Annotated in this window: 56 protein-coding genes and 3 tRNA genes (1 of these 59 only partly in view); 32 read left to right on the forward strand and 27 right to left on the reverse strand. The window is 60.7% G+C overall.

The features are described 5' to 3' along the window. The 4 genes from J2D75_RS06225 to J2D75_RS06240 all read right to left on the reverse strand — a co-directional run. A protein-coding gene (locus J2D75_RS06225; protein WP_408736746.1) for a M16 family metallopeptidase crosses the window boundary here: on the reverse strand, nt 1-557 show its beginning. The gene continues 2236 nt to the left of window position 1, outside the view; 557 of the gene's 2793 nt are visible here — the first part of the coding sequence; its start codon is at nt 555-557; its stop codon lies beyond the left edge, outside the window. Nucleotides 558-608: 51 nt separating this feature from the next. Then, entirely contained in the window at nt 609-1271 is a 663-nt protein-coding gene (locus J2D75_RS06230) for a 2OG-Fe(II) oxygenase family protein (protein WP_207853963.1), read from the reverse strand. Nucleotides 1272-1342: 71 nt separating this feature from the next. Then, nucleotides 1343-3610 (reverse strand): excinuclease ABC subunit UvrB, encoded by a 2268-nt coding sequence (uvrB, locus tag J2D75_RS06235; RefSeq protein WP_207853900.1) that lies wholly within the window; start codon nt 3608-3610, stop codon nt 1343-1345. A gap of 67 nt (nt 3611-3677) precedes the next feature. Continuing rightward, entirely contained in the window at nt 3678-4142 is a 465-nt protein-coding gene (locus J2D75_RS06240; protein WP_207853901.1) for a helix-turn-helix transcriptional regulator, read from the reverse strand. 118 nt (nt 4143-4260) lie between these two features. Between J2D75_RS06240 and J2D75_RS06245 the strand changes: the two genes are divergently transcribed. Next, the gene (locus J2D75_RS06245) at nt 4261-4716 is read left to right on the forward strand and encodes an NUDIX hydrolase (protein WP_207853902.1); all 456 of its coding nucleotides are present in this window, start codon (nt 4261-4263) and stop codon (nt 4714-4716) included. Nucleotides 4717-4753: 37 nt separating this feature from the next. On the opposite strand, the gene J2D75_RS06250 is transcribed toward J2D75_RS06245, so the two are convergent. The 6 genes from J2D75_RS06250 to J2D75_RS06275 form a co-directional block, all read right to left on the reverse strand. Continuing rightward, complete coding sequence (locus J2D75_RS06250) at nt 4754-5269, reverse strand: disulfide bond formation protein B (RefSeq protein WP_243428553.1); 516 nt, start codon at nt 5267-5269, stop codon at nt 4754-4756. Nucleotides 5270-5403: 134 nt separating this feature from the next. After that, the gene (gene otsB, locus J2D75_RS06255; RefSeq protein WP_207853903.1) at nt 5404-6138 is read right to left on the reverse strand and encodes a trehalose-phosphatase; all 735 of its coding nucleotides are present in this window, start codon (nt 6136-6138) and stop codon (nt 5404-5406) included. A gap of 112 nt (nt 6139-6250) precedes the next feature. Then, complete coding sequence (locus tag J2D75_RS06260; RefSeq protein WP_243428554.1) at nt 6251-7000, reverse strand: DUF2155 domain-containing protein; 750 nt, start codon at nt 6998-7000, stop codon at nt 6251-6253. Continuing rightward, nucleotides 6997-7209, reverse strand: a complete 213-nt coding sequence (locus J2D75_RS06265) for a hypothetical protein (RefSeq protein ID WP_207853966.1) — start codon at nt 7207-7209, stop codon at nt 6997-6999. The genes J2D75_RS06260 and J2D75_RS06265 overlap by 4 nt, the downstream gene beginning before the upstream one ends. 46 nt (nt 7210-7255) lie before the next feature. Continuing rightward, entirely contained in the window at nt 7256-7789 is a 534-nt protein-coding gene (gene mlaD, locus J2D75_RS06270; protein WP_207853904.1) for an outer membrane lipid asymmetry maintenance protein MlaD, read from the reverse strand. 55 nt (nt 7790-7844) lie between these two features. Then, a complete protein-coding gene (locus tag J2D75_RS06275; RefSeq protein WP_207853967.1) occupies nt 7845-8225 on the reverse strand; it encodes an NADH-ubiquinone oxidoreductase subunit NDUFA12 family protein in 381 nt (126 codons plus the stop codon). Between the two features lie 188 nt (nt 8226-8413). Here J2D75_RS06275 and J2D75_RS06280 point away from each other — a divergent pair, with 188 nt between their 5' ends. The 5 genes from J2D75_RS06280 (at nt 8414) to J2D75_RS06300 (ending at nt 13617) form a co-directional block, all read left to right on the forward strand. Further along, nucleotides 8414-9964 (forward strand): TSCPD domain-containing protein, encoded by a 1551-nt coding sequence (locus tag J2D75_RS06280; protein WP_207853905.1) that lies wholly within the window; start codon nt 8414-8416, stop codon nt 9962-9964. A 34-nt stretch (nt 9965-9998) separates the two neighbouring features. Then, complete coding sequence (locus J2D75_RS06285; protein ID WP_207853906.1) at nt 9999-10460, forward strand: RidA family protein; 462 nt, start codon at nt 9999-10001, stop codon at nt 10458-10460. 87 nt (nt 10461-10547) lie between these two features. Further along, complete coding sequence (locus J2D75_RS06290) at nt 10548-11735, forward strand: GNAT family N-acetyltransferase (protein WP_207853907.1); 1188 nt, start codon at nt 10548-10550, stop codon at nt 11733-11735. Between the two features lie 224 nt (nt 11736-11959). Then, nucleotides 11960-12871 carry a bifunctional methylenetetrahydrofolate dehydrogenase/methenyltetrahydrofolate cyclohydrolase gene (locus J2D75_RS06295; protein WP_207853908.1) on the forward strand — a complete coding sequence of 304 codons (912 nt, stop codon included), beginning with the start codon at nt 11960-11962 and terminating at the stop codon, nt 12869-12871. Beyond that, on the forward strand, nt 12868-13617 hold the full coding sequence (locus J2D75_RS06300; RefSeq protein WP_207853909.1) for a methylenetetrahydrofolate reductase: 750 nt from the start codon (nt 12868-12870) through the stop codon (nt 13615-13617). The genes J2D75_RS06295 and J2D75_RS06300 overlap by 4 nt, the downstream gene beginning before the upstream one ends. 27 nt (nt 13618-13644) lie before the next feature. Here J2D75_RS06300 and J2D75_RS06305 read toward each other — a convergent pair whose 3' ends face one another. Together J2D75_RS06305 and J2D75_RS06310 are read right to left on the reverse strand one after the other, a co-directional pair. Beyond that, the gene (locus J2D75_RS06305) at nt 13645-14139 is read right to left on the reverse strand and encodes a kinase inhibitor (RefSeq protein WP_207853910.1); all 495 of its coding nucleotides are present in this window, start codon (nt 14137-14139) and stop codon (nt 13645-13647) included. 10 nt (nt 14140-14149) lie between these two features. Continuing rightward, nucleotides 14150-14362 (reverse strand): hypothetical protein, encoded by a 213-nt coding sequence (locus tag J2D75_RS06310; RefSeq protein WP_207853911.1) that lies wholly within the window; start codon nt 14360-14362, stop codon nt 14150-14152. Between the two features lie 848 nt (nt 14363-15210). On the opposite strand from J2D75_RS06310, the gene J2D75_RS06315 reads away from it, so the two are divergent. Next, the gene (locus tag J2D75_RS06315; protein ID WP_207853912.1) at nt 15211-16095 is read left to right on the forward strand and encodes an FkbM family methyltransferase; all 885 of its coding nucleotides are present in this window, start codon (nt 15211-15213) and stop codon (nt 16093-16095) included. 267 nt (nt 16096-16362) lie between these two features. On the opposite strand, the gene J2D75_RS06320 is transcribed toward J2D75_RS06315, so the two are convergent. Then, complete coding sequence (locus J2D75_RS06320) at nt 16363-17082, reverse strand: tetratricopeptide repeat protein (RefSeq protein ID WP_207853913.1); 720 nt, start codon at nt 17080-17082, stop codon at nt 16363-16365. Beyond that, nucleotides 17069-19372: a TonB-dependent receptor gene (locus J2D75_RS06325; RefSeq protein ID WP_207853914.1), complete on the reverse strand. Its 2304-nt coding sequence runs from the start codon at nt 19370-19372 to the stop codon at nt 17069-17071. The genes J2D75_RS06320 and J2D75_RS06325 overlap by 14 nt, the downstream gene beginning before the upstream one ends. Nucleotides 19373-19591: 219 nt before the next feature. On the opposite strand from J2D75_RS06325, the gene queA reads away from it, so the two are divergent. From queA to J2D75_RS06360, 7 genes are all read left to right on the forward strand, one after another. Next, a complete protein-coding gene (gene queA / locus J2D75_RS06330; protein WP_207853915.1) occupies nt 19592-20644 on the forward strand; it encodes a tRNA preQ1(34) S-adenosylmethionine ribosyltransferase-isomerase QueA in 1053 nt (350 codons plus the stop codon). A 19-nt stretch (nt 20645-20663) separates the two neighbouring features. Then, nucleotides 20664-21824, forward strand: a complete 1161-nt coding sequence (gene tgt / locus J2D75_RS06335) for a tRNA guanosine(34) transglycosylase Tgt (protein WP_207853916.1) — start codon at nt 20664-20666, stop codon at nt 21822-21824. A 34-nt stretch (nt 21825-21858) separates the two neighbouring features. Next, a complete protein-coding gene (gene queG, locus J2D75_RS06340; protein WP_207853968.1) occupies nt 21859-22923 on the forward strand; it encodes a tRNA epoxyqueuosine(34) reductase QueG in 1065 nt (354 codons plus the stop codon). Continuing rightward, nucleotides 22920-23165: a ribbon-helix-helix domain-containing protein gene (locus J2D75_RS06345; RefSeq protein WP_207853917.1), complete on the forward strand. Its 246-nt coding sequence runs from the start codon at nt 22920-22922 to the stop codon at nt 23163-23165. The genes queG and J2D75_RS06345 overlap by 4 nt, the downstream gene beginning before the upstream one ends. Before the next feature lie 78 nt (nt 23166-23243). Continuing rightward, on the forward strand, nt 23244-24071 hold the full coding sequence (locus J2D75_RS06350) for a TerB family tellurite resistance protein (protein WP_207853918.1): 828 nt from the start codon (nt 23244-23246) through the stop codon (nt 24069-24071). A gap of 136 nt (nt 24072-24207) precedes the next feature. Next, the gene (locus tag J2D75_RS06355) at nt 24208-25059 is read left to right on the forward strand and encodes an MlaA family lipoprotein (protein WP_207853919.1); all 852 of its coding nucleotides are present in this window, start codon (nt 24208-24210) and stop codon (nt 25057-25059) included. 23 nt (nt 25060-25082) lie between these two features. Next, nucleotides 25083-25712 carry an MlaC/ttg2D family ABC transporter substrate-binding protein gene (locus tag J2D75_RS06360; protein ID WP_207853920.1) on the forward strand — a complete coding sequence of 210 codons (630 nt, stop codon included), beginning with the start codon at nt 25083-25085 and terminating at the stop codon, nt 25710-25712. A gap of 33 nt (nt 25713-25745) precedes the next feature. On the opposite strand, the gene J2D75_RS06365 is transcribed toward J2D75_RS06360, so the two are convergent. From J2D75_RS06365 to J2D75_RS06375, 3 genes are all read right to left on the reverse strand, one after another. After that, nucleotides 25746-26243, reverse strand: coding sequence for a GNAT family N-acetyltransferase (locus tag J2D75_RS06365; RefSeq protein ID WP_207853921.1), 498 nt, complete (start codon nt 26241-26243; stop codon nt 25746-25748). A gap of 51 nt (nt 26244-26294) precedes the next feature. Then, nucleotides 26295-27974, reverse strand: coding sequence for an energy-dependent translational throttle protein EttA (ettA, locus tag J2D75_RS06370; RefSeq protein WP_207853922.1), 1680 nt, complete (start codon nt 27972-27974; stop codon nt 26295-26297). 74 nt (nt 27975-28048) lie between these two features. Beyond that, nucleotides 28049-28122, reverse strand: a tRNA-Ile gene (locus J2D75_RS06375). 182 nt (nt 28123-28304) lie between these two features. On the opposite strand from J2D75_RS06375, the gene ppa reads away from it, so the two are divergent. Further along, nucleotides 28305-28832: an inorganic diphosphatase gene (gene ppa / locus J2D75_RS06380; protein WP_207853923.1), complete on the forward strand. Its 528-nt coding sequence runs from the start codon at nt 28305-28307 to the stop codon at nt 28830-28832. A gap of 224 nt (nt 28833-29056) precedes the next feature. Continuing rightward, nucleotides 29057-29133: transfer RNA gene (locus tag J2D75_RS06385), tRNA-Asp, on the forward strand. A gap of 73 nt (nt 29134-29206) precedes the next feature. On the opposite strand, the gene J2D75_RS06390 is transcribed toward J2D75_RS06385, so the two are convergent. Both J2D75_RS06390 and J2D75_RS06395 read right to left on the reverse strand, forming a co-directional pair. Next, nucleotides 29207-29734, reverse strand: coding sequence for a carboxymuconolactone decarboxylase family protein (locus tag J2D75_RS06390; protein WP_207853924.1), 528 nt, complete (start codon nt 29732-29734; stop codon nt 29207-29209). A 243-nt stretch (nt 29735-29977) separates the two neighbouring features. Beyond that, nucleotides 29978-30520 (reverse strand): peroxiredoxin, encoded by a 543-nt coding sequence (locus tag J2D75_RS06395; protein WP_207853925.1) that lies wholly within the window; start codon nt 30518-30520, stop codon nt 29978-29980. 182 nt (nt 30521-30702) lie between these two features. Here J2D75_RS06395 and J2D75_RS06400 point away from each other — a divergent pair, with 182 nt between their 5' ends. The 3 genes from J2D75_RS06400 (at nt 30703) to J2D75_RS06410 (ending at nt 32743) form a co-directional block, all read left to right on the forward strand. After that, nucleotides 30703-31635, forward strand: coding sequence for a hydrogen peroxide-inducible genes activator (locus J2D75_RS06400; protein WP_207853926.1), 933 nt, complete (start codon nt 30703-30705; stop codon nt 31633-31635). Nucleotides 31636-31799: 164 nt separating this feature from the next. Next, nucleotides 31800-31925, forward strand: coding sequence for a type B 50S ribosomal protein L36 (ykgO, locus tag J2D75_RS06405; protein WP_003625637.1), 126 nt, complete (start codon nt 31800-31802; stop codon nt 31923-31925). 5 nt (nt 31926-31930) lie between these two features. Continuing rightward, nucleotides 31931-32743: a tetratricopeptide repeat protein gene (locus J2D75_RS06410; protein WP_243428555.1), complete on the forward strand. Its 813-nt coding sequence runs from the start codon at nt 31931-31933 to the stop codon at nt 32741-32743. Between the two features lie 31 nt (nt 32744-32774). Here the strand turns inward: J2D75_RS06410 and J2D75_RS06415 are convergent, their stop codons facing one another. Beyond that, a complete protein-coding gene (locus J2D75_RS06415) occupies nt 32775-33671 on the reverse strand; it encodes a prephenate dehydrogenase/arogenate dehydrogenase family protein (protein WP_207853927.1) in 897 nt (298 codons plus the stop codon). Beyond that, entirely contained in the window at nt 33664-34725 is a 1062-nt protein-coding gene (locus tag J2D75_RS06420) for a lysylphosphatidylglycerol synthase domain-containing protein (RefSeq protein WP_207853928.1), read from the reverse strand. The genes J2D75_RS06415 and J2D75_RS06420 overlap by 8 nt, the downstream gene beginning before the upstream one ends. A gap of 190 nt (nt 34726-34915) precedes the next feature. Between J2D75_RS06420 and hpnA the strand changes: the two genes are divergently transcribed. The 7 genes from hpnA to J2D75_RS06455 all read left to right on the forward strand — a co-directional run bounded on the left by hpnA (nt 34916) and on the right by J2D75_RS06455 (nt 43104). Next, nucleotides 34916-35917, forward strand: a complete 1002-nt coding sequence (gene hpnA / locus J2D75_RS06425; protein ID WP_207853929.1) for a hopanoid-associated sugar epimerase — start codon at nt 34916-34918, stop codon at nt 35915-35917. A gap of 18 nt (nt 35918-35935) precedes the next feature. Continuing rightward, nucleotides 35936-37114 (forward strand): glycosyltransferase, encoded by a 1179-nt coding sequence (locus J2D75_RS06430; protein WP_207853930.1) that lies wholly within the window; start codon nt 35936-35938, stop codon nt 37112-37114. A 73-nt stretch (nt 37115-37187) separates the two neighbouring features. Further along, nucleotides 37188-38048, forward strand: a complete 861-nt coding sequence (gene hpnC / locus J2D75_RS06435) for a squalene synthase HpnC (protein WP_207853931.1) — start codon at nt 37188-37190, stop codon at nt 38046-38048. 92 nt (nt 38049-38140) lie between these two features. Further along, the gene (gene hpnD / locus J2D75_RS06440; RefSeq protein ID WP_207853932.1) at nt 38141-39040 is read left to right on the forward strand and encodes a presqualene diphosphate synthase HpnD; all 900 of its coding nucleotides are present in this window, start codon (nt 38141-38143) and stop codon (nt 39038-39040) included. Between the two features lie 20 nt (nt 39041-39060). Next, nucleotides 39061-40359 carry a hydroxysqualene dehydroxylase HpnE gene (gene hpnE / locus J2D75_RS06445; protein ID WP_207853933.1) on the forward strand — a complete coding sequence of 433 codons (1299 nt, stop codon included), beginning with the start codon at nt 39061-39063 and terminating at the stop codon, nt 40357-40359. Between the two features lie 62 nt (nt 40360-40421). Beyond that, nucleotides 40422-42392, forward strand: a complete 1971-nt coding sequence (shc, locus tag J2D75_RS06450; RefSeq protein WP_207853934.1) for a squalene--hopene cyclase — start codon at nt 40422-40424, stop codon at nt 42390-42392. 4 nt (nt 42393-42396) lie between these two features. After that, complete coding sequence (locus J2D75_RS06455; protein ID WP_207853935.1) at nt 42397-43104, forward strand: phosphorylase family protein; 708 nt, start codon at nt 42397-42399, stop codon at nt 43102-43104. 60 nt (nt 43105-43164) lie between these two features. On the opposite strand, the gene J2D75_RS06460 is transcribed toward J2D75_RS06455, so the two are convergent. The 6 genes from J2D75_RS06460 to J2D75_RS06485 form a co-directional block, all read right to left on the reverse strand. After that, complete coding sequence (locus J2D75_RS06460) at nt 43165-44679, reverse strand: efflux transporter outer membrane subunit (RefSeq protein WP_207853936.1); 1515 nt, start codon at nt 44677-44679, stop codon at nt 43165-43167. Nucleotides 44680-44701: 22 nt separating this feature from the next. After that, complete coding sequence (locus tag J2D75_RS06465; RefSeq protein ID WP_207853937.1) at nt 44702-45613, reverse strand: biotin/lipoyl-binding protein; 912 nt, start codon at nt 45611-45613, stop codon at nt 44702-44704. Between the two features lie 27 nt (nt 45614-45640). After that, complete coding sequence (locus tag J2D75_RS06470; RefSeq protein ID WP_025860559.1) at nt 45641-45835, reverse strand: DUF1656 domain-containing protein; 195 nt, start codon at nt 45833-45835, stop codon at nt 45641-45643. Between the two features lie 31 nt (nt 45836-45866). After that, nucleotides 45867-46394, reverse strand: coding sequence for a MarR family winged helix-turn-helix transcriptional regulator (locus tag J2D75_RS06475; RefSeq protein WP_207853938.1), 528 nt, complete (start codon nt 46392-46394; stop codon nt 45867-45869). 151 nt (nt 46395-46545) lie between these two features. After that, nucleotides 46546-46965, reverse strand: coding sequence for a phage holin family protein (locus tag J2D75_RS06480; RefSeq protein WP_207853939.1), 420 nt, complete (start codon nt 46963-46965; stop codon nt 46546-46548). A 40-nt stretch (nt 46966-47005) separates the two neighbouring features. Then, the gene (locus J2D75_RS06485; RefSeq protein ID WP_207853940.1) at nt 47006-47308 is read right to left on the reverse strand and encodes a hypothetical protein; all 303 of its coding nucleotides are present in this window, start codon (nt 47306-47308) and stop codon (nt 47006-47008) included. 72 nt (nt 47309-47380) lie between these two features. Between J2D75_RS06485 and J2D75_RS06490 the strand changes: the two genes are divergently transcribed. The 6 genes from J2D75_RS06490 to J2D75_RS14645 all read left to right on the forward strand — a co-directional run. Beyond that, complete coding sequence (locus tag J2D75_RS06490) at nt 47381-48529, forward strand: ABC transporter ATP-binding protein (RefSeq protein ID WP_207853941.1); 1149 nt, start codon at nt 47381-47383, stop codon at nt 48527-48529. Nucleotides 48530-48708: 179 nt separating this feature from the next. After that, nucleotides 48709-49647: an extracellular solute-binding protein gene (locus tag J2D75_RS06495; RefSeq protein ID WP_207853942.1), complete on the forward strand. Its 939-nt coding sequence runs from the start codon at nt 48709-48711 to the stop codon at nt 49645-49647. Nucleotides 49648-50062: 415 nt separating this feature from the next. Next, nucleotides 50063-50521, forward strand: coding sequence for a YcgN family cysteine cluster protein (locus J2D75_RS06500; protein ID WP_207853943.1), 459 nt, complete (start codon nt 50063-50065; stop codon nt 50519-50521). Then, nucleotides 50484-51224: a M48 family metallopeptidase gene (locus J2D75_RS06505; RefSeq protein ID WP_243428556.1), complete on the forward strand. Its 741-nt coding sequence runs from the start codon at nt 50484-50486 to the stop codon at nt 51222-51224. The genes J2D75_RS06500 and J2D75_RS06505 overlap by 38 nt, the downstream gene beginning before the upstream one ends. Before the next feature lie 57 nt (nt 51225-51281). Further along, nucleotides 51282-51366 (forward strand) — tRNA-Leu (locus J2D75_RS06510). A 95-nt stretch (nt 51367-51461) separates the two neighbouring features. Next, the coding region (locus tag J2D75_RS14645) for a DUF6538 domain-containing protein (RefSeq protein WP_341534964.1) at nt 51462-51561 on the forward strand (100 nt) is incomplete at its 3' end.

The raw sequence follows: 51561 nt of genomic DNA on the forward strand, positions 1-51561 counted from the left end.
CAGTCAGCCTCGGACAGGGTCAGCCCCGTCATACGCAGCGCTTCGATTTTGAGCAGCACCGGCAGATCACGCGACTGCGCCGTATAGAAATACTGCGTAACGTCCTCGGTGGTATCGGCATTATAGCTGCCGCCCAGCCGTGCCCCGACAGAGGCAAGCTGGTCCTTGTCCAGCCCGGCGCTGCCCCGGAACATCATGTGTTCAAGCGCATGGGCCGTGCCCGGAAAGCCCTTGGGTGCTTCCGCAGAACCAACAAGATAGTTGATTTCAGTCGTAACCACCGGTGCCAGACGATCCGGCACGATCACCACCCGCAGCCCGTTAGCCAGAGTGGCGCGTACAACCTGTGCGCTGCTCAGGGCAGCAGGTACCAGAGCTGATGGCATGCCGGGGGATGACATCTGGCCTGCGGGCATGTCCATGACCGGCTGCGCCAGAGCGGGCGCAACCGGCAGGGCCACCCCTGCAAGGCATGTCGCCGCACACAGGGCAAGGCTAAGGGTGCGGGCAAAACCGGGCAACCGCTTACTGGTCATGCGGGCGGGACACTTTGTCATCAGTTTTTCCTGTTTCCTGCTTCAACACCATGAAAGATCAAGCACCTGTTCTCAGGCGTCCAGACCCGGCAAGGCGAGTTTCTTGGCTAAGGCCGACAGCCGGTGACGGCGCAGTTCGGAGCGGGCCTTGGCGTCACGGGTCATGTAATTGAGCTGAATGGTGTAGCGTGGCCCCACATACTGGCGGTGGCCATGCCATGTATCCGGCCCATTGGGGAAAACAAGCAGCGTGCCATCGACCGGCTGCACCTCATGCACATAGTCCTCTATGTCATGCGGGCCGCGCAACAACCGCAGGCAGCCTTCCTGCTTTTCCCATGTCTCGCCCGAGGGGTTGAGATAGAGCAGAATGGTCACGCGCTTGGCGAGGGAATCTGTATGAATCCGTCCGTCCTTCTCGCGCGTGCGCCCCCTGATCGTGAGCATGGAGGGCGCATCTGACAGATCCAGATCGAGCTTTTGCGCAATGCGCTGGCGCAGTTCCGGCCCTTCCATCTGTGCGACAAGCGCACGCATGAGGGGCGACAGGCTCAGCGATTGCGGCGGGAACGATCCGCCCGAAGGAATATGCGGCAGGCTTGCAAACACACGGGCCAGATCCTGTGCGCGAATGAAATGCGGCACCACCACATGCCGGAAAGGCTCGGTGCGGATGGGAGCACGCGCGAGCGCTTCGTAATCCGGTTCTAGGTCTGCCTGAGGCACGTTGTTCATATCCTGGCCAATCACACTGCGGATTATCCCGCCCAGACGGTAGAAGCCTTGCCCCCCATAAACAAGACCCCCTACCGGCGCGCCCGGCCTCCGCCTTTGCTGGGCCGGGGTTCGTACCCACCCCCACCCGGCCCGAACGGGCGGGGCGTGGTATCCTTTTTGCCCCGGCGCGCACCCCCCGCCTTACCCGCGACAGAAGTGGCGACAGGTGCGGCTGGCAGGCCGAGCTGGGCGGCTTCAAGCCGCCTGATCTCGTCACGCAAGCGGGCGGCGGTTTCAAACTCCAGATCGGCGGCAGCCTCGCGCATACGCTTTTCCAACGCAGCCAGAGTCGCGGCACCATCCTGCCCCACAAATTCGGTGGCCCCCGTTTCCTTGTCGGGCGTTACGGTCACATAGTCCTGCTCAAACACGGAGCCAACAATATCGCTGATCTGCTTGCGCACGCTTTGCGGGGTAATGCCGTGGGCTTCGTTCCAGGCCATCTGCTTTTCACGGCGTCGGGCGGTTTCTTCCACTGCATAGTTCAGGGAGTCCGTCATTTTATCGGCATAAAGCAGCACGCGGCCCTCCACGTTACGGGCGGCGCGGCCTATGGTCTGGATCAGCGAAGTGCGTGAACGCAGGAAGCCTTCCTTATCGGCATCGAGAATGGCCACCAGCGAACATTCGGGAATATCCAGCCCCTCGCGCAGAAGGTTGATACCAATCAACACATCGAAAGCGCCCATGCGCAGATCGCGGATGATTTCGATCCGCTCCAGCGTATCCACATCCGAATGCAGATACCGCACTTTAATCCCGGCCTCGTTCATATAGTCGGTCAGGTCTTCGGCCATGCGCTTGGTCAGGGTGGTGACCAGCACCCGGCCACCACGCTCGATGGTGGCGCGGCATTCGGCCAGCAGGTCATCCACCTGATGCTCCACGGGGCGGATATCCGTCACGGGGTCGATCAGCCCTGTGGGCCGGATAACCTGCTCGGCAAACACGCCGCCCGTGCGCTCCATCTCCCACGGGCCGGGGGTAGCACTTACAAACAGGGTCTGGGGGCGGAACGTATCCCACTCGGCAAAATTCAGCGGCCTGTTATCCAGACAGGACGGCAGGCGGAACCCGAAATCCGACAGGATGGATTTGCGGGCATGGTCTCCACGTTCCATGCCGCCAATCTGCGGTACGGTCACATGGCTTTCATCCACAATAAGCAGCGCATCGCGCGGGAGATATTCAAACAGGGTCGGGGGTGGGTCGCCCGGATTACGACCGGACAGATAGCGCGAGTAGTTTTCGATGCCTTTGCACACACCGGTTGTCTCCAGCATTTCAAGGTCGAACAGGGTGCGCTGGTCAAGCCGTTCGGCCTCAAGCAGCTTACCGCCCTTGGTAAACTGGTCGAGCCGCTCACGGAGTTCCTGCTTGATGCCGATAATCGCCTGATTGAGCGTTGGCCGGGGCGTTACGTAATGGCTGTTGGCGTAAATGGTAATTTCCTGAAGGTCAGCCGTTTTTTCGCCCGTAAGCGGATCGAACTCGATGATCCCATCCACCTCATCGCCAAACAGGGAAATACGCCAGGCCCTGTCTTCATTCTGCACGGGGAATACATCCACCGTCTCGCCCCGGACACGGAACGTGCCACGGGTAAAGGCTGCATCATTCCGGCGGTATTGCAATTCCACCAGACTACGCACCAGTTTGTCGCGGTCGATCTCGCCCCCCAGTGCAAGTTTGACCACCATACGTGCATAGGTCTCCACCGAGCCGATACCGTAAATACACGAGACCGAGGCAACGATAATCACATCATTACGCTCCAGCAGCGCCTGTGTGGCGGCGTGGCGCATACGATCGATCTGTTCGTTTATCTGGCTGTCTTTTTCAATATAGGTATCAGAACGCGGCACATAGGCTTCGGGCTGGTAATAGTCGTAATAGCTGACAAAATACTCCACCGCATTGTTGGGGAAAAACTGCTTCATTTCCCCGTAAAGCTGGGCAGCCAGCGTTTTATTGGGTGCCAGAATAAGGGTCGGTTTCTGGGTGGCCTCGATAATTTTGGCCATGCTGAAGGTTTTGCCCGAGCCTGTAACCCCGAGCAGCACCTGATCGCGCTCACCCGCCTCCACACCCCGCACCAACTCGGCAATGGCCTGCGGCTGATCGCCCGCGGGTTCATACTCGGACACAACCTCCATCCGCCGCAGCTTGGGCCGTGGGGCCTGCTGTTCGGGCTGGAAGGTTACGGCTGGCAGCAGGGCTGCACGCTCACTCAGCGTGCCGCGTTTGCGACCGCGTGCGGGAGTGGGTGATGATGTCGGTGGCAAGGGAGCATCCATGCCCCAAACATGGCCCCGCACCGCCGGTTGCGCAAGGGAGTGGCCGCGCTGTAAGAGAGCGCTCCGGCTACGCGAAACGCCAGTGCAGGGCATGAAAGACCATGCGCGACAACGGCGTGTGCGACAGCACGATCAGCACCATGCCCACGATAATCGCCACCCGGCTGCCGGAACGGGCATATAGTCCCAGCATTTCATCGCGGCTGGCCATGTCCAGAAACCGATCAAGCCCATCGTAACCGGCCTGTTCGCGCTGGCGGCGATAACGGGCCAGAAACTCGGCAGGCAGGCCCGCCCGCTCAAACTGTGTAGCGCTGTAGCGATCAAGCTCATCGCGCCGGTAACGCAGCACACCATCCTGATGCCTGACCGGGCGCGGGCCGCCGCCAATCCGCTCTAAAAGCCATAGCCGCCGCGCGGGCACACCCAGATACCCCGCAGCCTGCCTACGCTCCAGAATCTGCTGGAGCGGGAAGGGGCAGACAGTCGCCTGCCCGGATACGGTATCCGAGGGGACGTGAGGATCTTTCATGACATCCGAGCTTGGAAAAAAAGAACAGGTCAAGTCAATGCCTGTCTTGCCATTGCCGCCCTGTCACCGATGCACAGGCCGATTGACCATTAATCAGGCAGGCCGCATCCTTGGCGCCATGCAACACACTCTTTCTACGCCCTCCCTGCCCCGTGTCGGTGTGCTGGCTGTTATCCGGCATGAAGACAGGTTTTTACTCGTCCGGCGTGGCAAAATGCCCGATGCCGGTCTGTGGGGTTTTCCCGGCGGCAAGGTAGAGCCGGGAGAAACGCTGCAACAGGCCGCAACCCGTGAACTGGCGGAAGAAACAGCCCTGAACGCCACAGGACAGGATGTGATTGATACTTTCGAGTCGATCCGCCATGACGCGGCAGGCGCACTGGCGTTTCATTACGTCATTATCGCGGTGCGCTGTCAGCTCCCCGCCGGGCCATGCCCGACCCCGCAGGCGGGTGATGATGCACTGGAAGCCCGCTGGTTTTCCCATGCCCAAATCAAAGCGCTGGGGCCGCTGGCCTGCGAACGGCTGGAAACGCTAGCCACACAGGTCATGCGGGCCGAAGGCGTCCTGTAAGGCGTATAGGCCTGCTACCCTGCCCTATTGGCCTACCTTAGTGAAAGATGCGCCGTGTCTGGCGCTGGCCTGAACGTAAGCTGCCAATCAGCCCCGCCATGACCACCAGCGCATAAACCCCACCCATGACAGACATGGAAACCGGCACACCCGGCACCAGATAGGTTGGCGAATCACAGGGTTTCTGAGGCCGTAACGGCATGGAGGCCAGACGCTCGGCCATCGTATGTCCATACAGGTGCGGAGCATGGCACGCTGGCAGCGGGCTGGGCCACCAGCCCCACTCTACACCCGCATGGCACACGGTAAGCCCGAAGGATGCCAGCATCAGCAGTACTCCGCACCACAGGAACACCCGCCGCAGAGCTCCGGGCAGAACCGCTGCGGCAAGCCCCGCCACCATCAGGATACGCCACGGCCACCGTTCCAGCAGGCACAGCTCGCACGGCATGATACCCAGACCGCGCTCGACCCACCACGCAAAGGCCAGCGCCAGCCCTCCCGCCAGTATCATCAGCACGCCGGGTGTCGGCCCTGTTCTGTCGCGGCTCATGTCATGCTCCCGCCTGTTGCTCCGGCCCGTTACCCTGCGCGTTTATGGCCAGACAGCATCCTGCGCCCGCCTTTATGCCTTGGCAACCAGCCCCTGTATCAGCGTTTTTTCCTGCTTGCGCCTGCCGTGCTGCTTCAGGCAGTCAGCCCGGCCAGCCATGTGCGCAACACGGCGGGGGTTGGAAAATCCACCGGAATACGAAAGCCTGCCCCCCCAGCCGCCTTGGCCACAGCCATAGCGCTCTCATCCGACTTGTCGTTACCAATCACGATGGGTTTGCGCCCCAGAAAAGGGGGGCGCTGCATCAGCAGGGAGACCGCATAGCCCTTATCCACCCCGGCGGGGCGAATTTCCCACGCCATACGCCCGGCCACCAGCAGATAGGCTCCAGCCGATTCCTTCACCCACGCAAGGGCGGCGGCATGCAGGGTCTGAGCGGCTTCAGGAGCTGCACGATAATGCAGGATAAAGCCGCCCTCCGTATGTTCCAGCCTGACACCGGGCAGCGTACCCACAAGGTCGCGCGCCTGCACAAGCCAGACCCGAGGCAGTTCTGGCAGGGCCGTGCGTTCAATAGGCCCGCCCGGCCTATGGCGCAGGGCAATGCCGCCTTCACCCCCTACGGCAAAAGGCACATCGCCTAAAAACGCATCAAGCTGTTCAACCGTGCGGGATGAAATGATCGCCAGCGCATCGCCACAGGCCGTACGCAGGCGGCGCAGCATATCGAGCAGGTCGGGGGGGAGCACCACAGGGTCAGCGGCAGAGACATCCTCCACCAGCGTGCCATCGAAATTCAACAAAAACGCGGCCTGCGACAAGGGCGGAATAGGAAAGCGAGCACTCTGTGCTCCATGAAAACCAAGCATGAAATACCTCTTTTATGGCCTGTTTTCCGTATCCACACAGAATGGCCTCAATAAGCCCCGCCACAGCCCATGCCACCCGGTTCAGGCCGGGCGCATGAACGGACGTTATCCTTTAATATGTATCGCCTATTTTCGGCTCTGTTCCGCCTGTCCGGCCTTTATCTCCGAAAGGTACAGGAGCCGGTAACGGCACCTGCGAAGACGGCGCGGAAGGAACCGGAGCCGCTGATGGTGCGGGTGCTGGCTGGGTCGTTCCCGGTGTTGGCTTCATACCCGGCGGGGCCACAAGCTGCTGCGTGCCATCCGGCGCGGGGGCATCGCCCGGTGCGGCCTGTGGCGTGCCTGAGGGCAGTACCGGCACCACGGGCGCTGCCAGTGGCAGCGGGGTGGGGGCGGTATCCTGCCCTTCGCAACGGACCATCCGCACATCGTAAAGCGGGCTTTCAAACACGCCCAAACCGGGTTCCGCCGCCAGCATCCAGCCATGAAAAGCCACGCCATCGGGGTGGGTGTCGCGCAGGTCGAGCCACGCCGCAGCATCCGGGGCGAGGGTCGGGGGGCGGGTCAGACAACGCGCCACGCCAATTTCCAGATTTTTATAATGTGCTGTGCCGCCAACCGGCACGGACAGCACCTCCACATGAGTATCGAGCTTGTCCAGCACGCGTACAACCGCGATGGTTTTACCCTGCCATGTTTCAGCCGGATAAACCGCAGGCGGCGCCAGTGCAGCCCCCGCCGCCAGCCCCGACCCGCTGGCGAGGCCCAGAGCCAGCCCCCCTGCCAGCAACGCGCCGCCACCAGTCAGCACACCACGCAGGACACCATAACGGCCTTTCGGGCCAGCCATACGCGCGCTCATGCACCCACCCGAGGAGACTGCAATGCCTGCACCAGTTCAGCCAGCCGCTCACGCATGACCTGTTCGCTTACACCCATTAACACCGCATCCTCGAAAGCATCGGTCAAAACCTGCCGCACATCCTGCCAGTTTTCTTCCAGAACGCGGATTTTTTCCTGACACGAGACGGGCTGCCCGTCTTCCTGTGGCCAGATACGCAACGCTTCCATACTGCCTGTTTCCTGTATCAAATCCGCAGCCCTACCGGGGAGCGCATCAAGGCGCGTCATCATGACCGGACCCGGCATGATCCGCCGGGGTCTTGCCGGTGCGGGTCAGGGTATCCGTCACGGAAAAAATGAACTTGCTCAGTAGCTGTTCCAGACTGATGGAACCCTGCGTCTGGCTCACGGTGGCGCCGGGGCTGAGGGTTTTGTCATCCCCCCCCGGAGACAGGGCGATATATTTACCGCCCAGCAGGCTGTCGCTGGTGATGATGGCCGCCGTATCATCGGACAGGTGCAGGTCGGGCCGCACGGTAAAGACCACATGGGCCTTGAAGGTCTGCGGATTGACGCTTTCCGATACGACATGGCCAACCGTAACCCCGGCCAACCGCACATCGGAGCCAATATCCAGCCCGTCTATATGAGAGAAATCAGCCCCGAGCTGATACCCATCACCCGTGCTCTTGCGCCCTTCGCCCACCACCGTGGCCACCAGCATAAGCACCAGCGCGCACAGCACGGCAGCACCCGCTACCAGCTCGGCGATGTCGCGCCGCGATTTTTCCGCCATTGCAGAAGCCATGAACAGACCACACTCCCTGTTGGTAACAACACCCTAGCAGGGAATGCGCGGCAAATCACGCCTTGGGCGTATCGCCCGGTGTCCAGGCTTCGTAATCGCCGGTCGCGGGGGGGTGTTTACCGGTTACATACAGGCTGCCCTGAGGGCGGTAAGCCCCCGGCCCGCCAGTCAGGTTCGGCTGGTGGGGCAGTTGCCACGGCTTGCGCTCGGCCTCGGGAATCGGGGCTTCCAGCGTGTGGTGCAGCCACCCCCACCATTCCGGCGGCACGGCGGACGGGTCTTCCCCCTTATGGTAGATAACCCAGCGCTCGGGGCGTTGGACCCCGCCACCCAGACGGGCCGGGCCGGTGGATTCATAATAGCAGCGGCCATCGGCGTCCTTGCCGATCAGCCGCCCTTTCCGGCGCGTATGCAGCCATGTTCCGAAATTTGCCATGACCGGGATGATAGGACTCCGGCGCGGCATCCGTCGATCCTTTTGTCGCCTGCACGGCCATCACCTGTGCGAGACCGGACCGGCTGCAAAGTTATCCCCCATATCCTCGTTATAAAGAGTATCAATGCCTCTGGCGGGCCACCAAACCGGGTTACCTCAGCATCAGCCGGGGCGATAAACTCAGCAACATGACAACCGCCACACACCCATGGAACGGTGTGCTGATGAGCACACTGGACGCCGCCGCCGACCCGGATGCGCCGCTCCGCCCCGTAACACTCCCCGCTGAGTGGGATACGGAGGCGGCTGCCGCTCTTGCACAGCTCGTTCCGGGCGACGATCCGATCGACCTTCCCACACTGGCCGATGGCTGGACACGCGTGTTCGCCCCGGACGGCGCCACCGCGCGTTCGCTGGTCTGGCTGCTGCTGACACGTCAGGCCGCGCCGACAGAAGCCGTCTGGCGCAGTGCGTTTGACCGGCCTCCGGGCTTTATCATCAACCTGGCGGCGTTTGTCTCGCCGGGGGAAGGCTTTGCCGCGCGTACCTTTGTCGCAGCGCTGCGGCTGGTCTGTTCGGTGCTGCGCCATACGGCAGAAAGCACGGCCAGCCTGCGCAATGGTGAGCTGCCGCTGCCAGACCTGTTCGCCCCCGCCACCGCACCGACAGCCAGCCAGCCCGCAACAGCCGCGGATGCGCCACCTCTGGTCGCGGGCGATATTCTGCTGACCAATCTCGATGCCTGTCTGGCCGGTGTGGGGCTGGATTATGATAGCGAGGACGGACGGGCCGCGGCCTGCGCCATTGCCGCACTCGCCACCCTGACCGCCCATGCCGGACGCGGCCCCGAAACCCTGCCCCTGCCGCCCGTCCGCACCGTTCTGCCCGGTCTGGGCGAGACCCTGCGCGCGGTCTGGGCCGAAGCGGCCGTGGAAACCGATACCCCGCTCGCCCCGGTTGAAACCGGCTTTTCGGCCTCCAACCCGGTCGATGGTATTCTGGGGGCAGAAGCCTGCGGGCTGGCTCCGGTTTTTTCCATGCTACGCCCGGATGGCCGCCTAGCTACCAGCACGCGCCAGCGGCTGGAAGCACGCGGCTTCACTACCGAAACCGCTCTGGCTGCGGCCCTTGCGGGGGAAACCGTGCTGCCTCTGCCCGGTGCTGGCGCACATCTGGCCATGTATCGTGCGCTGACCGGCTTTGTAGACCGCATGCCCGCCCGCCCCGAAGCCCTGCCCGCCCCCGCGCGCCAGAAGCTCGAACGCGGCGCACGGCGCGCACTGTCTGCCCGGCATGGCGGCTTTACCCAGAAAACCAGCATTGGCGGCCACCGCCTGTTCATGCGTACCGGTGAATACGAAGACGGCACGCTGGGCGAGCTGTCGCTCTCTCCCACGCGGGAAAGCAGCATGGTGCGCGGCCTGATGGAAAGCTTCAGCGAAGCCGTCAGCATTGGTCTGCAATATGGTGCGCCGCTGGACGCCTTTGTGGATAACTTCGCCTATTCCTGCTTTGGCCCGGCGGGTACAGTCGAGGGAGACCCTGTGGCCTCCTACGCCACCTCCATGCTGGATTATGTGTTCCGCGCCCTGTCCGATACCTATCTTGGCAAGCGCCTGCCAGATGGGCCGCATCAGGACAGTCAGGCCGAGCCAGACCCGCTGCTGCCGCTTGACCTGCCCGGTGAGGATGATACCCCTTCAGGACAGAGAAAGCGTGGCCTGCGGCTGGTCTGCTAACCCGCGCACCGCAACGATCAAGGGAAAAAACGCTATGAGCACCCCCGAATCCCGCCTTCAGGCTCTGGGCATTATCCTGCCGGTGCCCGCCGCCCCGGTTGCCAATTATGTTGCCTGTGTGCAGACCGGCTCGACACTGGTCGTATCCGGCCAGCTGCCCCTGCTTGATGGCGCCCTGTTCGCCACTGGCAAGCTGGGCGGCGCTGTCACGGTTGAAACCGCCGTGGAAGCCGCCCGTTACAGCATGATCAACGTGATCGCACAGGTAAAAGCCGCCATAGGCGATCTCTCACGCGTCAAGCGCGTGGTGCGACTGGGTGGTTTTATTGCCTGCACACCCGACTTTACGGCGCAGGCCACGGTCATGAACGGCGCGTCCGATCTGGCCGTTGCCGTATTTGGTGATGCCGGACGCCACGCACGCTCCACCGTAGGCGTGCCGTCCCTGCCACTGGATGCCCCGGTGGAAGTCGAAGGACTGTTCGAAATCGCGTAATGCCCGGCCTCCCATCCCCTCCGGGGTGGGAGCACGGTACCCACAGAAAGCGCCCACCAGAAAGCGCCCACAGGGAGCATGATCGTCATGGCTGACTGGGCTGTTACCCTGCATGAGAGCATTCACGACATCCCACCCGCGCAGTGGGATGCCTGCGCCGGGCCGGATGCCCCTTTCATCAGCCATGCTTTTTTAAGCGCACTGGAAGACAGCGGCTCGGTCAGCCGCGAAACAGGCTGGATACCGCGCCACCTGCGCTTGCAAAGCCCCGATGGGGGCCTTGCCGCCGTCTGTCCGGCCTATTTCAAAGACCATTCCTGGGGCGAATATGTGTTCGATCAGGGATGGGCACGCGCCTTTAACGCGGCAGGCGGACGCTATTACCCCAAACTGCAATGCGCCGTACCCTTTACACCTGCCCCCGGCCCCCGCCTGCTCGCCCACCCCAGCGCCCCACCAGAAACCCGCGCCGTGCTAGCCGATGCGCTCCGCCAGATCTGTGGCGATACGGGGCTTTCATCCGTCCATGTCACCTTTTGCCAGCCCGAAGAAAGCGCCCTGCTTAACGAGCGTGGATGGTTGCCACGCCTTGGTGTGCAGTATCACTGGCATAATCAGGGCTTTTCCAGCTTTGACGATTTTCTCGCCACTCTTTCCTCCCGCAAACGCAAAAGCATCCGACGGGAACGGCGCGAAGCCAATGCCTGTGGCCTGACTTTTGAAACCCTGCGCGGGAAAGCCATAACGGCTGAAGACTGGCGTGCCTTTTACGGCTTCTATCAGGACACCATCGACCGCAAATGGGGGCGTGCGTACCTGACGGACAGCTTTTTTCCGCTGCTATCCGAAAGGCTGGGCGATGCCGTTGTGCTGATGGTCGCCCGCCACGGCCAGACCCCGGTGGCCATGGCGCTGAATGTTCTGGGCGGCTCCACCCTGTTCGGGCGCAACTGGGGTTGCCGAGGCGAATGGCCATTCCTGCATTTCGAACTCTGCTATTACAGGGCAATAGATTTCGCCATCACACACGGTCTGGCACGCGTGGAAGCCGGAGCGCAGGGCGAACACAAAATCCAGCGTGGCTACCTGCCAGTGCTGACACATTCCGCCCACTGGCTGGAAAACCCTTCTCTACGGCGAGCCGTTCAGGACTACCTGCACAGCGAACGCCCAGCTATCCGGGCTGAGGCCGAAGCCCTGATGACCCTCTCGCCCTACCGCAAGGAAAGCGACCCGCCACAGGCCGCTCAGCCATCGGACAGCGCTCCGTCATAACCTGCCCGGCACACAGCAGGGGCGGGAAAGCGCCTGCGCCTGCTGTGTGCCGGGCGCGGTATTCAAGGGGTTCCGATACAGCACAGCGAACCACCCAGCCTGTGTGGCCCCCATGCGCCACGCCCACGCCATCGTGATCCGTGGCATTGCAGGGGCGTTTCTTTTTGCGTATGCCCGACTCATTCCTTACACCAGCAAGACCACACCTTCCGGCGACAGAAGCAATGAGCAGCACCAGCACCCCTCCTTCCTCCGGCCACAGCGCCCAGCTTATTGACGGCAAGGCCTTCGCCTCCACGCTGCGCGACACGGTGCGCGACGAGGTGCAGGCATTCCACGCCCGCCATACCGTCACCCCCGGTCTTGCTGTGGTTCTGGTAGGCAATGACCCGGCCAGCGAGGTCTATGTTCGCAACAAGGCTATCCAGACCCACCATGCGGGCATGCGCTCTTTCATGCACATGCTGCCCGAAAGCACCTCCGAGGAAGAACTGCTCGGGCTGGTGAACAGGCTGAACAAAGATCCCGAAATTCACGGTATTCTGGTGCAGCTCCCCCTACCCGCCGGGCTGGATGCACGCCGTGTGACCAATGCCATAGCCCCTGAAAAAGATGTGGACGGGCTGGGTGAGGTCAATGCCGGACGGCTGGCCGTCAATCTGCCCGGTATCGTACCCTGCACCCCCCTTGGCTGCCTGATGCTTCTGCGCGACCAGTTGGGTGACATGACCGGACTGCATGCGGTTGTGATTGGCAGCTCCAATCTGGTGGGCAAACCACTGGCCCTGATGCTGCTGGCGGAAGGCTGCACGGTTTCCATTGCCCATATTCACACACGCGACACAGCCGCCCTCGCACGTGAGGCCGATATTCTGGTGGTCGCTACCGGCTGTCGGGAGCTGGTACGTAAGGACTGGATCAAGCCCGGCGCCACAGTGATTGATGTAGGCATTACCCGCACCACAACACCGGATGGCAAAAGCCGCCTTGTGGGCGATGTGGCCTTTGACGAGGTCGCAACCGTAGCAGGGCGGATTACTCCCGTACCCGGCGGTGTCGGCCCCATGACCATTGCCTGCCTGCTCAGCAACACGCTGGCTGCGGCACGCCTGCAGATAGAGGGAACACTGCCGTGAGTCTGGCCCGCCTTTCTATCGAACTGGTACCCCGCACGGCAGAAGACCTGATAGCCGAAGCCCGAACCGTCAAAACCCTGTTTCCTGCGGCGGATACGCTCAATATTCCCGATCTCATGCGCTTTCCCCTGCGGAGCTGGGATGCGGCAAAACTGGCGCAGCCTTACTGCAAGCGTATCATCGCGCATGTGCGGGCCATCGACATCGCCCCCGATGCCCCCCTGCCCGGCGTAGATCAGCCGGGTTTGGAGGAAGTACTGGTCGTGCATGGCGACCCTCCGGCTGATCTGTCGCGCCGCACTTACCCCAACAGTTCGGAAAGCATTATCCGTCGCTACCGGCGTGAAGCGCCGCATCTGCGGATTTATGCGGCCTTCGATCCCTACCGGCGCGCGCCATGGCAGGAACTCGAAGATGTCGCCCGTAAAAAAGATGCCGGAGCTGAAGGCTTTTTTACCCAGCCGGTCTTTGATTACAAACTGTTCGACCTGTGCCGTGAGTGGCTGAAGAACGAGACCGTATTCTGGGGTCTTTCACCCGTTATCGGCCCGCGTTCGCGCTCATACTGGGAAACGACGAACCATATCGTCTTCCCACATGACTTTGCCCCCACGCTGGAGGCCAATGTAGCCTTTGCGGGCAAGGTGCTGCGCGAACTTTCACAGACACAGGGCAATGCCTACCTGATGCCCGTACGCATCAAGCTCGAACAGTATCTGCCCCCGCTGCTGGCCTGGCTGGACTAAAACGCACCAGCCAGACCCGCAGGCAGGTTATTGGGCAGAGCCGCCGTACAGAGCTGTCAGGCTGGCTGCGGCCAACTGGTGATGGTGCACCATAAACCCGACCAGAGCCGGGCTTGCATCCGCCGAAACATCAAGCGTTGGTACATCCAGCGCATAAACGGTAAAGACGTAACGATGCACACGGCCCGGCGGCGGTGCTGCCCCGCCATAGCCCGGCGCACCGAAATCAGTCCGAACCTGCAAAGCCCCTTCCGGCAGGCCACCCTTGCCTGAGCCAGCGCCTTCTGGCAGGCCGCGCACCTGTGGTGGAATATTGACAACCACCCAGTGCCACCAGCCCGAACCTGTCGGGGCATCCGGGTCGTAAACCGTCACCACGAAACTGCGGGTACCTTCGGGCGCGCCTTTCCATGACAGCGCGGGAGACAGGTTGGCCCCTGTCTGGCCCATGCCATCATAGACCTGCGCCTGCGGCAGCAGATCGCCCGTGACAAAGCCCGGGCTTTCAAGAACAAACGTCATGGTTCGTTCCTTACCAGTTACGGCTGATCAGCCAGAATTCCTCAGACGTCAGGGTGACACCCTGTCCGGATTCCGCCGCAGCTTTCGCCAGAGCTTCAATCCGTTCAATCATGATCACCTTGCGCGTATGCGCCTCGGATGTTTCCGTAACGCTGTTCAGCACACCCAGAGAAACCTCGGCGGCCTTGGCGACACGGGCAGCATCAAGCAGGGCATAGGACATGTGTTTTTCTCCTTGTCGATCTAGGGGCCATGCGCACCAGACGCAGCGCCACCCCTTCATGCAAGGTAAAAGGTCGGACTTTAAGCATGGCTTTCCTGTCCGAACCTTGACCTTCACTTTTGTACGGGCCGCGTCATGGGCATGTCAATCAAGGCACGCCCATGCGGGCACCGCACCGGCCAAAGCCCTCTGTCTAGCCACGGACGAGAAAAAACACCTGACAGGCTGTCAGGTTGAAAGTGCCTGCCTGCGGAAATATGCGCGGTAAGCTTTCAGGATGAGCAGCTTCATCGCGTTTGACCGATCGCAGCCGTGTCTTCTACCGCTGAATCTGAAGTCATGATTGCCTGCGGATGATGTAGCATTTTCATCGTGCGCGGCGGTAGAGTAGGGGCCGCGAGGGGTATTTTCAGTGCCTCGGCGGACTGGTGGAAAGGCACAGCCGGATGATAAACCCCCACCAGACCGGCAGGCCTACAACGCTCAAGCCGTAATTTGGCGCCGGGGCTGCCAGTAATGCGCCAAGCCATCCTTGACCGCCTATCTCGTTCACTGTTGACGCAATGCCCTCATTGCAGATGGACTTTCAACAGACACCCTAAGCTCTATTCTGCCAAAGTAGTGCTAGATCCTACCCGGCATCTTGACGATCATAAAAAAACATGATCTGTATTGGATTAACGTCTAGTGTGTATGAGTATTCATGAATACAGAGCCATCACATCTCTGTTTTTCATCTCAGAAAACCTGATTGCGGCTTTGGTAACATGTTTCCGGGGCAATGCAGCGCTGTTTATGCCCCCAAAATCTATTGCGTAAAAAATGAAACATTAAGGCAGAATGACATTATGGGAAATGATACGCATACCTGTAAGAATAAAATTATTTTACCTCTGCTGAGTTTTCTGTTGCGCAAGCTTCCCATCAAAAATGGGAAAGGCCGTATCATTGATAAAACTTTTCTGGGCTCTCTCCGGTTTGATCAAGAAACACTTCAAACCTCCACAATTTACGGAGCCAACATAACAGTTTTCCCAAATGATTTGGTGGGACGGCATATTTTCTTCACAGGGACTTTTGATCAGTCTGTTTTTGAGTGCCTGAGCGCGTTTGCTGGCGATAATCCTGTTCTATGGGATATAGGCGCAAACATAGGTTATATGTCTGTAGAGTTTTTACACCGTTTCCCTGCGGCGCGTGTGGTGGCTTTTGAGCCGCTGCCTGATATATTTAATCTGCTACGCAATAATATTGTCACTCCTTATCCTGAAAGAGCCACGGCTGTTAATGCGGCCGTTAGCAATTGTCAGGGCTCGGCGCACATACAGCGGGTGGAGCATAATTCAGGCGGGTCGCATATTTCGGATAAAGGGGATAACGAGATTGCTCTCGTTACAGGGAATATGATGCTGAGCAAAGCACCAGCCCCCACGGTTATAAAAATTGATGTTGAGGGGCATGAGGCTCAGGCTCTGGCAGGACTGAGTGACGTGCTGGCAAATAACAGTTTGCGTGCCGTTGTTTTCGAGCACCATACAAAAGATTTGGTCAGTCAAGATGTATCAGCACCTCTTGTTCAGGCAGGATTTAAGATTTTCCGTATCTGGAAAAATATTTCCTGCTGGGGGCTGCATGATGCAAACAGCACTTACAATAAAAACAATTTTTATCCGACTGCAGACTATGCTGCAATCCGGGGCGCCATCCCACAAAATGTAAAAATCTTGTCCTAGCAGCCTGTCGTATTGAGCCCCCCCTGTGAAGGGGCAGGATTGTAAGAGGGTAAGAAGAGCAGCTTCATCCCGTTTGACCGGTCTTTGGAATTATCAAACGCATCATGGGCTTCAGAAGATTCAGCCTGCGTGGCCTTTCAAACGTCACGACTGAATGAACCTTCGTCGTACGCCCATATAACTGCAAAAGAATGACCCGGCTTCAGGTAGCATCAGCCGGGTTAACCTTGGCGTTATCAGCCACCCAACGCCCGACCCGACAGGCTGCTAGAGCACAGTAAGCGGGGAACTCGCCCCCTCCCCCATTCCCCCGACAGGAAAGGGCCTTTGCGCCAATAGGTCAGGGCGGTCTGCATTGAGCAGAAAAGCATCCATTTTTTCTACAAAGGCCGCCGTGCCCAACTGGCGGGCTATGGCAAAATGTTGCGCAGCATCCCCGGGCTGATTTTCGCGCAGGAGAAAACGGCCATAATTGAAATGCCCACGAAAATCCCCGCACCGGGCGGCGGCCGCGTACCAGGCCCGTGCCCGCCGCAGGTCGCGTGCGCAGGCCCAGCCATCTTCATAAAAACTGCCGATAATATTAAAGGATTTACAGTGACCCAGCGCGGCAGAGCGCCTGAACCAGAGCAAGGCCGCTTCCAAATCGCGCGGCCCGCCCCAACCCAGTGTCAGCCCGGTTGCATAATTATACATGCCCCAGTCCAGTCCGGCCTGCGCTGCCCGCCGGTACCACGGCATGGCCTCGGCTTTATTAAGGGCAACCCCCCAGCCCAATTCGCGGCACCGCCCGACCATGTTGCACCCCATGGCAACCCCCTGAAGGGCGCTGGCCAGAAACCACCGGAAGGCGTTCTTCTCGTCCCGCGCGGTACCGATCCCGTTCAGCAGCAACTGGCCAAGCGCCAGTTGTGCCTGTGCATCACCTGCCCTTGCCTGCTGCGTGACAAGGGCCAGAAGCGCTGCCTGCTCCTCAGAAGTGGACATTCATGTTGACCATCGCGGTACGACCCGGTGCCTGTAGGGCATAATGCGTCGTATAGGCCTGAATGAAATACCGTGTATTGGCGATATTCTGGATATTGAGCTGCAACGTGTAATGCTTGAGAAAGCGGTAACTGGCCATAAAATCAAAACGCCAGTATGCAGGAACGAATTTTGGTGCTGTGGGTGAATCCGTACCATAGATGCGGCTCATATAATACACACCGCCCCCGACCTTGAGATTTTCAACCGGCCGGAATGTTGTCCACAAAGATAGGCTGTTTTCCGGTGTATTGGGTGCATGGCGTCCGTTCATGACCCCGGCACTGGCACCCGAGCCACCGTATTCGATAAGCCGTGCATCAAGATAGGAATATCCCCCGGACACTTCCCACCATTTGGTCAGCTGCCCATTGATGCTGATTTCACCCCCACGGGTGCGCTTCTTGCCCCCATTGGCGATCCCGCCTGTTGCGGTGGTAATCTTGAAGTCGCTCGCATCAATCTGGAACAGCGCACCTGCTACAAAAATCCTGTTATGCAGCAGGCTCCATTTCGTACCGACCTCGATCGTGCGATCCTGTTCAGGCTTGAGAACAGAGCCGACATTGCCCGTACGATCAACCCCCAGAGAAATATCATCCGAACCCTGCCCGACCGAATTGCCCGGCGGGATGGCCGATGTCGCGTACGAGGCATAGATCGCGCCATTGGGCGCGGGTTTGTACACCAGCCCCCCCTGATAGGTGAACAGATTATCACCCCGCCCATATTCGGCCCCGGCGGAGCGGAACGTGCTCTGCACATTGTCCAGACGAACACCAAAGTTACCCAAAAGCTGCGGCAGGAAGGTGATCGTGTCGGTCAGATAAACCGCCTTGGTATCAAAACGGGTGCTATTGGGGTTGCCCGCACGCCGGATAGAGGCGGAATAAGCATCATCTGGATTGGGGTTAAGCAGCGTGGTGCAGGTGCCTGACGAAAACGCCAGAGCCGTGGCGCAACGCGTGTAGTTCGTACCCGATGTCACGTTCACACCGTTTACAAACGCTGCATAGGTATCGTTCTTACCCTGCTCACGGGTAAACTCCGCGCCCATGGCAAACGAGTTCTTGAATCCGAGCAGGTGCACGGTGCCGTAGAAATCGGTCTGGTTTGTGGCGGTATCAAAGGTGGAAATACGGCTGTTCATGCGCCGGTACACATAGCCGTAATAGATATTGCCGTTACTATCGTCCGGCATCGTCCAGATATCGTCCTGCTTGGTTTCCGAATAACGGGTCGAGTTACGGATATGCAGGTTGGGGCTGAAATCATGCTCGAAACGCAGCGTGCCCATGTCGATCCCGTCATTATTACGGTCACGCGCCTTGAGGCCATACCATGTATCAAACGGCACCGAGACAGGCGCACCGCTGCCCGTTACCATGCTGGGCGTGGCGCCATCGGTTCTGGCCCGGAAGGTCGGGTTATTATACGGAATACCGACATCCGGCGTGTCGAAATTCTGCATGTGATAATACATGAGCGTAACACGGTTGGGCGTACCCAGCCCGAATGACAACGAGGGCGCCAGACCGTAGCGCTCGAAATGGGTCGGGCCACGACCGGCCTTATCCTCATCATCCACCATCAGGTTGAAACGGAAAGCCCCGGTGGGGGCCACCTTCCAGTTTCCATCAAACGTGGCGCGCTTATAATCGGCATTACCAAAACCGACATTGGCATCAATAAAGTTGGCGAGTTTCGGCATCTTGCTGTTGATGACAATGGCGCCACCCGCACCCGCACGACCGCTGATTGCGCCGGTATCACCCTTGATGACATCAATGGATTCGACATTGAATGTCTCGCGCGACTGGGCACCCACATCGCGCATGCCATCCACAAACGTGCTCGACTGCGCATCCTGACCACGCAGGAACGGTCTGTCGCCCACGGGGTTACCCCCCTCACCCGCACCCATGGTGATGCCCGGCACGTTGCGCAGGGCATCGGCCAGTGTATGGGAGGCTGTTTCATCGAGAATCTGGCGCGAAATCACCGAAACGCTTTTGGGCGTATCCAGAATGGACGCGGTAAATTTCGGGGAACGATTCCTGAACTGACCAATAACCTCAACCTGTTCATAGCCCGGTACGGTTTTATGTTGCCCGGCATCTTTATGGTCGGAGGTTTTTCGCTTTTTACCGTCCGCATGGTCCACATCGACATCAGCGGCAAAGGCGAAAGACTGCGCCCCCATCCACACGGTTGCGCCTAGCAGCGTAAGATTCGAGGCTGCGTCAGTCATTTTTCCAGAAATCGGCCTCACGGACGGATCCTTTTTCTCCAGAGTTGCGAATTATAAATTAGAATTTACTCTCGCACTCATAACGATAATGATTCTTATTATCAATCTGAATATGACACATGCTTAAAATGTCTGTCCGGGCAGCCCACAGGCCCACCCGACCAGCCGCGCGGCATTTCTCTGGCGTTGCACGCCCCTATTGCGTAAACCCGGCCCACCATGAGCGACCGCACAGAAGATTTCGACTTCCCCCTGCCCCAGTCCCTGATCGCACAGGAGCCGGCACGCCCGCGTGAAAGCGCGCGCCTGCTGGATGCAACCGCCCCGGCCCCAACCCTGATCGACCGCCATATCCGCGACCTGCCCGATCTGTTCCAGCCGGGGGATTTACTGGTTGCCAACGACACCGCCGTTATCCGCGCACAGTTGCAGGCCCGGCGGGGCGAGGCCCGGATTGGCGTAACCCTCGACCAGATCCGCCCCGATACGTCATGGCATGTGCTGGTGCGCAACGCCCGCCGCCTCAAACCCGGCGATACGCTGACATTCGAAAACACCGAACACACAGCCGAAGTCGTCGCTCTGGAGGAAGGGGGCGCTGCCATTCTGCGCTTTAGCGCTCAGGGCGATGCGTTCGATACCTTCCTGCGCGCAGCGGGCGTGCTGGCGCTACCGCCCTATATCCACCGGCCCGCTGGCCCGACCGAGCGCGATACGCAGGATTACGCCACCATTTTCGAACAGGTACGCGGTGCTGTCGCGGCCCCCACAGCGGGGCTGCATTTCACACCCGCGCTGCTGGCCGCACTGGATGCCCGTGGCGTAGAGCGCTGCACCCTGACACTGCATGTCGGGGCTGGCACGTTCCTGCCCGTGCGCGAAGCCGATATTTCGCGCCATCACATGCACACGGAGCGCGGTGTCATCACCCCTGAAACGGCCGAGCGCATCAACGCCACACGCCGGGCGGGAGGGCGGATTATCGCCGTAGGCACCACCACGCTGCGCCTGCTTGAAAGTGCTGCGGACGAACATGGCGTAGTGCATCCCTTCGCGGGGGATACCGCCATCTTCATCCGGCCGGGTTACCGGTTCCGGGCGGTGGATGTGCTGATGACCAATTTCCACCTGCCCCGCTCCACGCTGTTCATGCTGGTATCGGCCTTTGCGGGGGTTGAACGCGCCCGGCAGGTTTACGACCACGCCATTGCTTCGGGCTATCGCTTCTATTCCTATGGCGATGCCTGCCTGCTGCGCCTTTCCACCGACTGACCACCCGGGAACCCCTGCCATGACCCGTTTCCACTGGACATGCGAAAGCACCGACGGCGCTGCCCGTGCGGGCACGCTGCACACCGCCCACGGCCCTGTCTCCACACCAACGTTCATGCCGGTTGGCACAGTTGGTACGGTCAAGGCCATGACCATGGATGCCGTGCGTTCCACCGGCGCGGGCATTGTGCTGGGCAATACTTACCACCTGATGCTGCGCCCCGGTGCGGAACGGGTGCGTGCGCTTGGCGGGCTCCACCGTTTCATGGACTGGCCCGGCCCGATTCTGACCGATTCAGGCGGGTTTCAGGTCATGTCATTAGGGGCGCTGCGCAAGCTGGATCAGGATGGCGTAACCTTCCGCTCGCATATCGATGGTTCGGAACATCGGCTGACGCCTGAAAGCTCGACAGACATCCAGCACGCGCTGGATGCCACCATTACCATGTGTTTTGACGAATGCCCGGCCCTGCCCGCCCCGCCGGAAGCCATTGCCGCCTCCATGCGCCTGTCCATGCGCTGGGCCGCCCGCTCGCGCGAGGCCTATGTGCAGCGCGAAGGCTATGGCCAGTTCGGTATCGTGCAAGGCGGCACCGAGCCGGAACTGCGGGCCGAAAGTGTCAAAGCCCTGACGGATGTGGGGTTTGAAGGCTACGCCATTGGCGGGCTGGCGGTTGGTGAGGGGCAGGCCCTCATGTTCTCGACACTGGAAGCCACAACACCGCTGATGCCGCAGGACAAGCCGCGCTATCTTATGGGGGTTGGCACACCGGACGACCTGCTGGGCGGGGTCATGCGCGGGGTGGACATGTTCGACTGCGTTATGCCCACGCGCGCGGGCCGCACCGCACGCGCCTATACCGAGCGCGGCACGCTCAACCTGCGCAATGCCCGCCACGCAACGGATTCCCGCCCCATTTCACCGCATTGCGACTGTCTGGCCTGCACCCGCCACAGCCGCGCCTATCTGCACCACCTGTTCCGGGCCAATGAAATTCTCGGCCCCATGCTGCTGACATGGCATAATATCGCCTATTACCAGCGCCTCATGCGCCAGATGCGCGAGGCCATTACCACTGGCACGCTGCAAACTCTGGCGGACACACTACGCGCCGGGTGGCAGGCCAGCGACTGGACAGATGATGAAATGCCCCAGCCCGCCATACCCCTTGCCCCCTGATAGCGCGGCCATACCACCAGCCGAAACACCGGGCATGGCGCGGCTGACGGAACGCATCCGGGATAAAGCGCTGGCACTGGGGTTTGATGCCATCGGGTTCTGCCCGGCCCATCTCGGCCCGGAGGTGCGCGCCCGGCTGGAAGAGTTTCTGGCCAGCGGGTACCATGGCAGCATGGGCTGGCTGGCCGAACGCACGGCCGAGCGTGCGCAGCCCACCGCCCTGTGGCCACAGGCCCGCAGCGTGGTGAGCCTTGGTGTGTCCTACGCCCCCGAAACAGACCCGCGCCTGCCTCTGCCGCCTGATAGGGGCACCATATCCGTCTACGCCCGCCACCGCGATTACCATGACATGATCAAGGGCATGCTCAAGCATCTTGCCCAGTTCATGATCAGCGAAGCCACAAAACTGAAACACCCCGAAGCCGAGGTAAAAGTGTTTGTGGATACGGCCCCCGTGGCCGAGAAACCACTGGCTGCACAGGCGGGGCTGGGCTGGCAGGGCAAGCACACCAATCTGGTATCGCGCCAGCATGGAAGCTGGCTGTTTCTGGGTGAAATCTACACAACACTCGCCTTGGCACCCTCCGCCATTCCGGCGGGCGGGTGTGGCAGTTGCACCCGCTGCCTGAGCGCATGCCCGACCGATGCTTTTCCAGCCCCGTACAAACTGGATGCCCGGCGCTGCGTCTCTTACCTGACCATTGAACATGCAGGGCCGATCCCGCTTGAGCTGCGCCGGGGTATCGGCACCCGTATCTATGGCTGTGATGATTGTCTGGCCGTTTGCCCGTGGAACCGCTTTGCCCGAGTCTCGCGCCACCCCAAGCTTCAACCCCGGGCCGACCTGATGGCCCCAGAACTCGCCCGGCTGAGCGCTTTGGACGATGCGGCTTTCCGCGCACTGTTTTCAGGCTCACCTATCAAGCGCATCGGGCGTGACCGGTTTATCCGCAATGTCCTGATCGCCATTGGCAATAGTGGCCTGCCTGCCCTGCGCCCCTGCGCTGCCGCCCTGCTGAACGACCCCAACCCCGTTGTTGCAGAAGCCGCACAATGGGCGCTGGCGCAGCCCACTCTCCCGGAAGCCCCCGCCCCATGAGCCTGCACCTGAAAAAACGCAGCCTGATTCTGGCCGGACACGATACCAGCGTCGCTCTGGAACCCGCTTTCTGGGCTGTGCTGGATCAGGCTGCCACGCAGGAGGGCGAAGGGCTGGCCCTGCTGGTGACACGCCTGGATGCCGGCCGCAAACCGGGCCAGTCTCTAGCCTCGGCCCTGCGGGTTTTTACCCTTGAATGGCTTCAGGCACGCCTGCCCGACACACAAGCGCCAGAACCATAGTAACGGGCATGGCTGCAACGCCCGCTACCCTGCACCCACCTGTGGAAGAGTGCCCCGCAGCATGATAGACTGGGCCGCATGGCAATATGGGGCAAAATTTTCGGGGGCGTTACCGGCTTTGCCGTAGGCGGCCCTCTGGGGGCTGCTGTCGGCACCGCACTGGGACACGCGGCAGATACCCGCACCCTTCTCCAGCCCCCCGCGGGCGGATGGAGCGAACGCTGGGCTGCGCGGGCACGCCCCGATGCCAGCGGCGCCGCCACGTTTATTGCGGCAAAACTGGCGGCCACTCTGGGCAAAAAAGAACAGCTCTACGGGCTGAGCTGCGTAATCCTGAGTGCCAAGCTGGCCAAATGCGATGCGCCGGTCAACCGCCACGAAATCAACGCCTTCAAGGCACGCATGATGGTTCCGCCCGAAAACCAGCGCGAAATCGGCCGCCTGTTTGACATGGCCCGCCAGCGCACGGATGACTACGAAGCCTTCGCGCGTGAACTGGGCAACGCCTACCAGCAGGACAAGCAGCCGCTTGAGGAACTGCTGGCCATCCTGTTTACCATTGCCCGCGCCGATCTTACCCCCGATGAACCGTTAACCCGCGAGGAAGACCGCTTTCTGCGCCGGGTTCATACGCTGTTCGGCCTGAGCCACGGAGCATGGGAACGCGCCGCTACAGGCCGCGCCCGGCCAGCCATGGCAGAGGAAGACGCTTATGTGGTGATGGGGGTCAGTGCCTCACTTTCCAATGATGAGCTGCGTGCCCACTGGAAAACGCTGGTGCGTCAGTACCACCCCGACATCATGGCTGCTCGCGGCGCCAGTGAAGAAGAAACCCGCGCAGCCTCAATCAGAATTTCGAAAATAAATGCCGCCTGGGACGTTATCAAACGCGACAGGGGGCTTTAAGGCAGGCAACACTGTTTCACCGGCTGTCGCATATGCAGGGAAGCCCTGCCATTGCAGATGGCGTTTCTCATGCTAGAGAGGTCTGGCTCACGTTTATGGGCTGGCTTGGGCGCACGCAACAAAGGTAGGGGCTAAGATGATTTCAGGACGGAACGGCGCATGGCTCCGCCCTTGCGCGCAGGCGCGGCAGAACCAGACGACGCAGCAAAGCACACGGCGCGGCTGGCGCCCCGCCGCCGGGCGCTTGGGCCTTGCCATGCTGCTGGCCAGCACCACCGCATGTAGCGCCATCAAGGCGCCCGTTCCCAAAGACCCGGATGAACTGGCGGAATACAAGGCAGCCAACGACCCTTACGAGCCGCTGAACCGTAAAACCTACAACATGACCATGACGTTCGATAAATATGCGCTGCGTCCGGTCGCCAAGGCTTATGTGTGGGCCGTGCCCCGCCCCGTGCGCAACTCGCTGGGCAACATGATCACCACCATGAATGAGCCTTCCGTGTTCTTCAACGATGTCGGCGCAGGCAAACCCCGCCGGGCGGGCGATTCGTTCGTGCGCTGGTGCATCAACATGACCGCAGGGCTTGGCGGTTTTATCGATGTGGCCAAAATGGCGGGTTACCCCCACCATGCCAACGATGCCGGGCTGACCATGGCCAACTGGGGCATTTCCTCCGGGCCATACCTGTTCCTGCCCATGGGGCCGTCCTCGCTACGTGATGGCATTGGTTATGGAATCGATCAGGGGCTTTCCCCCTGGAACTACGTCCCCCGCGGCTACGGGCTGCTCAGCTTCAACTGGGCTTACAACATGCTGGGCGTGATACACGGACGTTCCGAACATCTGGATGATCTCGACGCCCTGCAGCGCGATGCGCTTGATCCCTACGCAACCATTCGCAGCGCATACCAGCAGCAGCGCAAGGCGCAGGCCGAAGCCATCCGCAACGACCACCGCGCCACCGTGCCCGCCTGGTATCAATAACAACAACAGCAAGGGTGCTTAGCATGACTTTTTCTGTCAGCCGCCGTGGTGTTCTGGGTTTTCTGGCCGTCGCCTCCACCGGGCTTGCGCCCGTATCCGCCGCATGGGCGGCGCAGGATGCCCGCGCATTCATCCAGTCCTTTGGTGAGCAGCTTGTGGCTATTGTGAACAGCCCCCTGCCTCTGGCGGAGAAAAAAGAAAAAATCATGCCGCTGGTGAGCCGTAACGTCGATATTGACGGGATTGGCCGCTATTGCCTGGGACGCTTCTGGAAGGTGGCCACACCTGAACAGCAGAAGCATTATCTTGCACTGTTCAACCAGATTCTGGCCAATGCCATTACCGACAAGCTGGGCGATTATCGTGGTGTCAGCTTCACCATTGGCAACGTGACACGCAGCGGCGATGACGACTCCGTTGACGCAACGCTGATACGCCCACAACAGCCGCCCGCAGCCATGCAGTGGCTTGTAAACAGCAGCAGCGGCTCACCCAAGGTGGTGGATGTGATTGGCGAAGGGGCAAGCCTGCGCCTGACCCAACGCAACGACTATTCTTCTTTCATTGCCCGCAACGGGGGCGATATCGACACGCTGCTGCGCGCCCTGCAAAAGCAGATCGATCACCACAACACCGCCAGCGCCCAGCAGTAACACCATGCGTGCGCCCCGCTCCGGGGCGCAGCATTACGAACGCAGGCTTTCGTATAGCACCATGGTCTGACCATTTCTGGCAAAGGTCTCGACCACGTGCATGCCAATGCTGCCCAGTATGGTGCGCGAGGCAACGTTGTTCTCGGCGGCAACCGCCACCACCCTATGAAGACCGGCATCATGTGCGAAGTTGAGGGCGGCATTGGCAGCCTCACGCGCAATCCCTCGCCCACGTGCCCACGAATGCAGGGCAAAGCGCAGGCCAAAGCCACGGCCATCCGGCCTGAGATGCAGGCCGGTCATGCCAACAAAGCGACCATTTTCCCGGATTGTGAAAATACCGACCCGATAACGCGCCCAGAACGCAATATCCTCGGCCATATCCTGCTCGGCCTGCTGGCGGGTACGCACGCCCCCCAGCATCTGCCCGAAAGCGGCACCATCCGCTTTCAGGGCAGCCATATGATTCATATCCTGCCACGTGACAGGATAAAGCCACAGCCGGGGCGTACGGACGGAACGTAAATCCATCACCTACCCCGCTGCGTCAAAAAAGCGGCCGCAGGCAGCCGCCCCGCCGTATCAGCGGGCGAGCGGCTTGTAGCGAATCCGGCTGGGTTCGGTCGCATCGGGGCCAAGGCGACGGCGTTTGTCTTCCTCATAAGCCTGGAAGTTACCCTCAAACCATTCGACGTGGGAATCACCTTCAAACGCCAGAATATGCGTCGCCAGACGATCAAGGAACCAGCGATCATGCGAGATCACCACCGCGCAGCCGGGGAACTCGGCCAGCGCGTCTTCCAGCGCACGCAGGGTATCCACGTCCAGATCGTTGGTCGGTTCGTCAAGCAGAAGGACGTTGCTTTCCTTGCGCAGCATCTTGGCCAGATGCACGCGGTTACGCTCACCACCCGACAGGATACCGACCTTTTTCTGCTGGTCTGACCCTTTGAAATTGAACGCCCCCACATAAGCGCGAGAAGGCACCGCACGCTTGCCCAGATAGATGACATCGGTGCCGCCGGAAATTTCTTCCCATACGCTCTTGTCGGGATCGAGGCTGTCACGCGACTGATCGACGTAACCCAGCTTGACGGTCTCGCCCACCTTGAGCGAACCGGAATCGGGTTCTTCCTGCCCGATGATCATCTTGAACAGGGTGGACTTACCCGCACCGTTCGGCCCGATCACACCTACAATGCCACCCGGCGGCAGCTTGAAGCTCAGGTTGTCGATCAGCAGGTGATCGCCAAAACCTTTGCTGAGGTTTTCGGCTTCGATCACCGTGCCGCCAAGGCGCGGCCCCGGAGAAATGACGATATCCGCCACCCCGCTAACCTTCTCCGCACTGGCGGCCAGCATTTCCTCGTACTGGGCAATACGCGCCTTGCTCTTGCTCTGACGGGCCTTGGGGCTGGACTGAATCCATTCCTCTTCCGCCGCAAGAGCACGCTGGCGCGCACTTTCTTCTTTTTCTTCCTGAGCCAGACGCTTGCGCTTCTGTTCCAGCCACGAGGAGTAATTGCCCTCGAACGGAATACCGCGACCGCGCTCGATTTCCAGAATCCAGTTGGTCACGTTGTCCAGGAAGTAACGGTCATGGGTAATGACCATGACGGTGCCTGCGTAGTCGCGCAGGGTTTTTTCAAGCCAAGCAACACTTTCTGCGTCGAGATGGTTGGTCGGTTCGTCAAGCAGCAGCAGGTCGGGCTTTTCCAGCAGCAGGCGGCACAGGGCCACCCGGCGGCGCTCACCGCCCGAAAGCTTGTCCACCGGGCTATCAGCCGGGGGGCAACGCAGGGCGTCCAGTGCGATTTCAAGCTTGCGATCCAGCTCCCAGCCATCGCCCGCGTCGATTTTTTCCTGCAGTTCGGCCTGTTCGGCCAGCAGGGCATTCATTTCGTCATCGTCCATCGGCTCGGCAAAGCGCATCGAGATCTCGTTGAAACGATCGACGGCCTTTTTCAGATCACCGAAACCCAGGGCTACGTTCTCGCCCACGGTCAGGGTGGGGTCGAGCTGGGGCTCCTGCTCCAGATAGCCAACCCGCGCGCCTTCAGCCGCCCAGGCCTCGCCCCCGAACTCCTTGTCCAGACCGGCCATGATCTTGAGCAGGGTGGATTTACCAGCGCCGTTGACGCCGAGAATACCGATCTTGGCACCCGGCACGAAGGACAGGGTAATGCCCTTGAAGACCTCTCGCCCACCGGGATAGGCTTTTGTGAGATCCTTCATCACATAGACGTATTGATAAGATGCCATGATGATGACCCCCGTTTGTGGCTGAAGCTGAAAGCGCCGCCAGCAGACACGCCAGCCAACTCGCGATAAATGCCTGCGCCCGGCAGGACTTGAACCCGCAACCAAGCCGTTATGAGCGGCCCGCTCTAACCAATTGAGCTACGGGCGCGCAGGCGGCTTCCTGATTACGCAACCAGAGAAATTTGGCAAGGGTCTTCCTTAGGAAAATCCACGGACAATCATATCGCACGCTGACTGTGCGCCCCATGCGGCACCAGCGCTCTTGGCAAGTCGCGGGCGGGCGGATAGGGTCTGCGGCATCCCAATTTTCATGTGCTGGAGCCGTGTTCCATGGATGTCTCGAAACTTTCCGCCGGCAAGGATGTGCCGTTCGACATCAATGTCGTGATCGAAATTCCGCAGGGTTCTTCGGTCAAATATGAAATCGACAAGGAAAGCGGCGCCCTTGTGGTGGATCGCTTCCTGTTCACCCCCATGGCCTACCCGACAGCCTATGGCTTCATCCCCAACACGCTGGCGGCTGATGGCGACCCGACGGATGCCCTCGTGCTCACCCCCGCCGCCGTTGTGCCCGGCAGCGTTATCCGTGCGCGGCCCATTGGCGTGCTGAAGATGGAAGACGAGTCCGGTCAGGATGAAAAGATCATCTGCGTACCGCACGACAAGGTGCACCCGCAGTACACCACCGTGCAGTCCATTGATGACCTGCCCGAAATCACGGTGAAGGCCATCGAGCACTTTTTCACCCGCTACAAGGATCTGGAAAAGGGCAAATGGGTCAAGGTAACCGGCTGGGGCGACAAGGCCGAAGCCGGTGACTTCATCGTCAAGGCTCTTGAAGCGGCACGCGGCAAGTAATCCTGCCCAACCGCTGGCCCCACAGGCCATAACAGAACGGCGCATCGGCCCCTTAATGCAGGGAGCGGATGCGCCGTTTTTGCTGACAGGCCACGGGCCTGATCGGGGGGAGCGCAAAAAATACACCGCCCTGTGCATTTTTTTGCTTAACCCCGGTTGCCAAACGAAAAAACATCAGTATAAAGCGGCACATACCGACGCACACTACGGTGAGCGTCTGGACTGCGGGTGTAGCTCAGTTGGTTAGAGCGCCGGCCTGTCACGCCGGAGGTCGCGGGTTCGAGCCCCGTCACTCGCGCCACTTCAAAATTCCTCACAACAGAATAACGAAGTGGCGCGACAGACACCTCTCGGTGCCTGTCATCCCCTCCTGATCAATCCTGCAATGCAGTCGCGGCCTGAAGTGTCACGGCAACCGCATGCACAACGGCGGCAATGCGCGCGGCTGTCTGCACTGCACCAGACCCCAGAGCCTCCCGCACGATTTTTTCGTGGCTGGTCACGCACAGGTCACAGCCATTAATGGCGGACACGGCCAGACACCACAGCTCGAAATCAACCTTGTCCACGCCGGGATTGCCAATAACGCTCATGCGAAGCTGGGCGGGCATTTTGCCGTATTCACCACCCGCCATGTGTACAAAGCGGTAATAGATATTGTTCATGCCCATGATGGCCGCAGCAGACTCAGCAGCCGCCAGCGCCTGCGCGGAAAGAACGTCGCGGTACTGGGCTACAACGGCGCGCGTTACCTCATCATTCCGTGCAGCAATGGCACAGGCCACGAATGTGCCCGCAAGCTGCTGGGGCGTCAGGCTGACATCATTGGCCAGCGTGCCGAGATTGAGCCGCAGGTCTTTGGCATAATCGGGAATGCGATCCTTGAGGGTGTCAATAGACATGACTTTTCCTTCACCGGTTGGGGTGTTGTGGCAATACTAAGCTGAACGGAAAAAACAGACAGGCAGGGCTTGTCCGGCGCATGATGCCGTAACGGCCAATCCGCAGGGCAGCGTGACGCTGCGCGCCTTTGAACGGGGTGCGCCCTGCAGGACAGCACCCCATGCCCCATGTAAGAGGCTCCGACAGGGTCAAAGACCCTGCGGAAGCCTTTCCAGTCAGACTGGAAAGGCAGAAGGTCAGGCTCAGACCTTAATGAAGTCGTCGCCCTGCTTCCAGTTACACGGGCACAGCTCGTCGCTCTGCAGACCGTCGAGAACGCGCAGAACTTCCTGCGGGTTACGGCCAACGGAGAGGTCGTTCACGGAGACATGACGGATCACGCCCTGCGGATCGACAACGAAGGTGGCGCGCAGGGCAACACCCGAATCGCGCGCCATCACGCCCGTGCCTTCGGTCAGCTCGCGCTTGATGTCAGCCAGCATCGGGATCGGCAGATCCTTCAGGTCGGCGTGGTGCAGGCGCCAGTTGAGGTGGACGAACTCGCTATCGATGGACACACCGTAAACAACGGCGTCACGATCAGCGAATTCCTTGGCCAGCTTGCCGAAAGCAACGATTTCGGTCGGGCAGACGAAAGTGAAGTCCTTGGGCCAGAAGAACACGATCTTCCACTTGCCTGCATCGCTCTGATCCGTGATCTGAACGAACTCACCCTTGAGGCCTTCCGGGCCACCCGGAACGGAGGGCAGGTTAAAGCTGGGAAATTTATCGCCAACAGTCAGCATTGCTCTAGCTCCTTATTTAACTAGCTTTTTGCCACCAGCATGCGGCACGCTAGCGGCTTCGTTATTCTGTATGGCCCGGCTCGTTCATTTAATCCAATGAATATTTTATATAATAATGATTGATACACTCGATCAAAACAGCCACCTTTGATGAACCGACCTCCGCCATACGGGAAACCGCCATGCTGCCCCTGCCCTCCGCCCAGCAGCTCCGCTATCTGATCGCCCTATCCGAACTGCGCCATTTTGGCCGGGCAGCAGCAGCCTGCGCGGTTACGCAATCAACCCTGTCAGCCGGAATCATGGCACTTGAGCGCCAGCTTGACGCCACCCTGCTCGATCGCACGGTCGGCAAAAAAGTGGTGTTTACCCCGCTCGGTCACGAAATCGCGCTCAAGGCCCGGCAAGCGCTAGCGGCACTCGAATCCGTGCCCCAACTGGCCGCCGCAGCCCGCACGCCCCTGACCGGCCCAATGCGACTCGGTATTATCCCGACCATCGGGCCTTTTCTCATTCCACAGACCGTCACCACCCTGCGTGAACATTTCCCGCGCCTGCTGCTCTCCATTACGGAAGATACGACCGAGCATCTGCTGGAAAAACTTGCTCTGGGGCAGCTCGACATTCTGGCGCTCGCCATGCCCTGCCTGTGCGATGGCACTGAAACCCACCCGCTCTGGCAAGACCCATTCCGTGTAATCATGCCCGAAGGCCACCCACTGGCCAGCCTGAACACCGTACCGGTCTCACGCCTGTCGAGTCATGGTATGGTCATGATGGAAGATGGGCACTGCCTGCGTGAGCAGACACTTGCCATCTGCCGTCAGGGGCCAAACCGCGCAGGCACCGAAGGCGAAAGCGAGGCTACCTTTACCGCCATGTCGCTCCATAGCATGGCGGAACTGGTGGAACTGGGGTTGGGGATCGCCATCATGCCGGCTCTGGCCATTGATGGTGGTATCCTGAAAGGGCGGCGGATTCTCTCGCGCCCACTGACTGGCGGCCCCGCATGGCGCACGCTCGGGCTGGCCTGGCGGCCCCGATCCCCCCGGGCCGCTGACTTCCAAACTCTCTCGGCTACACTGGCGACACTCCGCCCACCCGAAAGCGCGTAAAGTCATGACTGCGTCTTTTAAGGGTCAAACCATGATTTTCCGCCGGAAAAATGGCTAATTTGCCAATCTGACAGGCCGTAAATCTTGACTCTGAGGCTTAGTGCCAGTAATTCCCAACCCAACTTAAATTATGCACTCACCAGTTTCGGCGGAGAATACGGGCCATGAAGATCAGAAACAGCCTGAAGTCAGCCAAGGTGCGCGATAAGGACTGCCGTGTGGTTCGTCGTCGTGGCCGGGTTTACGTCATCAACAAGAAGAACCCCCGCATGAAGGCCCGTCAGGGCTAAAGCATATGGCGGAACAGACCCACACGGTCTGCTTTTTCCTGCCTATCATGCGTGAGACCCGTTTTTCCGCAGGGCGGAGAAACGGGTTTCTGTTTTTGTGCCTGCTGCATCTGTGCCTCCTTGGCGGCATCAGCACGCTCGCGCTCTGTGGCGCGCCCTCGGCCGCACATGCGCAGGCTCCTGACCTGTCAGAGCCTGACGGCAGCGCTGGGCCACCGCCCGTGCCAACTCTGCCCCCCATGCAGCCGATCCACCACCCTGCTGCGCCAGCCGCGCCGGCACCGCAGGCCACCCGCCCGGCAACACGTCCAGCGCCCCCTGCGGCACACACCCCGCCCTCTCCCATGATCGGGGTGCTGGCAGATCAGCTCGCCCACGCCAAAACCCCCGAACAGGCCCATGGCCTTGAGAGCCGCCTGGAAACCCTGCGCGCCTCCCGACTGGCCCCGGCTACGCGCCTGCTGCTGCACCGCTCTGAAAAAGATCTGGCCGCCGAAAAGCCCGACGATGCCGTTCAGGATCTTTCAGATGCTCTGGCCCTGCAACCTGACCAGCCGATTCTGTGGCGCGGTCGCGCCCAGATGCGCCTTGCCGCGGGAGACCTGAAAGGCGCTATTGCCGATCTGGGGGAAAGTCTGGGCCGTGACCCGGCGGATGCCGCCGCATGGGTACTGCTCTCAACCATAGAAGAACGCCGCAACGATGGCCGTGCCGCCTTGCAGGCATGGGAAAAGGCCATGAGCCTGAACCCCATGCTGGACAAGACCCACAAACGTCAGGAACAGCTCCGGGTGAAAGCCTTCGGCCAACCAACCTGAACGCAAAAACCGGTAGCGCAGCCGACCCAGATCAGGCCTGCCGGTTCTCGATCAGGCTTTTGCGGATCGCGCGACCACGCTCGATTTTATCCACAATATAAGCTTCATCCCCCCAGCGAATCGCGCGCGCCATAGCCTGCGCGTCTTCCATGAAGCGCCCGAGCATTTCCAGTAAGGCTTCGCGATTAAACAGGAAGATGTCGCGCCACATAATGGGGTCTGAGGCAGCAATACGCGTAAAATCGCGGAAACCAGACGCCGCGAGGTCGAGCACCTCGGAACGGGTTTCAGCCGCCAGATCATCCGCTGTGCCGCAGATGGTAAATGCAAGCAGGTGCGGCAGATGGCTGACAATAGCGCACACCCGGTCATGATGCGGGGGCGTCATTTCGCGCAGGCGTGCGCCGCACCGCTCCCACAGGGTGCGGATAGCCTCAAGGGCTGCCTGTGTTGTGCTTTCAAGCGGGGTCAGCAGGCACCAGCGATCCTCGAACAGATGCTCCAGACCAGCATCCGGGCCTGAAAACTCCGTGCCAGCCATAGGGTGCGTCGGCACATACGGCACATCGGCCCGCAGGATAGGGGCAATGGCCTCAATGACCGAAACCTTGGTCGAGCCGACATCCGTCAGCACGGCGCCACTTTTCATGGCGGGTACGACCTGAGCCGCAACCTCCCCCATCGCGCCCACCGGCACGCAGAGCATGACACAATCGGCCTGCGCCGCTGCGGCTGCCAGATTGGTGGTGGCTTCATCCGCCAGATCGAGTTCGCGCACGCGCGCGCATACGGCAGGGCTGCTATCGGCGGCGATCAGCCTGCGGGCAATGTTGCCACGCGCCCGCGCACGCCGCAGCACGGAAGAGCCAATCAGCCCCGGCCCGACAACCAGCAACGTATCGAAAACAGGCTCCTGAACCTCAGCCAATGCTGTTATCCTCCATACTGGAAGACGGAGCAGGCGCTACGGCGTCCGCCGCGCGTCCATTCGCTCGCAGGCTGCGCATTTCCATGATCTGCCACACCAGCAGCACGGGAATGCCGATAATCAGCTCGCGCCCACGCCGTAACAGGGACAGGCCCAGCGCCACCGATGGCTCTATGCCAAAGGCATGGCCAAGCGCCATATAAGCGCCTTCCTGCACGCCAAGACTGCCCGGCACCAGAAACCCCATGGACATAATGGCGCAGGTGACACCTTCCACCGCCACGGCATCCGCAAAGGTCAGGCTTGCGCCCAGAAAATCGGCGGTCAGCCACAGAATGCCCGCACTCCCCAACCAGCCTACCAGATGGTATACGGCGGAACGGGCAATATGCCACGGGCGGTTCCATGCGGCCTCAAGCCGCTCCTGTAGATGGTCGGCCCCGGCCTGTAGGTTCTCGTGCCACTGGCTGGCGATGTTGCGGGTAATCACCCCCCCGAAACGGCGGAAAATATTGCCGCCATGACGCTGCGTCCAGATAAAGCCGACCACCCCGACCATCAGCAGGACAGCCCCGATCACCACCGGCAGCACAAACGGACTGGAACGCTGATGCGCGACCAGACACGCCACAGCCAGCAGCACGAACGCCACCTGCCCCATGACTTCGGTCGTGATGTCCACAAGATTGGCGCAGGTAGCCTCAGGCAGTTCGACCTGTCGGCCATGATGCGCGGAGTTCAGGCTCCGGGGCGAACAGGTGGCGCGAATACCCAGCACCATACCCCCGACCTGCGAAAAAGGCAGGCATGTGGCGGCTGCATCCCTGACCATGCGTGCGCCCAGAAGCTTCAGATACCCAATCTCGGGAAAAGCCGCATGCCAGGCCAGACCCAGCACGCCATTGACAACGAGCTGGCAGCAGACAACCGCCACAAAACCACCCATACCAATGCGCAAAACCGCATGCAGGACGGAATCGAAACCGCTCCATGCCATAGCGGCTGTAATGGCGACCAGCCCAAGGAAAGTGAGAAAAACAGTAAGCTTCTTCAAGGTACCAGCTCTGTCCGCCCATCACGCCAGATGGGCCTGCCCGCCCTGAAGGCCTGACAGAAACCCCTTGCGGGCATGTCTATGAATGAACCGCCCCCTTACACCACCACGGGGTCTGGCGCCACCTCATGCGTCAGGATAAAGAGACAAACCGTACGTTTAAGCACCCATTTGCACAGAGGCCCCGCACATGACCGCCATCGCCCCCACACTTGTCACTGGCGCCACTGGTTTTGTGGGGTCTGCTGTCGCGCGCACGCTTCTGGCGCGCGGTCACTCCCTGCGGCTGATGGTACGTGCGGGCAGCGACCGGCGTAATATTGCCGATATTCCGGCAGAGCTGGTGGAAGGCGACCTCTCCAGCCCCGAAAGCTTCGCCCGGGCGGTGGAAGGCTGCCGCTATGTTTTTCATGTCGCCGCAGATTACCGCCTGTGGGTGCCTGACCCCGCCCCCATGATGAAGGCTAATGTGGAAGGCACCCGCCTGCTCATGCTGGCCGCCCAGGCCGCAGGGGTGGAGCGGATCGTCTACTGCTCCTCCGTGGCGGCACTGGGGCTGATTGGCGATGGCAGCGTGGCGGATGAAACCACCCCCGTACGTGAGCATGCGGTGATTGGAATCTACAAGCGTTCAAAATATCGTGCGGAACAGGAAGTGCTGCGCCTCGTGCGCGAGACCGGCCTGCCCGCCGTGATTGTAAACCCCTCCACCCCCGTTGGCCCGCGCGACATCAAACCCACGCCCACAGGGCAGATGATTCTGGACTGCGCCGCAGGCCGCATGCCTGCCTATGTAGATACGGGCGTGAACATCGTGCATGTGGATGACGTGGCCGAAGGCCATGCACTGGCCCTTGAGCGCGGCGTTATTGGCGAAAAATATATTCTGGGCGGACAGAACTTCCTCCTGCGCGACCTGTTCGCCATGGTTTCGGAGATCGCCCATGTGCCGCCGCCGAAAATCAGCCTCCCGCAGGAGGTTATCTGGCCTGTAGCCGTTGTTTCTGAATGGCTGTCGCGCGCCTTTGGCATCGCCCCGCGTGTCACGCGCGAAATGCTGGCTATGTCGCGCAAGAAAATGTTCTTTTCTTCTGACAAAGCCATACGTGATCTGGGTTACGCCCCCCGCCCCGCGCGTGAGGCCGTGGCAGACGCCATCGCATGGTTCCAGTCCAACGGCATGCTTAAGTAAGAAAGAAGGCACGCACTCATGCTACTGGCTCTCGCCGTCCTGTGCGCCGCCATCTGGGTCGGACTCCTCCTTTTCCACGGACGCTTCTGGCAAAAAGGCCCCATCCTTGCCCCCGTAACGCCGGATGGACTCACCCCCATGGGTGAGGCACCCGCCGTCACCATTGTTGTACCCGCGCGAGACGAAGCCGAATCCATCGAGGTCGCCCTGTCATCCCTGATGGCGCAGGACTATCCCGGCCCGCTTTCAGTCATTCTGGTCAATGACCGCAGCACGGATGAAACCGGCCCTCTGGCCCGCGCCCTGCCTGACCCCTCCGGTCGCCTGAGTGTGCTCGATGGTGTAACCCCGCAACCCGGCTGGAGCGGCAAGCTCTGGGCCGTATCGCAGGGCGTGCAGGAAGCCGAGCGCCGCGCACCGCAGGGCGATGGCTACATTCTCCTGACCGATGCGGACATCATCCACGCACCGCAACATGTCGCAACACTGGTCAGCAAGGCCCAGACAGACCGGCTGCACATGGTGTCGGAAATGGTGGAGCTTCAGTGCGACAGTCTGGCCGAACGTGCGCTGGTGCCTGCTTTTGTTTTCTTTTTTGCGCTGCTTTACCCCTTCGCCAAAGTAAACAACCCCAAAAGCCGCACGGCAGGGGCTGCGGGCGGCACCATTCTGCTCGAACGCGCCATGCTGCGCCGTATCGGCGGTATAGACGCACTGAAAGGGGCTCTGATCGACGACTGCACTCTTGCCCTGTGTGTCAAACAGGCGGGCGGGTTGCTGTATCTTGGGCATTCGCAGCTTGCACGCTCCATCCGCCCCTATCCCGGCCCGGCGGATATCTGGCGCATGATCGCGCGCACAGCTTATGTGCAACTGCGCTTTTCGCCCCTGCTGCTGGTTCTGACCGTGCTGGGTATGCTGCTGGTCTGGATAACCCCGGCCCTGCTGGCCCTGTTCGCACACGGCCCGGCCCGCTGGATCGGGGCGGCTACGTGGCTGGCCTCGATCTGCTCGTTCCTGCCGACACTCAGGCGCTTTAAGCTTTCACCGCTCTGGGCGCTGGCGCTGCCTTTTATTGCCGTTTTTTATACGGCAGCCACCATCGGGTCAGCCGTCAACCACCATCGTGGCCGGGGCGTTGTATGGAAAAACCGCGCCTACACGGATGCCATCCCCAATGATGGACGCACCAGCTAGAATACGCGAAGGGATAGGCAGGCCCGGATGGCTCGTGTAAACCACTGGCTGCCATTTTTGATCGGGCCGAGGCATGACAGACAATACAGACGTATGGGGAACAACCGACGTTTCTTCCGGGAAAGGCGCGTCCGACGAGAATTTTCCGGTCGGCTCCCTGCTGATCAGCCGTGCGCTACGTCCGCATGTGCATGCCTATTATGCCTATGCCCGGGTTATTGACGACATCGCTGACTGCGAGACGCTCCCCCCGCAGGACAAGGTTGCACGGCTGAACGCCATGGAGGAGGTGCTGCACGGCCAGCGCACCGCCATCAACCGCCCGGATGCCCAGAGTGCGGCACGCCTGCGCGTCTCGCTGATGCAGACCGGCGTACCATTCGAAACCGCCACCGACCTGCTGATTGCCTTTCGGGATGATTCTCTGGGCAAGGACTACGCAAACTGGTCGGACCTGCTGCATTACTGCCGCTACTCCGCCAACCCTGTAGGGCGCTATCTGATCGGCCTGCACAAGGAAAGCGCTGAGGCTTTCGCCGCTTCGGATGCGCTGTGCACCTCGCTGCAGATTCTCAACCACCTGCAGGACTGCGCTCAGGACCTGCGGCGCCTGAAACGCTGCTACATTCCCTCCGACATGCTGCGCCAGCACGGCCTGACCAACGACGCCCTGCTGGAAGGGCGCACATCCGCCGCACTCCGCCGGGTGTTCAACACCCTGCTGGACGGGGTGGATACGCTCAACCGTCAGGCCGCTATTCTGCCGCGACATATCCGCAGCCGCCGCTTTCGCATGGAATGCGCCGCCATTGTCACTCTGGCAGAACGCCTGACCCTGCGCCTGCGCCGTGAAGACCCGCTGGCCGGGCGCGTTGCCCTGCGCCGTACGGACGCCATGCATGCGGCAGCCGCAGCCTTGAAGGCATGGCGCTGACCTTCCCCCTTCATAAAACTTCTGTAAAAAGGGGCTCTCTCCTTCAGAGCGGCAGCCCCGTTTCCAGTATCAGAGCAGACAGGTAAGAGCGCGTGACAGCACCGGACATCCAGACGCATAACCAGCCCACCCCACTGGGATGCGACCCTGCGGATCTCGCCTGGGTGGAAAACACCGTTAAACAGGCTGGCACGTCTTTTGCCGCAGGCATGAAAATCCTGCCCCCCATGCGCCGTTACGGCATGTTTGCCATTTATGCCTTCTGCCGCGTTGTGGACGACATTGCCGATGGCAACGCCCCGCTGGCAGACCGCACGCACGAACTCAACGAATGGCATGCCCGCATCGCCCGGCTTTACGGCCAGCAGAGCGCGCCCCAGCCCGAACCGCTTGAGCGCGTGCTGCTGGCTACCATCAACTTTTTCGCGCTCCGTCAGGAAGACTTTACGGCTGTTATCGACGGAATGATGATGGACACCCAGACCGCCATCGTCGCGCCTGATGAAGCAACGCTTGATCTGTATTGCGACCGCGTGGCCTCGGCCGTGGGCCGCCTGTCCGTGCGGATTTTTGGTGAGTGCTCGGATAACGGCGACAAGGTCGCCTACCATCTGGGCCGCGCCCTGCAACTGACCAACATCCTGCGTGACATTCCCGAAGATGCCGCACGGGGCCGCCTGTATCTGCCCTCCGACCTGCTGAACCGCTTTGATGTGCCGCTTGACCCGGTCAAGGCGCTGGATGCACCGGGCCTTGAGGGTGTGTGCCGGGTACTATCCATCCGTGCGCAGGATCATTTCCGCACGGCATTTATCACCATGAAAGCCTGCCGGGGCCGCGCCATGCTGCCCGCACGCATCATGGGAGCCAGCTATGAGGCCATTCTCAAGGCGCTCTGCAAGCGCGGCTGGTCTGCCGCCGTGCTGCGCCAGCGCCCCAGCACCACCCTGCTCGACAAGGCAAAGTGGTTCTCCCTCTCGTATATTCCGTAAGGCCGGGGCGGTATTCAGGCATGGCAGGCGTACTGCATATTATTGGTGGCGGCATGGCCGGGCTGGCTGCTGCGGTTGAAGTGGCGGGGTCAGGTCGGCACGTTATCGTCCATGAAGCCGGGCGGGCCTGTGGCGGCCGGGCACGTTCCTATGACGATAAACAGCTTGGCTGCCGGATCGACAACGGTAACCACCTGTTCCTGTCAGCCAACAAAACCCTGTTCCGCTATCTCGGCCTGACAGGCGCACTTGATACGCTGGCCGGGCCAAAAGCCCCGATTTTTCCCTTCGTGGATCTGGAGGAAGACGCCCGCTGGACGCTCGACCTCTCACGCGGGCGCCTGCCTTGGTGGGTTTTCCAGCCCCATCGACGCGTGCCGGACATGCGGCTGCCAGACCTGCGCAGCCTCTACGCGCTCATGCAGGCCGGGCCGGATACAACCGTCGATGACTGCCTACTGCCCGGCGCCCTGGCACGCAGGCTGCTCGAACCGCTGGCCATTTCAGCACTCAATACCGATTGCGCAACAGGCAGCGCCGCCCTGATGGGGGCTGTCATCAAACAGTCGCTCTCACTGGGTGGCGAAGCCTGTATTCCTTTCCATGCACGCGACGGGTTATCCGAAACCTTCGTAGACCCCGCTCTGGCGCATCTGCGGGCTGTGCGGGCCGAAATCCGCACCCAAAGCCGCATGACAGGTATCGAAACCGCGCAGGGGCGTGTCACGGCACTCCACACGGCGGAAGGGCCAATCGCCCTTGATGCGGAAGACCACGTCATTGTTGCAACCCCGGCGCCGGTCACGCGCAGCCTGCTGGAAAACCACCTGCACGGTCTGGTCACGCCCACCGCGTTCGAGAGCATTCTCAACCTGCATTTCCGCCTTGATACCCCCCCGCAGCCCACCGGCTCCTTTGCCCGCTGCGGCTTTATTGGTGTGATTGGCGGCATTGCGGAATGGGTATTCCTGCGTGGCTCCGTCCTGTCCGTTACGGTCAGTGCGGCCAATCGCCATGCCGAGCGTGACCCCGAAGATCTGGCCCGCGCCATCTGGCATGAGGTGCGCCGCACCTGCGACCCAACCCTGCTTACCCCCCTGCCCGCCACACCGGCCGAGCAGAGGATTGTTTGGGAAAAACGCGCAACCTTTGCCGCAACCCCGGAACAGAACCGCCTGCGGCCCGGCCCGGCCACCGCGCTGGCCAACCTTGCACTGGCAGGAGACTGGACCAACACAGGCTTGCCCGCGACCCTTGAAGGTGCAATGAGATCGGGTATCCTTGCAGTGCATGCACTCGGACTAAGGGCGCCCGGCTGAACACCAGCCACTTCACCGCATAACCGCGTGGACACGCCCGCGAACAGAGAGGAACACCAACCATGGCCGCTGACGGCAGCGCCCTTCCCGCTTCCCCCTTATCCCGTGATGAACTGGATCGTGTCGTCACCAATGCCCATGCGGCACTGGGCCGCGTGCAGCGGGATGATGGCCACTGGGTTTACGAGCTGGAAGCCGATGCCACCATTCCGGCGGAATATATCCTGCTGGAACATTTTCTCGACCGGATCGACGACGAGCTGGAACAGAAAATGGCGGTCTATCTGCGCCGTATCCAGAGCGATGTGCATCATGGCTGGCCCCTTTACCACGATGGCGACTTCAACATCTCCGCCTCGGTAAAAGCCTATTTCGCCCTCAAAGCGGCGGGGGATGACATCAACGCCCCGCATATGAAACGCGCACGAGAAGCCATTCTCGCACATGGCGGGGCCGAGCGCTCCAACGTATTTACCCGTTTCCAGCTTGCCCTGTTCGGGGAAGTGCCGTGGCGGGCAACACCTGTCATGCCCGTGGAAATCATGCTGCTGTCGCGCTCGGCGTTCTTTTCCGTCTGGAACATGTCCTACTGGTCGCGCACGGTTATTGCGCCGCTGCTGGTGCTGGCGGCCCTGCGCCCGCTGGCCCTCAACCCGCGCCAGATCCATGTGCGTGAGCTGTTCCGCACGCCACCGGAAAAAGTGCGCGACTGGATTCGCGGCCCCTACCGCTCCAACTGGGGTTACGTCTTCAAAGGGCTGGACATGGCCCTGCGCCCGCTCGTGCCGATGATCCCGGCCAAGACGCATGAAAAGGCCATCAAGGCCGCGATCGACTTCATCGAACCCCGCCTGAATGGCAAGGACGGTATCGGCGCCATTTACCCGGCCATGGCCAATACGGTCATGATGTACCGCGCACTTGGCGTACCCGATACCGACCCCCGCGCCGCCACCGCATGGGAAGCCGTGCAGGGGCTGATCGTCCAGAAGGATGACGAAGCCTACTGTCAGCCCTGTGTCTCTCCCATCTGGGATACGGGCCTGTCCGGCCATGCCATGATCGAGGCGGCTTCCGGCCCCAACGGCATCGCGCCCGAAAAAACACTGGCCGCGCTGAAGAAAACCAGCGCATGGCTGCGCAGCAAGCAGATTCTGGACGTCAAGGGTGACTGGGCCATCAACAAGCCCGATCTCGCTCCCGGCGGCTGGGCTTTCCAGTATGGCAATGACTACTACCCGGATGTGGACGACACCGCCGTTGTTGGCATGCTGCTGCACCGCGAGGGTGATCCTGAAAACGCGGAATCCATCGAACGCGCCCGCCAGTGGATTATTGGCATGCAAAGCACCAATGGGGGCTGGGGTGCGTTTGACATCGACAACAACAAGGACATTCTCAACCACATTCCCTTTGCCGACCACGGTGCGCTGCTCGACCCGCCCACGGCGGATGTCACGGCGCGGTGCGTGTCCTTCCTTGCACAGCTTGGCCACCCGGAAGATGAACCCGTCATCCAGCGCGGGCTGGACTACCTGCGCCGCGAACAGGAAGCCGATGGCTCATGGTTCGGGCGGTGGGGTACCAATTACATTTACGGCACATGGTCAGTGCTCTGCGCCTTCAACGCGGCAGGCATTTCCCATGATGACCCCGCCGTTGTCCGCGCTGTGGAATGGCTGCGCTCTGTCCAGCAGGAAGATGGCGGCTGGGGCGAAGGCTGCGAATCCTTCGAGGATGGCCCGCGTGGCACTTACAAGCAAAGCCTGCCTTCACAGACAGCCTGGGGAGCACTGGCCCTGATGGCTGCTGGCCGCCGGGATGACCCCGCCGTTTCCCGTGCGATGTCGTGGCTGGCCTCGCAGCAGGACGAACAGGGCGAATGGCACGAAGACCCGTATAACGCCGTGGGTTTCCCCAAGGTGTTTTACCTGCGCTATCATGGCTACAAGCAGTTCTTCCCGCTGCTGGCACTGGCCCGCTATCGTAACCTTGAAACCAGCAACACCCGCCGCGTAGCTTTCGGGTTCTAAGCCTATGGCACTGGCCGCCGTACAGTTCCCTCTCTCCCGGCCGGGTATTCTGGTCGGGCTGAAGGCCGAAGCCCGCCTTGTGCGCAAGGTGTTCCCCCATGCGGCCATTGCGGCCAGTGGCGCAACCCGTGCCGGAGCCGAACGCGAAGCCGCGCGACTGGCGCAATGCGGTGTCAACTGCCTGCTGTCCTTCGGGCTGGCGGCAGGGCTTGAGCCGGGGTTATCCGCCGGGAGCATCGTCATTCCCGATACGGTCGTTGACCATGCCGAACGCTGGAAATGCGACCCCACCCTCCGTCACATTCTGGGTGGAGATCTGAATGGTGTGCGGGGAGGTGCGCTGCTACATAGCGACGATGTCGTGCTGGAAGCAGACAACAAGGCCGCGCTGCATGCACGCTTCAACTGCGCGGCGTTAGATATGGAGAGCGGCTTTCTGGCCCGTGCGGCGCAGGAATCCGGCCTGCCCTTCGCGGTTCTGCGTGTGATATGCGACCCGGCAGAACGAACGCTGCCCCCTGTTGCCGCCACAGTTCTCTCGCCCGATGGCGGGTTGAATATTCGCGCATTACTGGGCTCGCTACTGCGTGACCCACGCCAGATTACGGCCCTGATCCGCCTTGGGCAGGATGCCACACAGGCCCGGCGCAACATGATCAGCTTTCTTGAAAACCGTACGCGCTCACCAGCTTTCCAACGGCTGACGGCCTGAGCCGTACAGCCAGCAGGAAACCGGGCAGGCAATAGGCGGGTATTAACCCGCCCACCCTGTTTACTGCGAGAATGCCTTGGCCAGCACGTTCTGGGTTTCGAGCGAAACCGGAAGCGTGGAATTGGTCAGGGCAACGCCTTTCCAGCCTGCCCCCAGCGCCGTGTAAAGATTGACCGCATCACGCAGGCGCTCAAGTCTGGCCAGAGCTTCCATGTTCTGGGCTTTAAGGGTTGTGCGTTCGGTTGTCAGCACTTCCAAAAAGCCCACAAGGCCCGCGCCATACAGCTTACGCGCCCGCTCACTGGCCGTGGCGCTGTCTTCCGACGCCTTGTGCAACTGCTCGGCATATTCGATATCATCATGCCATGCGGCCATGCTGTCTTCGACTTCCTTGAAAGCCTGCAACACGGTCTGGCGATAGCTCAGCCGGGCGGCTTCCGCCGTGGCCTGAGAGGCCCGGACTTCTGCCGTCATCTTACCGCCGTGCATCAGCGGCATGCTGGCCATAAGCAGGAACTGCCAGCTCATGGCATTCACCTGAAAGGCCTGATACATAGCCGATGCGTTAGGGTTAAACGTTAGCGGCACCACAAAATGCGGATACAGATTGGCGACAGCCACACCAATCTGCGCTGTGGCCAGAGCATATTTACGTTCCGCCATCCGCACATCAGGGCGGTTTGCAATCACGACTGATGGCAGTACGGCGGGGAAATCCGGCACATGCGGCAGGTCGCGTGGCTGCTTGAGTTCATCCTCAAGCTCACCGGGCATTTTTCCCAGCAGCACGGCAATGGCGTGTGTCACCTGCGAAACCCGGGTTTTCAGCGGCTCACGCTCGGCAATCTGGGCATCCAGCTCGGCCTGCGCCTGTGCGATCTGCAGGGTATTACCGACACCTTCGCTATACAGGCGGTTGGTCAGATCCAGCGCATCCTGAGCCACGCGGATATTGTCGGTCGCAATCTTGATCTGCAACTGCGTGACACGCAGCAGCATGTAATCAGACGCCAGTTCAGACAGAAGCCCCATCAGAATGGCGCGGCGGCCTTCAATGGTTGTTTCCACCTCACGCTCGTGCGCTTCCACATCGCGGCGAATGCGGCCGAACATATCCAGCTCCCACGAGGCTGTCGCCCCATAGGTCAGCAGCGAAGCTTCCGGCCGGTTCTGCGGGTTGCCGGGGCGGATAGGCCAGTTATCGATATTGAGCGAGTAGCGCACATCGCCCCCACCCATATTGGCATCAAGCTGCGGGTACCACTGCGAAGCCGCGCGGTCACGCACCGCCCGCTCCGCCAGAATATGCTGGCTGGCAATCTGCAGGTCGTAATTGCCCTGAATGGCTTCCTCAACCAGACGGGACAGCAGCGGATCCTGAAACAGCGACCACCACTCGACCATTTCCTTGTTGGTGCGCGCGATTTCCTCTGGCGTCGCGGGGTGCTCCTCCGCGGCTTCCTTGAACCCTGCGGGCAGCTTCATGCGGTCGGGCTGATAGTTCGGCCCGACGGTGCAGGCAGACAGCATCAGCGTGGAGGCCATGCCCAGCGCGAGACGGCGATAAATCTTCATGACTTTCGTCCTGTCCCCGCGATCAGAGATGATCCTGCAGCCATGTTGTCAGCCTGCCGCTCCGCCCACGGGGCTCTGGCCCGACGCTGACAGTCGCCGTCATGCCTGCCGCCAGCGTGACACTGTCCGGCACATGGTCGAGGTGGATACGTACGGGAATACGCTGCGCCAGACGCACCCATGTAAAGATGGGATTGACCGATTGCAGGCCCAGCTTGTCGGGCGATCCATTGGTGTCGTTGATACCACGGGCGATACTGACGACATGGCCCTGCAGAATGGGCTTGTAGCCCATCAGCTTCACGCGGGCCTCATCACCCACATGCACGCCCCACATCTTGGTTTCTTCAAAATACCCGTAAACCCAGTAGGAGTCGGCATCGATCAGCGCCATACGGGCCTGCCCGGCGGAGGCGTAATCCCCTACCCGCAGGTTCAGGTTGGTTACGTAACCATTGACCGGAGCATATAAAACGGAGCGCTGGAGGTTCAGCTTGGCGACATCCAGCGCTGCACGGGCTGCATCCACCGATGCGATCTGGGTTGCCACGCTGGAGTTGAAGACTTCCTGCTCTTCAGCCGACACGATACCGCCCAGCCCCATACGGCGCTTGGCATCGTTCTGTTTGAGCTTCAGGTCTTCCAATGCGCCATCGAGCCGGGCCTGCGCCTCGCGGATCGCCAGACGGAAGCGCACCGGATCCAGCACGAAAAGCGGGTCGCCCTTATGGACATACTGGTTATCCACCACCGGAATCTGCACCACGGTGCCGGAGACTTCGGGGGCGACATCCACCACGTAAACCCGCACGCGGCCATCACGCGTCCAGGGCGCGATCATGTAGACGTTCCACAGGGTGACCCCCAGCACTATGGCCAGAGACACGACCGCAAGGGTCAGGACGATGCGAATGAGGGTGCGCAGAAGGGACATTGCGGCGGTCTCGAAAGCCTTTTCGGGTCAGACGTAGAGGATCAGCAGGCAGAGAATACAAACGTAAAGCGACACTTCAAACAGCGCGATATGCCAGAACCAGCCCAGCAGGCCGCTCCACCACAACATGAACCGGATACCCATGGTAATGGGCAGGGCGGCCAGCGCGTAAACAACAATCGGCGCCATAAAGACACCGAACAGATTGAATTCAGTCAGCATGACGCACGCTCACCAAGGGAGTAGAAAACCGTCATACGTGATCACTCCCCTTGTCTGCGCTGCTGGCCTTGCGTGACGGCACCGGCTGGGAGGCAAGCTCCCGGTGTGCCTGTGCGGCCTGTTCCACCCGATCAAGCACCTGACCACACGCATCCAGCTCCTGATCCGATATGGCAGCGGTCAGCCGGGCCGTAACCCCGTCCGCCACCTGACTGACAAGGGTTGCGACCTGCCGTCCCTCATCCGTAATGCTGACGAGCTTGGAGCGACGGTCTTCCTCATCCGTTTCACGAACGACATAACCGCGCTTTTCAAGCACGTCCAGCAGCCTGACGAGTGAGGGCGCCTCAAGCGACAGGGAACGGGCCAGATCGGTCTGGCGCATGGCTGTAGTGGAGAAGTTGAGATAGTAGATAGGACGCCACGTGGCGTCAGTCAGACCGAAAGCGCGTAGATCGGTGTCGATCTCGCGCCTCCAGGCTGCGGCAATCCGCGCCAGCCGATGCCCGAAGAACCGGCGGGCTTCACTTGCCTCAAGAGAATCGTTCTCAGGTTCCATTCACCGCTCACGCTGGCAAGTATGCGAAAAATTTGCACACTTATAAAATACCGGGCCATCATTTACGCAAATGACGCCCCGCGCCAATGCAAATTTGGAATGGAACCTATGGTTTTATCCCAGCTAGACAGTTGGGGGACAATTTCAGTCCTTATTTGCGGCGCACAACATCCCAGACCTTGCGCAGGCCGCCACGGCCAACCGTGCCCGCAACGGTGGCTGTCACCGCCGCCATGGTCATGGATTCCCGAATATGAGTCATGGAGCGGTCACGGGCGATACGCGCCTCGACCTCGGCCGTGGTCAGATACGACCGGCGGCCGAACAGCACGCACACCAGTGCGGCCACCACATCGAGCCCGAACACCATAAAAGATGCGCCAACAGGCCCCATATGGCCGCCAAACACCAGCAGAATCCACAAAAGCCCATGCCCCGTTATCAGGGCAAAGAACCCGAATACAGCCGCCAGGACCAGAAACGCAAGCTGCCGACCATAGCGTATGGCCATCTGCTGCATGAGGCTGGTCTGTGCATTCAGGACGGATTTACCAAGATCGAGGATATGCATGGGTTCTGCGGCTACCTTATACTCGGGTGACGCTCATGCTTCAGCGAGACAGGCGCCCAAGTATGAAACCAACCACGCCGGAAACGGCGATGGAGACCCATGGCGTCTGGCCCCGCGTCTGCTTGGCGAGATCAGTGCGCGCATGATCTGCCAGTTCGCGGGCGTTGGCAACTGCCTGTTCCGTGAAAGCCCCGGCCTGCTCGCTCGCCTTGCCCAGAACCGGCGCTACGCGCTGGCCGATCAGCTTCTCGAGCTGGGCCTTGAGGGATTCAATTTCTTCACGCGCTGTATCGGCCGCAAGAGCACCAGCAGCCTTGATATCCTTGATTTTATCAGAAGACATCTCTCAAACCTCGTTTATTCAGGGTTCTTCAGTTTTTACCTCCGTTTAACAGCCGACAAGGAACATGGTTGCATGCCGCACATGCATGGCTCGCCTCCCGCGCTGGCGCTCCACTCGTTTACGGTTCTGCCGCTGGCTCCGGCCATAACGCTGACCCTGCCCAAGGGAGACTGCGTTGCCGTGTTGGGAATCGCCCCCGACAGTCAGGATATCGAAACCCTGACAGCCCGGCTGACAGGGCAGGATACGCCTCGCCAGCAGGCAGCCCCGCCACAGGCTGGCCGCATGCTCGTAGCGGGTGTGGACGTTACGTCCCGCCCACCCGGCCAGCGCCATATTGCCTCCTGCGGCGTGCATGCGCCGCTGTTCGGCCACCTGTCGGTGCTGGATAATATTCTCTTTCCCCTGCGCGCACGCGGGGGGCTCGGCCCCCATGAAATCCTCCGTCAAGGGCACGACCTACTGGCCCTGACCGGTCTTGATCACGCCCGCAACCAGCGTGCGGACAGGCTTTCGTCCGCTCAGTCCTTTCGGGCGGGGCTGGCCCGTGCGCTGATCCAAAAGCCCGACGTACTGATCCTGAACCAACCCTTTGCCGGCATGGACCTGCAAACCAGCCAGCAGGAACAGGCCATGCTGGACCGGCTGCGCCACGCACTGGGGCTAAGCATTCTGCTCCTGACCCGCCAACGCTCAGAAGCCCTGCTGAGTGCGGACGAAATTGCCGTCATGGACAACGGTGCACTCCTCCAGAGCGCCGATGCCCCCACCCTGCTCAATCGCCCTGCCTGCCCCGCTGTGGCTGTTGCGATGGATGACGCCAATGTTCTGACCGGCAAGGTGCTGGACATTGTGGACGACACCGCCAGCCTGCGCCTGCCTTCGGGCGAGACGGTGGAAGCCATGGCCGATCATGCGCTGGCCATCGATGATCTGGCCTGTATCTGTATCCCGCCTGACCGGCTGTCCATTCTGCTCCCCCGCGGGAACATGCCTGTGCAGGAAGAGGCCGAATCGGGCGATGTCCACTGCACGCTCGTTTCAGCCCATCATCTGGGCCGCACTATTATCATGCGCTTGCGCAGTCGCGATGGAACGGAGATAACGCTGCATCGCCCCCCTGTTCACACCATGCGCGACCTGCGGCCCGGACGCTCGGGGCTTGTGGCATGGCAGGCGCGGAACGCCATCGCCTTTCCGATGGATGAAAAATCACGCTAGACTGTTCCCGCCCGACCGGCATTCAGACGTGCAAGAGGTTTCCCCTGTTTTCGTTCTCACCCCCCCGCGTTGCCAGCATAGTATCCGGCAAGACAGCACACACGCCGCCAGCTGCGCATGGGATTTCACGCAGGCAGGCGCTGCTGGCCGGACTGGGCTGCCTGCTGCCCACAGGGGCTATGGCCAAACGCGCCCATACCCCTAAAAGCCTGACTGTTCTGACCTTCGCGGGCAAAATTGCCCAGACGCAGAAAAAAGTACTGTTCACCGCCTACAGCCAGCTTTCGGGGCATCCGCTGCTCTGCAAAACATGGAATGGCGAACCCGGCACCCTGCAACAGCAGGAAGAACACCCCAGCCGCAGTCTCGCCGTGGTCATGATGGAATGCAGCAGCCTACAGATTGGCTGCACCATGGGGCTTTTGGCTCAGGAAACCGACAACCAGAACCGGACAGTCTGTAGCACGCCCTCCGCCGGGATAGATTATGCCATGGCATGGGATCGCTTTCGCTTTGAGGTGTCACCAAGCTGGGCAGATTTCTGGGATGTCGCACGCCATCCGGGGCGTCGCAGCCTGCGCCGCGATCCGCGCACTACACTCGAAATTGCTCTGCTGGCAGATGGTGTGCCAGCCGATGCGCTCTACCGCGTTCTGGCCACGCGCGATGGTCTCAATCATGCCTTCATGAAACTGGATCAGATCCGCCCGTACATCGCCTGGTGGTCCACGCCTGAAGAAGCAGGGCAGATCCTGCTTTCAGGCGGCGCACTCATGGGACTGGTGCCCACAGGTGAAATCCTTGGCGCCCAGAGCGATAGCCGCGACAAGTTCGGCCTGCACTGGAAACAGCGCCTGCTTGTACAATATGGCTGGGGCGTGCCCCATAGCGCCATTCATAATAATGCCGCGCTGGCACTTGCCTCGTGGCTGGAGCTTCCTGCCCAAAAGCAGGCTTTTGCCAATGCGTGGCCCTCTCTGCCCTCCATGCAGGACATTACGGCAGCAGGCGGCGCACTCTCACCCCTGCCTGCCGCCACGGTTATAGACGATACATTCTGGAGCCAGAACCTACCCGCCATAACCGAGCGCTTTCACCGCTGGGCCGCACACCCGTGATCGCCCACCTTAGCAGCCTGCCCGTTCATACCGGCAGCGCACTCTCCACATTACTGCTTGCCCTGACCGCTCTAACCGGAACCGCTGCTGTGCTGGCCGCAATGATAAACCTGCGCTGTGCTGGCATCATTTATGTCTTGTCACTCCTGCTGTGCATACCCGCCACCCTGTTCGCATGCGCACTACCCTTCCTGTGGTGGACAGGTATAACAGCACCACTACAAGGCCTGTTACTGGTTCCTTTACTGGTTCTGCCGCTCACCCTGCCTTTACGCAGGCTCCCCGCAAACTGGACAGCGACCGCGCAGGAACTGGGCGCTCCTTTGAGCAGAAGGCTAACCCTTTTATGGTGGCCGCTCCTAAAAAAACCTGTTTTAACCAGCCTTGTTCTCGTTTTTGTCTTTGGAATTCTACAATGACCACTCCCCCCCCATTCTGGGAAACAACCGCTCTGGCCGACATGACCCGCAGCCAGTGGGAATCCCTCTGTGACGGATGTGGCCGCTGCTGCCTGCACAAACTACGTGACGATGACACAGAAGAACTGCATTACACGTCAGTCGCATGCAGGCTGCTCAATACCAAAACATGCCAGTGCGAGGATTACCCAAACCGGCACCGCAAGGTTCAGGACTGTGTAACACTGACGCCAGATATGATCGACACACTCGACTGGCTTCCGCCGGACTGTGCCTATCGTCGCCTTGGCGAAGGTCGTGGCCTGCCTTTATGGCACCCGCTGATAAGCGGCACGCCAGACACCGTTATCAGTGCTGGTGCCTCTGCTGCTGGGCGCTGCATCAGTGAACGCCGAGCTGGCGCACTGGAGGATTATATTGTCACATGGCCCGGCCAGCCTGCCGCTACCGAATAATATCGACATTGATCCTGTCGGCACGCTCCCCGTAATCTGGCGCGTATCCAAACAGGCCAGACGCCTTTCCATGCGGCTGGCCCCACGGCAAAACGCCGTAACGGTTACTCTGCCCGCCACCTGCCCACCGGCTACGGCTCTGGCTTTCCTGCATAACAACCGGAACTGGCTGGCTGGCCGCCTCCGGCGTGTGCAAAATGCTTTTTCCTTTACGCCAGATAGTGTCATTCCGGTGGAAGGGCACCCGCACCGGATTGTCCATAGCCCAGACAAACGGGGCGGCGCCTGGATCGAAAACGGCCAGATTATCGTCTGTGGCGAAAGCGCCTTCATCACCCGCCGTGTCATAGACTGCCTGCGCCACCATGCCGCCCGCGTTCTGGGTGCAGAGTTACAGGCAATGGCTAAAACCGCTGGCCTGAAACCAACACGACTGGATATCCGTGACCCCACAAGCCGCTGGGGAAGCTGCTCTACCACAGGCCGCATCATGCTATCATGGCGCTTGATTATGGCTCCACCAGAAGTCAGACACTACCTGATCGCCCACGAACTCAGCCATCTTTTACATATGGATCATAGTAATCAGTTCTGGCAGCAGGTAAAACGCCTAACCCCACATCGCCAGCAAGCAGAAGCCTGGCTCCGCCACCACGGCCCCACTCTCATGCGCGCTGGACAGCAGGAGTTGCCGCTGACCTGAAGCGTTGCTAGAAGACAAAGCGCAACACTAACACACACTACCAGTTGCACGCTCTATGCGAACTTGGCGGAATGGTAGACGCAGGAGACTTAAAATCTCCAGCCCATAGGGCGTGCGGGTTCGAGTCCCGCAGTTCGCACCACTCATAACATATTGATTTAATTGACTTTTATGGTCTTTCCACAACCATAAAAGCCGAACCTTCTACAATCGGCTTCTACAAAATGAGCCGTCTGTATGTTGATCCGTCTCCAATCCGGGTATCATTTCCGCAGGGCCGTTCCTTCACATATCCGTGATATTGTGGGCCAAAAGGAGCTATGGCTCTCCCTTGGCA

Origin of the sequence: Acetobacter suratthaniensis, from assembly GCF_017377745.1 — a bacterium.
GTDB lineage: Bacteria > Pseudomonadota > Alphaproteobacteria > Acetobacterales > Acetobacteraceae > Acetobacter > Acetobacter suratthaniensis.

What these genes read in the sequence shown, in the direction of transcription:
- J2D75_RS06230 (WP_207853963.1), bottom strand. Translation starts at nt 1,271, where the DNA reads ATGAACAACGTGCCTCAGGCAGACCTAGAACCGGATTACGAAGCGCTC.
- uvrB (WP_207853900.1), bottom strand. Translation starts at nt 3,610, where the DNA reads ATGGATGCTCCCTTGCCACCGACATCATCACCCACTCCCGCACGCGGT.
- J2D75_RS06240 (WP_207853901.1), bottom strand. Translation starts at nt 4,142, where the DNA reads ATGAAAGATCCTCACGTCCCCTCGGATACCGTATCCGGGCAGGCGACT.
- J2D75_RS06245 (WP_207853902.1), top strand. Translation starts at nt 4,261, where the DNA reads ATGCAACACACTCTTTCTACGCCCTCCCTGCCCCGTGTCGGTGTGCTG.
- J2D75_RS06250 (WP_243428553.1), bottom strand. Translation starts at nt 5,269, where the DNA reads ATGAGCCGCGACAGAACAGGGCCGACACCCGGCGTGCTGATGATACTG.
- otsB (WP_207853903.1), bottom strand. Translation starts at nt 6,138, where the DNA reads ATGCTTGGTTTTCATGGAGCACAGAGTGCTCGCTTTCCTATTCCGCCC.
- J2D75_RS06260 (WP_243428554.1), bottom strand. Translation starts at nt 7,000, where the DNA reads ATGAGCGCGCGTATGGCTGGCCCGAAAGGCCGTTATGGTGTCCTGCGT.
- J2D75_RS06265 (WP_207853966.1), bottom strand. Translation starts at nt 7,209, where the DNA reads ATGGAAGCGTTGCGTATCTGGCCACAGGAAGACGGGCAGCCCGTCTCG.
- mlaD (WP_207853904.1), bottom strand. Translation starts at nt 7,789, where the DNA reads ATGGCTTCTGCAATGGCGGAAAAATCGCGGCGCGACATCGCCGAGCTG.
- J2D75_RS06275 (WP_207853967.1), bottom strand. Translation starts at nt 8,225, where the DNA reads ATGGCAAATTTCGGAACATGGCTGCATACGCGCCGGAAAGGGCGGCTG.
- J2D75_RS06280 (WP_207853905.1), top strand. Translation starts at nt 8,414, where the DNA reads ATGACAACCGCCACACACCCATGGAACGGTGTGCTGATGAGCACACTG.
- J2D75_RS06285 (WP_207853906.1), top strand. Translation starts at nt 9,999, where the DNA reads ATGAGCACCCCCGAATCCCGCCTTCAGGCTCTGGGCATTATCCTGCCG.
- J2D75_RS06290 (WP_207853907.1), top strand. Translation starts at nt 10,548, where the DNA reads ATGGCTGACTGGGCTGTTACCCTGCATGAGAGCATTCACGACATCCCA.
- J2D75_RS06295 (WP_207853908.1), top strand. Translation starts at nt 11,960, where the DNA reads ATGAGCAGCACCAGCACCCCTCCTTCCTCCGGCCACAGCGCCCAGCTT.
- J2D75_RS06305 (WP_207853910.1), bottom strand. Translation starts at nt 14,139, where the DNA reads ATGACGTTTGTTCTTGAAAGCCCGGGCTTTGTCACGGGCGATCTGCTG.
- J2D75_RS06310 (WP_207853911.1), bottom strand. Translation starts at nt 14,362, where the DNA reads ATGTCCTATGCCCTGCTTGATGCTGCCCGTGTCGCCAAGGCCGCCGAG.
- J2D75_RS06315 (WP_207853912.1), top strand. Translation starts at nt 15,211, where the DNA reads ATGGGAAATGATACGCATACCTGTAAGAATAAAATTATTTTACCTCTG.
- J2D75_RS06320 (WP_207853913.1), bottom strand. Translation starts at nt 17,082, where the DNA reads ATGTCCACTTCTGAGGAGCAGGCAGCGCTTCTGGCCCTTGTCACGCAG.
- J2D75_RS06325 (WP_207853914.1), bottom strand. Translation starts at nt 19,372, where the DNA reads ATGACTGACGCAGCCTCGAATCTTACGCTGCTAGGCGCAACCGTGTGG.
- queA (WP_207853915.1), top strand. Translation starts at nt 19,592, where the DNA reads ATGAGCGACCGCACAGAAGATTTCGACTTCCCCCTGCCCCAGTCCCTG.
- tgt (WP_207853916.1), top strand. Translation starts at nt 20,664, where the DNA reads ATGACCCGTTTCCACTGGACATGCGAAAGCACCGACGGCGCTGCCCGT.
- queG (WP_207853968.1), top strand. Translation starts at nt 21,859, where the DNA reads ATGGCGCGGCTGACGGAACGCATCCGGGATAAAGCGCTGGCACTGGGG.
- J2D75_RS06345 (WP_207853917.1), top strand. Translation starts at nt 22,920, where the DNA reads ATGAGCCTGCACCTGAAAAAACGCAGCCTGATTCTGGCCGGACACGAT.
- J2D75_RS06350 (WP_207853918.1), top strand. Translation starts at nt 23,244, where the DNA reads ATGGCAATATGGGGCAAAATTTTCGGGGGCGTTACCGGCTTTGCCGTA.
- J2D75_RS06355 (WP_207853919.1), top strand. Translation starts at nt 24,208, where the DNA reads ATGATTTCAGGACGGAACGGCGCATGGCTCCGCCCTTGCGCGCAGGCG.
- J2D75_RS06360 (WP_207853920.1), top strand. Translation starts at nt 25,083, where the DNA reads ATGACTTTTTCTGTCAGCCGCCGTGGTGTTCTGGGTTTTCTGGCCGTC.
- J2D75_RS06365 (WP_207853921.1), bottom strand. Translation starts at nt 26,243, where the DNA reads ATGGATTTACGTTCCGTCCGTACGCCCCGGCTGTGGCTTTATCCTGTC.
- ettA (WP_207853922.1), bottom strand. Translation starts at nt 27,974, where the DNA reads ATGGCATCTTATCAATACGTCTATGTGATGAAGGATCTCACAAAAGCC.
- ppa (WP_207853923.1), top strand. Translation starts at nt 28,305, where the DNA reads ATGGATGTCTCGAAACTTTCCGCCGGCAAGGATGTGCCGTTCGACATC.
- J2D75_RS06390 (WP_207853924.1), bottom strand. Translation starts at nt 29,734, where the DNA reads ATGTCTATTGACACCCTCAAGGATCGCATTCCCGATTATGCCAAAGAC.
- J2D75_RS06395 (WP_207853925.1), bottom strand. Translation starts at nt 30,520, where the DNA reads ATGCTGACTGTTGGCGATAAATTTCCCAGCTTTAACCTGCCCTCCGTT.
- J2D75_RS06400 (WP_207853926.1), top strand. Translation starts at nt 30,703, where the DNA reads ATGCTGCCCCTGCCCTCCGCCCAGCAGCTCCGCTATCTGATCGCCCTA.
- ykgO (WP_003625637.1), top strand. Translation starts at nt 31,800, where the DNA reads ATGAAGATCAGAAACAGCCTGAAGTCAGCCAAGGTGCGCGATAAGGAC.
- J2D75_RS06410 (WP_243428555.1), top strand. Translation starts at nt 31,931, where the DNA reads ATGGCGGAACAGACCCACACGGTCTGCTTTTTCCTGCCTATCATGCGT.
- hpnA (WP_207853929.1), top strand. Translation starts at nt 34,916, where the DNA reads ATGACCGCCATCGCCCCCACACTTGTCACTGGCGCCACTGGTTTTGTG.
- J2D75_RS06430 (WP_207853930.1), top strand. Translation starts at nt 35,936, where the DNA reads ATGCTACTGGCTCTCGCCGTCCTGTGCGCCGCCATCTGGGTCGGACTC.
- hpnC (WP_207853931.1), top strand. Translation starts at nt 37,188, where the DNA reads ATGACAGACAATACAGACGTATGGGGAACAACCGACGTTTCTTCCGGG.
- hpnE (WP_207853933.1), top strand. Translation starts at nt 39,061, where the DNA reads ATGGCAGGCGTACTGCATATTATTGGTGGCGGCATGGCCGGGCTGGCT.
- shc (WP_207853934.1), top strand. Translation starts at nt 40,422, where the DNA reads ATGGCCGCTGACGGCAGCGCCCTTCCCGCTTCCCCCTTATCCCGTGAT.
- J2D75_RS06455 (WP_207853935.1), top strand. Translation starts at nt 42,397, where the DNA reads ATGGCACTGGCCGCCGTACAGTTCCCTCTCTCCCGGCCGGGTATTCTG.
- J2D75_RS06460 (WP_207853936.1), bottom strand. Translation starts at nt 44,679, where the DNA reads ATGAAGATTTATCGCCGTCTCGCGCTGGGCATGGCCTCCACGCTGATG.
- J2D75_RS06465 (WP_207853937.1), bottom strand. Translation starts at nt 45,613, where the DNA reads ATGTCCCTTCTGCGCACCCTCATTCGCATCGTCCTGACCCTTGCGGTC.
- J2D75_RS06470 (WP_025860559.1), bottom strand. Translation starts at nt 45,835, where the DNA reads ATGCTGACTGAATTCAATCTGTTCGGTGTCTTTATGGCGCCGATTGTT.
- J2D75_RS06475 (WP_207853938.1), bottom strand. Translation starts at nt 46,394, where the DNA reads ATGGAACCTGAGAACGATTCTCTTGAGGCAAGTGAAGCCCGCCGGTTC.
- J2D75_RS06480 (WP_207853939.1), bottom strand. Translation starts at nt 46,965, where the DNA reads ATGCATATCCTCGATCTTGGTAAATCCGTCCTGAATGCACAGACCAGC.
- J2D75_RS06485 (WP_207853940.1), bottom strand. Translation starts at nt 47,308, where the DNA reads ATGTCTTCTGATAAAATCAAGGATATCAAGGCTGCTGGTGCTCTTGCG.
- J2D75_RS06490 (WP_207853941.1), top strand. Translation starts at nt 47,381, where the DNA reads ATGCCGCACATGCATGGCTCGCCTCCCGCGCTGGCGCTCCACTCGTTT.
- J2D75_RS06495 (WP_207853942.1), top strand. Translation starts at nt 48,709, where the DNA reads ATGGCCAAACGCGCCCATACCCCTAAAAGCCTGACTGTTCTGACCTTC.
- J2D75_RS06500 (WP_207853943.1), top strand. Translation starts at nt 50,063, where the DNA reads ATGACCACTCCCCCCCCATTCTGGGAAACAACCGCTCTGGCCGACATG.